Source organism: Myxacorys sp., from assembly GCF_059501405.1.
Map to the genome: position 1 here is coordinate 1 of NZ_JCACCM010000011.1, position 57,671 is coordinate 57,671.

The 57,671-nt window shown below is 48.4% G+C and carries 51 protein-coding genes, 1 tRNA gene and 1 pseudogene; 23 read left to right on the forward strand and 30 right to left on the reverse strand.

Annotated features, from left to right (window positions below; genetic code table 11):
• Positions 1-212 (forward strand): annotated as a pseudogene (locus AC5I6P_RS00915) (hypothetical protein); the annotation flags it as partial.
• 29 nt (positions 213-241) lie between these two features.
• Here AC5I6P_RS00915 and AC5I6P_RS00920 read toward each other — a convergent pair.
• The 5 genes from AC5I6P_RS00920 to AC5I6P_RS00940 all read right to left on the reverse strand — a co-directional run bounded on the left by AC5I6P_RS00920 (position 242) and on the right by AC5I6P_RS00940 (position 5,567).
• On the reverse strand, positions 242-979 hold the full coding sequence (locus tag AC5I6P_RS00920; protein WP_495691877.1) for a DUF429 domain-containing protein: 738 nt from the start codon (positions 977-979) through the stop codon (positions 242-244).
• Positions 980-1,025: 46 nt separating this feature from the next.
• Positions 1,026-1,400: a hypothetical protein gene (locus AC5I6P_RS00925; RefSeq protein WP_495691878.1), complete on the reverse strand. Its 375-nt coding sequence runs from the start codon at positions 1,398-1,400 to the stop codon at positions 1,026-1,028.
• A 192-nt stretch (positions 1,401-1,592) separates the two neighbouring features.
• Positions 1,593-2,915: a dihydrolipoamide acetyltransferase family protein gene (locus tag AC5I6P_RS00930; RefSeq protein WP_495691879.1), complete on the reverse strand. Its 1,323-nt coding sequence runs from the start codon at positions 2,913-2,915 to the stop codon at positions 1,593-1,595.
• A gap of 220 nt (positions 2,916-3,135) precedes the next feature.
• A complete protein-coding gene (locus AC5I6P_RS00935; RefSeq protein WP_495691880.1) occupies positions 3,136-3,585 on the reverse strand; it encodes a YlqD family protein in 450 nt (149 codons plus the stop codon).
• Between the two features lie 56 nt (positions 3,586-3,641).
• A complete protein-coding gene (locus tag AC5I6P_RS00940) occupies positions 3,642-5,567 on the reverse strand; it encodes an AMP-dependent synthetase/ligase (RefSeq protein WP_495691881.1) in 1,926 nt (641 codons plus the stop codon).
• Positions 5,568-6,015: 448 nt separating this feature from the next.
• Between AC5I6P_RS00940 and AC5I6P_RS00945 the strand changes: the two genes are divergently transcribed.
• Complete coding sequence (locus tag AC5I6P_RS00945) at positions 6,016-6,186, forward strand: hypothetical protein (RefSeq protein WP_495691882.1); 171 nt, start codon at positions 6,016-6,018, stop codon at positions 6,184-6,186.
• A gap of 69 nt (positions 6,187-6,255) precedes the next feature.
• Positions 6,256-6,540, forward strand: a complete 285-nt coding sequence (locus AC5I6P_RS00950) for a DUF427 domain-containing protein (protein WP_495691883.1) — start codon at positions 6,256-6,258, stop codon at positions 6,538-6,540.
• A gap of 257 nt (positions 6,541-6,797) precedes the next feature.
• Here AC5I6P_RS00950 and AC5I6P_RS00955 read toward each other — a convergent pair whose 3' ends face one another.
• From AC5I6P_RS00955 to recQ, 3 genes are all read right to left on the reverse strand, one after another.
• Positions 6,798-7,508, reverse strand: coding sequence for a GAF domain-containing protein (locus AC5I6P_RS00955; protein ID WP_495691884.1), 711 nt, complete (start codon positions 7,506-7,508; stop codon positions 6,798-6,800).
• Between the two features lie 400 nt (positions 7,509-7,908).
• Complete coding sequence (locus tag AC5I6P_RS00960) at positions 7,909-10,602, reverse strand: DUF3352 domain-containing protein (protein WP_495691885.1); 2,694 nt, start codon at positions 10,600-10,602, stop codon at positions 7,909-7,911.
• 41 nt (positions 10,603-10,643) lie between these two features.
• Entirely contained in the window at positions 10,644-12,896 is a 2,253-nt protein-coding gene (gene recQ / locus AC5I6P_RS00965) for a DNA helicase RecQ (RefSeq protein ID WP_495691886.1), read from the reverse strand.
• Between the two features lie 113 nt (positions 12,897-13,009).
• Here recQ and AC5I6P_RS00970 point away from each other — a divergent pair, with 113 nt between their 5' ends.
• Positions 13,010-13,144, forward strand: a complete 135-nt coding sequence (locus AC5I6P_RS00970) for a hypothetical protein (protein WP_495691887.1) — start codon at positions 13,010-13,012, stop codon at positions 13,142-13,144.
• Positions 13,145-13,567: 423 nt separating this feature from the next.
• On the opposite strand, the gene AC5I6P_RS00975 is transcribed toward AC5I6P_RS00970, so the two are convergent.
• Together AC5I6P_RS00975 and AC5I6P_RS00980 are read right to left on the reverse strand one after the other, a co-directional pair.
• On the reverse strand, positions 13,568-14,413 hold the full coding sequence (locus tag AC5I6P_RS00975) for an MBL fold metallo-hydrolase (RefSeq protein WP_495691888.1): 846 nt from the start codon (positions 14,411-14,413) through the stop codon (positions 13,568-13,570).
• A 288-nt stretch (positions 14,414-14,701) separates the two neighbouring features.
• Positions 14,702-15,211 (reverse strand): inorganic diphosphatase, encoded by a 510-nt coding sequence (locus tag AC5I6P_RS00980; protein ID WP_495691889.1) that lies wholly within the window; start codon positions 15,209-15,211, stop codon positions 14,702-14,704.
• Between the two features lie 118 nt (positions 15,212-15,329).
• Here AC5I6P_RS00980 and AC5I6P_RS00985 point away from each other — a divergent pair, with 118 nt between their 5' ends.
• Positions 15,330-15,965 (forward strand): hypothetical protein, encoded by a 636-nt coding sequence (locus tag AC5I6P_RS00985; protein WP_495691890.1) that lies wholly within the window; start codon positions 15,330-15,332, stop codon positions 15,963-15,965.
• Between the two features lie 102 nt (positions 15,966-16,067).
• On the opposite strand, the gene AC5I6P_RS00990 is transcribed toward AC5I6P_RS00985, so the two are convergent.
• Entirely contained in the window at positions 16,068-16,304 is a 237-nt protein-coding gene (locus AC5I6P_RS00990) for a photosystem II protein, Psb35-related (RefSeq protein ID WP_495691891.1), read from the reverse strand.
• Between the two features lie 235 nt (positions 16,305-16,539).
• Between AC5I6P_RS00990 and AC5I6P_RS00995 the strand changes: the two genes are divergently transcribed.
• The gene (locus AC5I6P_RS00995) at positions 16,540-18,117 is read left to right on the forward strand and encodes a hypothetical protein (protein ID WP_495691892.1); all 1,578 of its coding nucleotides are present in this window, start codon (positions 16,540-16,542) and stop codon (positions 18,115-18,117) included.
• 186 nt (positions 18,118-18,303) lie between these two features.
• Here AC5I6P_RS00995 and AC5I6P_RS01000 read toward each other — a convergent pair whose 3' ends face one another.
• Positions 18,304-18,873 (reverse strand): hypothetical protein, encoded by a 570-nt coding sequence (locus AC5I6P_RS01000; protein ID WP_495691893.1) that lies wholly within the window; start codon positions 18,871-18,873, stop codon positions 18,304-18,306.
• Positions 18,874-19,763: 890 nt separating this feature from the next.
• On the opposite strand from AC5I6P_RS01000, the gene AC5I6P_RS01005 reads away from it, so the two are divergent.
• Together AC5I6P_RS01005 and AC5I6P_RS01010 are read left to right on the forward strand one after the other, a co-directional pair.
• Positions 19,764-20,525 (forward strand): hypothetical protein, encoded by a 762-nt coding sequence (locus tag AC5I6P_RS01005; protein ID WP_495691894.1) that lies wholly within the window; start codon positions 19,764-19,766, stop codon positions 20,523-20,525.
• 157 nt (positions 20,526-20,682) lie between these two features.
• Positions 20,683-21,513: a hypothetical protein gene (locus AC5I6P_RS01010; protein ID WP_495691895.1), complete on the forward strand. Its 831-nt coding sequence runs from the start codon at positions 20,683-20,685 to the stop codon at positions 21,511-21,513.
• 131 nt (positions 21,514-21,644) lie between these two features.
• On the opposite strand, the gene AC5I6P_RS01015 is transcribed toward AC5I6P_RS01010, so the two are convergent.
• The 5 genes from AC5I6P_RS01015 to AC5I6P_RS01035 all read right to left on the reverse strand — a co-directional run bounded on the left by AC5I6P_RS01015 (position 21,645) and on the right by AC5I6P_RS01035 (position 25,693).
• Positions 21,645-21,998, reverse strand: a complete 354-nt coding sequence (locus tag AC5I6P_RS01015; RefSeq protein ID WP_495691896.1) for a pyridoxamine 5'-phosphate oxidase family protein — start codon at positions 21,996-21,998, stop codon at positions 21,645-21,647.
• Positions 21,999-22,113: 115 nt separating this feature from the next.
• A complete protein-coding gene (locus AC5I6P_RS01020; RefSeq protein ID WP_495691897.1) occupies positions 22,114-22,758 on the reverse strand; it encodes a hypothetical protein in 645 nt (214 codons plus the stop codon).
• A 147-nt stretch (positions 22,759-22,905) separates the two neighbouring features.
• On the reverse strand, positions 22,906-23,508 hold the full coding sequence (locus AC5I6P_RS01025; RefSeq protein ID WP_495691898.1) for a hypothetical protein: 603 nt from the start codon (positions 23,506-23,508) through the stop codon (positions 22,906-22,908).
• Positions 23,509-23,760: 252 nt separating this feature from the next.
• Positions 23,761-24,507, reverse strand: a complete 747-nt coding sequence (locus AC5I6P_RS01030; protein WP_495691899.1) for a hypothetical protein — start codon at positions 24,505-24,507, stop codon at positions 23,761-23,763.
• Positions 24,508-24,856: 349 nt separating this feature from the next.
• Positions 24,857-25,693, reverse strand: coding sequence for an alpha/beta fold hydrolase (locus AC5I6P_RS01035; protein WP_495691900.1), 837 nt, complete (start codon positions 25,691-25,693; stop codon positions 24,857-24,859).
• 227 nt (positions 25,694-25,920) lie between these two features.
• On the opposite strand from AC5I6P_RS01035, the gene gifA reads away from it, so the two are divergent.
• Positions 25,921-26,109, forward strand: coding sequence for a glutamine synthetase inactivation factor IF7A (gifA, locus tag AC5I6P_RS01040; protein WP_495691901.1), 189 nt, complete (start codon positions 25,921-25,923; stop codon positions 26,107-26,109).
• A gap of 79 nt (positions 26,110-26,188) precedes the next feature.
• Here the strand turns inward: gifA and AC5I6P_RS01045 are convergent, their stop codons facing one another.
• A complete protein-coding gene (locus AC5I6P_RS01045) occupies positions 26,189-27,658 on the reverse strand; it encodes a glycosyltransferase (protein ID WP_495691902.1) in 1,470 nt (489 codons plus the stop codon).
• A 343-nt stretch (positions 27,659-28,001) separates the two neighbouring features.
• Between AC5I6P_RS01045 and AC5I6P_RS01050 the strand changes: the two genes are divergently transcribed.
• The gene (locus tag AC5I6P_RS01050) at positions 28,002-30,641 is read left to right on the forward strand and encodes a DUF4912 domain-containing protein (RefSeq protein ID WP_495691903.1); all 2,640 of its coding nucleotides are present in this window, start codon (positions 28,002-28,004) and stop codon (positions 30,639-30,641) included.
• A 410-nt stretch (positions 30,642-31,051) separates the two neighbouring features.
• Positions 31,052-32,578: a ferredoxin:protochlorophyllide reductase (ATP-dependent) subunit B gene (bchB, locus tag AC5I6P_RS01055; RefSeq protein WP_495691904.1), complete on the forward strand. Its 1,527-nt coding sequence runs from the start codon at positions 31,052-31,054 to the stop codon at positions 32,576-32,578.
• 335 nt (positions 32,579-32,913) lie between these two features.
• Here bchB and AC5I6P_RS01060 read toward each other — a convergent pair whose 3' ends face one another.
• Together AC5I6P_RS01060 and AC5I6P_RS01065 are read right to left on the reverse strand one after the other, a co-directional pair.
• The gene (locus AC5I6P_RS01060; protein WP_495691905.1) at positions 32,914-33,171 is read right to left on the reverse strand and encodes a hypothetical protein; all 258 of its coding nucleotides are present in this window, start codon (positions 33,169-33,171) and stop codon (positions 32,914-32,916) included.
• 435 nt (positions 33,172-33,606) lie between these two features.
• The gene (locus AC5I6P_RS01065) at positions 33,607-34,965 is read right to left on the reverse strand and encodes a PAS domain-containing sensor histidine kinase (protein WP_495691906.1); all 1,359 of its coding nucleotides are present in this window, start codon (positions 34,963-34,965) and stop codon (positions 33,607-33,609) included.
• Between the two features lie 609 nt (positions 34,966-35,574).
• Here AC5I6P_RS01065 and AC5I6P_RS01070 point away from each other — a divergent pair.
• Positions 35,575-36,357, forward strand: coding sequence for a tetratricopeptide repeat protein (locus tag AC5I6P_RS01070; protein ID WP_495691907.1), 783 nt, complete (start codon positions 35,575-35,577; stop codon positions 36,355-36,357).
• Positions 36,358-37,153: 796 nt separating this feature from the next.
• A complete protein-coding gene (locus AC5I6P_RS01075) occupies positions 37,154-38,371 on the forward strand; it encodes an N-acetylmuramoyl-L-alanine amidase (protein WP_495691908.1) in 1,218 nt (405 codons plus the stop codon).
• A gap of 73 nt (positions 38,372-38,444) precedes the next feature.
• On the opposite strand, the gene opcA is transcribed toward AC5I6P_RS01075, so the two are convergent.
• From opcA to AC5I6P_RS01105, 6 genes are all read right to left on the reverse strand, one after another.
• Positions 38,445-39,812: a glucose-6-phosphate dehydrogenase assembly protein OpcA gene (gene opcA, locus AC5I6P_RS01080; protein WP_495691909.1), complete on the reverse strand. Its 1,368-nt coding sequence runs from the start codon at positions 39,810-39,812 to the stop codon at positions 38,445-38,447.
• Between the two features lie 152 nt (positions 39,813-39,964).
• Positions 39,965-41,494: a glucose-6-phosphate dehydrogenase gene (gene zwf, locus AC5I6P_RS01085; protein WP_495691910.1), complete on the reverse strand. Its 1,530-nt coding sequence runs from the start codon at positions 41,492-41,494 to the stop codon at positions 39,965-39,967.
• A 103-nt stretch (positions 41,495-41,597) separates the two neighbouring features.
• Positions 41,598-42,746 (reverse strand): transaldolase, encoded by a 1,149-nt coding sequence (gene tal / locus AC5I6P_RS01090; protein WP_495691911.1) that lies wholly within the window; start codon positions 42,744-42,746, stop codon positions 41,598-41,600.
• A 51-nt stretch (positions 42,747-42,797) separates the two neighbouring features.
• Positions 42,798-43,871, reverse strand: coding sequence for a class 1 fructose-bisphosphatase (fbp, locus tag AC5I6P_RS01095; RefSeq protein WP_495691912.1), 1,074 nt, complete (start codon positions 43,869-43,871; stop codon positions 42,798-42,800).
• Positions 43,872-44,049: 178 nt separating this feature from the next.
• On the reverse strand, positions 44,050-44,712 hold the full coding sequence (locus tag AC5I6P_RS01100; RefSeq protein ID WP_495691913.1) for an HAD-IA family hydrolase: 663 nt from the start codon (positions 44,710-44,712) through the stop codon (positions 44,050-44,052).
• A gap of 207 nt (positions 44,713-44,919) precedes the next feature.
• Positions 44,920-46,524, reverse strand: coding sequence for a hypothetical protein (locus tag AC5I6P_RS01105; RefSeq protein WP_495691914.1), 1,605 nt, complete (start codon positions 46,522-46,524; stop codon positions 44,920-44,922).
• A gap of 212 nt (positions 46,525-46,736) precedes the next feature.
• Here AC5I6P_RS01105 and AC5I6P_RS01110 point away from each other — a divergent pair, with 212 nt between their 5' ends.
• Positions 46,737-47,492, forward strand: coding sequence for an HAD family hydrolase (locus AC5I6P_RS01110; protein ID WP_495691915.1), 756 nt, complete (start codon positions 46,737-46,739; stop codon positions 47,490-47,492).
• Positions 47,493-47,505: 13 nt separating this feature from the next.
• Positions 47,506-47,838, forward strand: a complete 333-nt coding sequence (locus tag AC5I6P_RS01115; RefSeq protein WP_495691916.1) for an MGMT family protein — start codon at positions 47,506-47,508, stop codon at positions 47,836-47,838.
• Here AC5I6P_RS01115 and AC5I6P_RS01120 read toward each other — a convergent pair.
• The gene (locus AC5I6P_RS01120) at positions 47,835-48,275 is read right to left on the reverse strand and encodes a Tery_1686 family protein (RefSeq protein WP_495691917.1); all 441 of its coding nucleotides are present in this window, start codon (positions 48,273-48,275) and stop codon (positions 47,835-47,837) included. The two genes, AC5I6P_RS01115 and AC5I6P_RS01120, sit on opposite strands and share 4 nt — an antisense overlap.
• Positions 48,276-48,432: 157 nt before the next feature.
• Between AC5I6P_RS01120 and AC5I6P_RS01125 the strand changes: the two genes are divergently transcribed.
• Positions 48,433-48,504: transfer RNA gene (locus AC5I6P_RS01125), tRNA-Gln, on the forward strand.
• A gap of 138 nt (positions 48,505-48,642) precedes the next feature.
• Here the strand turns inward: AC5I6P_RS01125 and AC5I6P_RS01130 are convergent.
• A complete protein-coding gene (locus tag AC5I6P_RS01130) occupies positions 48,643-49,419 on the reverse strand; it encodes a COP23 domain-containing protein (RefSeq protein ID WP_495691918.1) in 777 nt (258 codons plus the stop codon).
• Positions 49,420-49,732: 313 nt separating this feature from the next.
• On the opposite strand from AC5I6P_RS01130, the gene crtR reads away from it, so the two are divergent.
• Both crtR and AC5I6P_RS01140 read left to right on the forward strand, forming a co-directional pair.
• Entirely contained in the window at positions 49,733-50,668 is a 936-nt protein-coding gene (gene crtR, locus AC5I6P_RS01135) for a beta-carotene hydroxylase (RefSeq protein WP_495691919.1), read from the forward strand.
• Positions 50,669-50,811: 143 nt separating this feature from the next.
• Positions 50,812-51,195: a phage holin family protein gene (locus AC5I6P_RS01140; RefSeq protein ID WP_495691920.1), complete on the forward strand. Its 384-nt coding sequence runs from the start codon at positions 50,812-50,814 to the stop codon at positions 51,193-51,195.
• Between the two features lie 57 nt (positions 51,196-51,252).
• On the opposite strand, the gene aroH is transcribed toward AC5I6P_RS01140, so the two are convergent.
• Positions 51,253-51,648 carry a chorismate mutase gene (gene aroH / locus AC5I6P_RS01145; protein ID WP_495691921.1) on the reverse strand — a complete coding sequence of 132 codons (396 nt, stop codon included), beginning with the start codon at positions 51,646-51,648 and terminating at the stop codon, positions 51,253-51,255.
• Between the two features lie 108 nt (positions 51,649-51,756).
• Complete coding sequence (gene sppA, locus AC5I6P_RS01150) at positions 51,757-52,593, reverse strand: signal peptide peptidase SppA (RefSeq protein ID WP_495691922.1); 837 nt, start codon at positions 52,591-52,593, stop codon at positions 51,757-51,759.
• Between the two features lie 179 nt (positions 52,594-52,772).
• On the opposite strand from sppA, the gene AC5I6P_RS01155 reads away from it, so the two are divergent.
• From AC5I6P_RS01155 to AC5I6P_RS01175, 5 genes are all read left to right on the forward strand, one after another.
• Positions 52,773-53,873, forward strand: coding sequence for a DMT family transporter (locus AC5I6P_RS01155; protein ID WP_495691923.1), 1,101 nt, complete (start codon positions 52,773-52,775; stop codon positions 53,871-53,873).
• Between the two features lie 108 nt (positions 53,874-53,981).
• Positions 53,982-55,025 (forward strand): HEAT repeat domain-containing protein, encoded by a 1,044-nt coding sequence (locus AC5I6P_RS01160; RefSeq protein ID WP_495691924.1) that lies wholly within the window; start codon positions 53,982-53,984, stop codon positions 55,023-55,025.
• A gap of 56 nt (positions 55,026-55,081) precedes the next feature.
• Positions 55,082-56,167, forward strand: a complete 1,086-nt coding sequence (locus AC5I6P_RS01165; RefSeq protein ID WP_495691925.1) for a glycosyltransferase family 4 protein — start codon at positions 55,082-55,084, stop codon at positions 56,165-56,167.
• Between the two features lie 89 nt (positions 56,168-56,256).
• Positions 56,257-57,144, forward strand: coding sequence for a S66 peptidase family protein (locus AC5I6P_RS01170; protein ID WP_495691926.1), 888 nt, complete (start codon positions 56,257-56,259; stop codon positions 57,142-57,144).
• Positions 57,145-57,216: 72 nt separating this feature from the next.
• Positions 57,217-57,648, forward strand: coding sequence for a hypothetical protein (locus AC5I6P_RS01175; protein WP_495691927.1), 432 nt, complete (start codon positions 57,217-57,219; stop codon positions 57,646-57,648).
• The last annotated feature ends 23 nt before the right edge of the window (positions 57,649-57,671 follow it).

A 57,671-nucleotide genomic window follows, 5' to 3' on the forward strand; every position in this document is an offset into this window, starting at 1 on the left:
TGAATTCACCGTCCTCACTAGCTTTCCAGCTTCTTAGTTTTGTCAGTCAAGCAGCTCGGACTCCTATCAGCACAACATTACTGCTCACGAAGCTAACTGGGTTTACACCCTTTACACCCATTCTTTTTGCCAGTTTAGTCGGCTTCTTTCTATCTCCCAAAATGCCGTTAATCAAATCTCAATTGCAGTCCAAGCCGCCACTCGCGTCTTGAATTAAACCGAGATTTAGAGGCGTTGTTCTCTAAATCTCGGTCGTTCTTTGCGGAGCCGGAACCACGATATAGCCTTCCTCGCGATCTCCTAACACCAAATTTCTCTCTAAGCCCCAGTACCACCAGTGCGCAGCAACGTAAGCACAGACAAGACTATCCAACTGATCTTCCAGCGCCTTCATCTCCGTGCCTTTCAGCGGAATTTCGGGCAAATCTTGGAGATCCAATTTGGGTTCTAATTGGGGCAAGTCTTCTAAAAGGTGTTGACGGAGTTTCATCAGCCCGGCTCTGCGATCGCTCACGGTTCCCTTTTTGTATTTAATAATTCGCTCCAGCCTAAACAGATGAATCATCGCTGGATGCGGAAACACCTCAATCTGATAGCGCCCTGGCTGTTGAGGCGTAATCTCAGGCGCATGAACAAATTGACGCGCTTCTAAACTTAAACCAAAGCCAACCGTCCGAGCGGCAAACGGCAAACCCAAATTAGCAGGATAACAGCCCGCATGATAACGCCCGAAGAATTGGTGAGCGAGACGATCGGGCAATCTCGTCCCGGTTTGATTGGGGATGAGGATAGGCGCATCGATCGCGATCATGGCAGCATCTGGATCGGGAACCTGCTGGTCAATCCACCTGAAGATGTCGTCAAACGTCTTCTCTCGCCGAAGATCCACCAACGCTAGAGTCTCGCCGTGCAATTCTAAACAACACAACCCACTCGGATTTGAACTCCAGCCCAAATCGACGCCAATGAACTTCATCATGCTGTAGGTTTATCTGCAATTAGCGCGAAGCGCAACGGTTAAGCCACTAGTGATTTTCTTGCTGTCTCAAACGTTCTACCTCTGCCCGAATCGCAGATAGCTGCGCGGTTAATTCTTGCAGTTCCAATTGCACCTCGGTTGACGTTGGCGGTACTTCGGTTGCGGTTGTCGTGACTGTTGTTGGACCACTCACCGCCCGTCGCTCAGCCATAAAATTATCGACATAATTGCGGGCTTCGCGTTCGGTCACTTCGCCTTTGGTTGCCCATTCTTGGGTTAACTCGCCGAGGTCTAATCTCAGTTTGGTAAGATTCGCATCTCGTTTTTGAGGATCTTGAAGAATTTCGACAAGGGAAGCCGTTGCCCCAAGGGTGACGCGAAAGCCCCGTTGCAGCAGTTGCACAACCGTATCAGAATTCATAAGCTTGTCCCAATTCTGCCTATAAAGTGATTCACTGCTTTGATCTTACTGCACTGGCTTCAAGACGGTAGTGACAAGACATTTAAGTTATGAGCCATTTGTCTGATTCCTGGGAAATAGAGCTAAAAAAAGAGACGCATCGATGCGTCTCTCAGGCTGATTCAAGTGATTTGACCCGATTACTCTGACAGACTACATCGTCAGCGATTCGGGATTGGTTTCGATTAGTTTCGCGAGATCTTTTAAGAAGGCGGCAGCATTTGCACCGTAAATGATCCGGTGATCGCAAGTGATGTTAACCTGCATCTGCCGACGAACGCCAAGTAGACCGTCATTTGTCGCCACAACTTGCGGACTCGATCCACCGATCGCAAGAATTGAACCTTGTCCTGGGGGCAGAATGGCATCAAAGGAACTGACTCCAAACATGCCTAAATTAGAGATGGTGAAGGTTCCCGAACTGTATTCATCAGGCTGAAGTTGCTTGGCGCGAGCGCGATCGACAAGATCTTTCCAGTTACGAGAGAGCGAATAGAGGTCTAGCTGATCGGCATTTTGCAATACAGGCGTGATCAGTCCACCATCATCCATTGCAACCGCGATCGCAACGTTAATGCTTGCGTTGAAATGAGTGCCTTGATTAACATAGCTGGCATATAGCAAAGGATGTTTCTGCAACGTCACAGCAACGGCTTTTGCCAATAGTGCCGTCATCGTTACGCCTTTAGACTTGAGTTGCTTATACAGCTTGTCTAAATTGTCTGTTGTGATCGTGTAGCCAACGTGGAACGTGGGAATCTCTAAACTCGCCATCATGTTGCGAACCACGGCATTTTGTAGCGTGGTCATAGGCTGAGTTTGACCCGGTTGAACGGCGACCGCAATCGGCGCAGGTGCAGGACGAGCGGGAGCCGTTGCCGCTACAGGTGCAGCGACGGTTGGGGTTGGAACGGCGGGAACTGGAGCCGAGGCGGGAACTGAAGTAGGAGTTTTGCCTGCTGCTGATTCAACATCTTCTGCCACAATCCGCCCATGAGGACCGCTCCCCGATAGCGTTGCCAGGTCAACCTTGAACTCTTTAGCAAGTTTGCGAGCGCGAGGAGAGGCGACGATCCGATCGCTTCGGACAGGACTGCTGCCATTGCTTCCGTTGCCATTTGCGCTCACGGCTGTTTCCACCACGGCAACCTGCTCTTGATCGGCTGCCGACTGATGCTCTGCTGCTGGTTTTTCACCGCCACCAGATGCCTGCTGTTGCGCCGCTTCGACTTCCGCTTCGGTTTCAGCCAGCAGCGCGATCGCAGCCCCGACCGGAGCCGCTTCTCCAGCAGGAGTGACGATCGCGGCTAAAATGCCGTCGTAGAAAGATTCCACATCCATGTCGGCTTTATCCGACTCAACCACCACAACAGTTTCGCCTTTTTCTACTTTGTCGCCCGGAGACTTGACCCAAGAAACAATTTTTCCCTCGGTCATGGTGGAACTCAGCGCGGGCATGAAAATCTCGTGAATCATGGGAGTTGCTTAGAAGTAGGTCGGCGGGAAGTAGTGAAGGACACACAACAGATACGCCTCTTGCAGATCAAATTCTATCGGATTAGGGTCAAGAATTTGAACCGCAGGCTACAACTAGAAGCAGCAGCGAGAGGCGTGCATTACAGAGGTTATGAAATGCGGCAGGCGATGGAGCAGAACAACGATGGATTACAGTGCGCAGCAGTGTAGGCAAGACAGTTTAAATGTCGCCTCGAATCTCTTCAACGATGCCGTCGCGCAGCACGACCTCTACATCCATTTTTGCGATCAAATTATCTCCCGGTTCAATCCGAAAGACGCTTCCAATCTGAGCTTGAACCACTTCCTGATTCAGATCCAACATCTGCACCTGCTGGAGTTGTTGCAAAATTTGATTTTTCTGCTCAAGCAGTTCACTCTTGCGCTGGTTGAACTGCATTTTGATGCCTTCCATCTGCTGAATGGCGTCTGGTCCAGGCGGTTGAATGCCTTGCCGTTGAACTTCCGATAGGACTTGTTGAAGCTGCATGTCTAGCTGCTGCAACTGACCATCTAACTGGTTGAGTTGCGCTTGGAGTTGCTGTTGGGCTTCGTCTTTCCAGCGTGGGGTGACGATCGCTTTAACGTTGACATTACGCTGGAGCAGCAAATGCGATTTAGAGATTTCCATATGCAGTTCAGGTGTAAGGGCGTGGGGCGTGGAAATTGGGTTTCCGATGTCCCAGTCTACGGTGAAAACATCTCGTTAATCATACCTTGGTAGCGTTCCATCACAACATTGCGGCGAATCTTCAGCGTTTGAGTCAGGAGGTTATTTTCAACAGTGAAGGGTTCGGATAAAAGGCGGAAAGGACCAATGCGATCGTCGGCTCGATATCCGGGACGTTCTTTAACCAATCGGGTTAATTCTTGTCGGTAAAGCTCTTGCACGGCGGCACTGTTGAGGTCAACGCTGTTAAGGCCGGTGCTGTCAGCCGACCATTTTTCTAATGCTTCCATATTCGGCACAATCAGAGCGCCCAGAACTTTCTGATCCTGTCCGACTAACATGATCTGATCGATGTAAGCGCTCCTGAGACAGGCATCTTCAATCGGCTGCGGCTCGATGTTTTCGCCGTTGGTCAGCACGATCGTATCTTTCGCCCGTCCGGTAATGACCAGATCGCTGAACGGTGTCACCATTCCAAGATCGCCTGTATCAAACCAGCCGTCTGCATCGATCGCTTTCGCTGTCGCCTCTGGGTTGTTGTAGTACCCTTTCATCACTTGCGTCCCCCGAATTAAAACGAGTCCTTTTTGACCCACGGGAAGATCTTTGCGGGTTTCTGGATCGACAATCCGGGTTTCGGTGGTGGGTAGGGGTTCGCCGTCTGCTCCGCGAACATTGCGCCACGTTCGACGTACATGTGTGATAGGCGAGGTTTCGGTTAAACCATAGCCCCCGAGAATTTCAATTCCCACAATTTCAAAAAAGTCTTCGAGGTGTTCGGCGATCGAGCCGCCCCCACTGACAACAAATACCAATTGTCCGCCAAGACCGTCGCGGACTTTTTGATAGACCAAGCGATCGCCCAATTCGTGAATGACTTTAAGAGGAGCGGCTTTGAGGGCAGCGATGGCACGGTCTGCACCTGATGCATCCAACTTGTTTAATTTCAATCCTTTTGCAGTTCGCCGTGCCTCAATGTAGCGCTGACTATTCTTTAAAAAGAAGTTGACTAATTTTTGCTTGTTCTCTGGTTGCTCACGAAACTGTTTCTGAATTCCTTCGTAAATCGATTCCCATAGGCGAGGCACACCAACCATGTAGGACGGTTTGAAGTCCTTTAAATCTTTTTTAACAAACCGAATATTGGTGTAAATCTGCGTGCAGCCATTAGAAAAAATGAAATACTCAAACGCCCGCTCGTAGCAGTGCCAAATTGGCAGAATGCTGAGAACCCGCTCTCCGGCTTGAGGTTGAACGACAGTTGCCGCTGCCGCCACTTGATACAGAAAGTTGCCGTGAGTCAGCATTACTCCCTTCGGCATTCCTCCGGTTCCGGACGTATACATTAACGTCGCTAATGTATCGCGGGACTGCTGAACCGGCTGCAAAGGGTAGGTTTTACCGAGATCCAGAACGTCATTAAAACTCAGTGTTTTGAGTTCATCATCGGCAGCCGATTCGTCAGAGAGCAAAATCACAAATTGCAGCGGCAGATCGTCGAGGTTCGGACGAAGTTTCTTGAGCAACTCAAGATCTTGAACGACTAGCGCGATCGCGCCACTATTTTTCAAAATAAACAGCAGTTCTTCCCGGTCTGCCTGTGCGCCGCGTACCACATCCGCCGCGCCCGATCGCATAATGCCTTGATCGGCAACGAGCCAACGCGGGCAGTTGTCGGAGAACAACGCAATTCGCGTCGGAATCTCTTCTTGTGTTGCCGGAATGCCCAACGCCTGTAAGCCTGCAGCAAACTGCTGCATCTGCTCGTATAGCTGGGCGTAAGTTAACTTCACCTCTGGCTTGCTGTGCGGATCGTGAACCGCTGTTACTGTGGCAAACCGTTGTGCAGCAATCGCCCACATTTCAGGCAGCGATCGCACCTGAAAATAGGGAGACTGTTCCAAGCTTGGAACATTGGTAGGGGCATAGGGGGCACGGCTCATGACACAAGCTCCTGGAGAATGAATCGGTAATTTAACGGTATTCTGCCCTCAAATCTAACAACGGCGCGGAGGGACAGAATTTATTGTGGCTTTAATTTGTAGCAACGATGCGCAATGTAATTTTTATTGAGAGATTCAGCGAATTGAGAGCGCTCTAGCTTAGTGATAGCACTGAGTATTTTATTAAGTTGTAAGAGGAATCTGATCTTAATTCTGAAGTCTACGTAAATTCTACACAAGATTCTTTTGTTACCGCGCCTGCTATGTCAGAGTAAACACTGAATTTGTCTATTGAACTTAAGACTGAACTTGCCCCTTGTTCTAACGTTAAGAGTTCAGCATTTCTCGTTTTAAGTGAAGCCGCGATCTCTGCAATGATGCCCCCCAAGGATGAGCGCACGCAATTCTTCTGGAGTTGCGCCAGGAATAAACAAGGGTTAGGGCACGTATGGAAACACAATTAAATAAGGTTGGGTTGGTTGTGGTGATGATCAGCACGATCGCGATCGTCAATGCAATCTCCTACTATTCAAACCTACCCGCAGAGCGGGTAGTATGCGGTGCGGCAGAAGTGTTTCGCTGGAGCGATTGGGCATGTTATGTGCCGCAAGGAGAATAATTTAAGTTGCAGACAGGGGTTGAGATTCGTTAGGCTTCTTCTGAATAGGTTTTAGAAAGGGACAGAACAATGCCGAAAGCAATTTGGAACGGGGCCGTCTTAGCTGAGAGCGATCGCTGCGAGGTCGTTGAGGGAAATCAGTATTTTCCACCAGATGCGATTAAGAGCGAGTACTTTCAGGACAGTAGTACGCATACGTCTTGTCCGTGGAAGGGCACAGCGAGTTATTACGATGTGGTAGTAGACGGGCAGGTTAATAAAGATGCGGCTTGGTACTATCCGTCGGCAAAAGATGCCGCTAAGAATATTGAAGGCTATATTGCGTTTTGGAAAGGAGTGAAGGTCGAGAAGTAGGTTGCCTGTTGCTGACATCTGGTGGCAGCAGATTTTGTAGCGAATATGGCAAATGATAGCAATTTAAAGTACTCGCTACAGATAAAGGGTTGGTAAGGGCATAGCCGTGCTGTACCCTTACGCGGCTCCTGCGGCTGACCTTCTGCGATCGCGAGCAGAGCTTCCTACTTCATCATTGGTAGTGGAGACAGAACTCCCTCTCAGCCTTATGCTTTCATACAGCTTAAGGTCTAAGGTAGAGATTTCCTAAACTTCATTCATTTAGAGTCTTCTAGCAAGATTTCTGCAACCTCAGGAAAATGCTTTTTCAGACACTCATTGCAAATACCGTGCGTAAATTCCACGTCTGAATGCTGCTTAATGAACTTCTCAACAGTTGACCAATAGCCTTGGTCATCACGAATGCCTTTGCAATAGGAGCATATAGGAATTAACCCTTCCATCAGCTTAATTTGGTTGAGCGCTTGAGCCAGTCTTGCAGAGACGCGCCGCAACTCTAGTTGGGCGACGACCTGCCGTGCAAGTGCCTCCAGCGCTGCTTTCTGTAGCTCTGACAACTCTCGCGGTTGGCGATCGATGACACAGAGAGAACCAAGAGCGTGTCCCTCGGGGGCGATCAGCGGTGCGCCAGCGTAAAAGCGAATCGATGGGTCAAATTTGACGAGAGGATTATCCGCAAACCGTGTATCACAGAGGGCATCATTCACCACTAATGTTTCGTTACTCAAGATGGTGTGACCACAAAACGAAATATTCCGAGCGGTCTCATTCACCTCTAAGCCTACCTTGGACTTAAACCACTGCCGCTCCGCGTCCACTAAACTAATGAGGGCGATTGGAACCTCGCAAATGAACGAGGCCAATAAGGTGAAGTCATCATACGCCTGTTCTGAGGGCGTATCTAAGATTTGGTATTGCCTCAGGGCTTCAAGCCTAGCAGCTTCCTGATCAGGTTTTCGTGCTTCCATAGGATGAGTCTCTGTTTGTCCAACAACCGAGGTTGCAGTTGCCAGCAAGGTTTGTCGCTTAACCGATGGATAAACTAGCCATTCCTTGCACTACCTAAATGAGGCTGAGCAGGGCAACCCACTTGAGTTTAATCTCGTACCATAGCAATCCCATATGACTCATGAAATGCAAGAGTTCTGTCCTCTGCCCTTCTCGTGCGAGAGAAGGGCAGAGGACGCCTGCGGCGCAACGCTCCGCAAGGAGGCTGAAGGAGTTCACGACTCAAATTTGACTGCTATATATGACCCTAACGGTCGAGACGGGAAACGAGTCGAAAATGTGATGTTGCTTAATGTGATTAAGGTGCTTTTACTTACCTTTTACTTACAATGTGTTTTGATTGTCTCTGACTATCTACACTTAACTACCGATCGTCTGGATTGCCTTTTCAACTCGTTTCTGAGCAATCGCATCGCCTCGTTTTTTGTAGATTTCTATCGCCTGCTGCAAGTCTTTTAGCGCCCCTTTTTGATCTCCAAGTAACGCCTTGGCAAGTCCCCGATCTTCGTAGTTATAGGCGTAGTCTGGCTCAAGTTCAAACGCGCGATCGCAGTCTTCTAACGCCTTTTTGTCTTTCAAGCCTGCTCTGACATAACAACGACTGCTGTAGTTGGCAGCCGAGTCTGAATTCAAGTTGATCGCCGTGTCGCAGTCTGGTAATGCCGCTTTAAAGTCGCCTGATTCACGGGCACGGGCATAACAGCGAATGTTGTAAGCATCGTTATCAGATGCATCTTGACGAATCGCTTGATCCGCATCGGCGATCGCGCCTCTGTAATCTTCTACGATGCCTCGAAAAGTTGCACGCAGAGTATAGACTCCCAAGGCATCAGGTTCGAGTTGAATGGCTTGATCCAGATCTGCTAAAGCGGCTTCATAGGCAAACTGCGACTCTTGAACTCTCGCCCGTCCACGGTAGGCGGCGGCATTTTTTGAATTGAGTTGAATCGCTTGGGTATAGTCTGCGATCGCGAGTTTGTGCAACTCGGAAGGAAGTTCTTTCTGAGCTTCTGCTTGATAAGCATCTCCTCGCTGTACGTAGGTGTCAGCATTTTCTGGCTCGGCTTTTAGCGCCCGAGTAAAGTTATGAATTGCCTCTGCGGCGTCTCCTTTATCTAGCTTTTGTTGTCCTAACTCCACCAGTTCGCGGCTAGAGATTGGCTCTTTGCGCGTGGTTGCCAGTGCCATAAACCCGTCAGACTGCACCCGTTCTGTATTGATCGACGTTGTTCCGCTAATGCTGCGAATACTCCCTAACGTCGCTTTGAGGTCGTCTAGATAAGGCGTTGGCTTTGTGCCAAAAAATATCGGCAGAATGGAGTTATTCACCAATGTTAGAAATGCACCCCCGTTGACATAGAAATAGCCAGTATTGTTGGTTGGTAGGGGCGCGATCGCAGCCTTAAAATTTGACGATTGCAGTAGGGTTCGATTGGGTTTGACCTCTACTTCAGATAAGGGTGCGCCACCTAACAGCGCTAAAGTATCTGGCTTGACCCATCCGTGCGTCAACACGCTTTTTTTACTGGACGGTAAATCCCAAGTGGTAAACCCTGGCTGAGTATTGACAAACGTTTTGCCAAATTTTCCTTGTACAAATCGATCGAGCTTATTGAGGGCGGTTTCTGCCGCCTTGCGATCGCTGGTTTGAACCATGAATCCGACTCCGAGATCTAGATTTAGCCCAGATGCAGGCAAGAACCCTTCACGAGTCGGATAGGCAAATGTGGCATATTCTCCATCCATCCACGAAAAAATCTCGCGATCGTCTAGCCCAATCAGGCTTTGGCTAAACTGCCGAAATTGCTCCACCTTGGGCTTCAGCGTGGGTTGCGTCTCAAACACGAGCGAGAAGGCTTTCCAAAGTGTAGACAGCCCTCGGCTGTTGGAAACCATGTAGTTTGTTGGTGGAAGCTGCCCGAGAATTTGATTAGGCGTAGTAAACTGTGCCGCCGTTGGCATCGGCTTTACCAAGTTAAATCCCATTTGAAGATGCAGTCCGTCGGGTTCTGCCCAGACATAACCATCGATCGCATCGTAAACACCACCCGAGAGCGATTCTTTAGACAGTTGGGGAAGCTGAAGTCCGGGAGAAAACTTCTGGAGTAGAGCTAAATCGTAAGCCAGAATGGCGGAATAGAATTTTTCATAGTCCCCGTATGCAACCATGAGAGACTTCGCCGTCTGCTTTCGCGCCATTGTGCGCTGAAACGCAGGCAGATTAGATAAAACTTTGTTGGCAGCTTGAGCGTCAATAATCTGCTGGACGGCTTCGGGCGAGGTTGAGCTAATGATGTGATTGGGCAGAACCGCGATCGCGAACCCTTTAGGAGCAAACAAAGAATTTGATAGAACGTCTGACGTTAATTTTGATTTAGGTGGCAGAAGCTCTATTGGTGTTTTGAGATCAGACTGCACGTTGAGCGGCGATGGCTGGGACGGCTCTAGTGGAGATGATTTTAGGTCTTTGTCTAAAATGTCGAGCGGATTTTCAGGTTCCCACTCTAAAATCGTGACGCCTTTGTACTGCCGCTCTTTGACGGATTTGACCCGAGAAGCTTTGACGCGATCGATAAATCGAGCGATGGAAGCAGAATTTTGAGCAGCATCTTTCACCATCGCCACAGTCGTGAGTTGAGGCTGAGCCGCCGGAAGATACACGTAGGCGACCTGCTCACCCAGCCAAGGCTGAACATCGGTGTAGAAATTTACTTTCAGTGGAGCCGGGTAGAGCGCACTCGGAAACGAAAAATCTTTTGGAAAGAAGCCAAATCTGCTGAGACTTTCCCATTTTGCGGCAGTGGTATCGATCAAAATCACACCGATCGCATCGTCAGGCAACAGGTTTGCGATTGGTGCTTCGCGCAACTTCAAAGGAACTGCGATCTGCGCAGTGGCAGGCTTGCTCGCAACGGATTCCGCAATCGGATGGATCAGAGGAGGGGATACAACCTGTGCGACAGGGTTTGCGCCGAAGATGCTAATCGCAGACAAAACAGGCAACAACATAATTCGTCCGTCATCGTTAAAGTGCAAGCGACAGAAATACGCCATAGAGCTTTCAATCTGAGAGCCACTTTAACCTAATCTTTTCGTTACGAATAATTTTTTCTATGCCACGATCGCATGATTTTAATTTCGTCCCAGCCATAGCCCTCACCCAATTCTTCGCGAATATCGGTGAGCGATCCGTCACCCACGCTGCCAATCGCCTCTAGAATCTTTGCGCGGCGATAGCGCGGGACTAAGCGATCGAGATCGACCTCATAGCCCATCTCTAGAAGCTCTGCTAAATGAGTCATCACGGTAGTCAACCGCAGGTTTCGCTGCTCGGCAATATCAGCGGGTTTTGTGCCTTGCTGAAACATCTCAAGCGTGTACAGTTGCGTGTAGGTTGCTTCGTGAGCGCCGGGTGCAACAATCGGAGCATCTAATTTAATAATCTTTGGCGTTGGAATCGGATCAGCGTCAACGGGTAATCCATTCTCTTCGCGAAACTCTTGAATTTCTGCTAAGAATACGTCACCGTATTGTGCGACCTTGCGCGTTCCAACACCAGAAATTTTGAGAAACTGTTCGCGAGTCTGGGGTTGCTGCTGCGCCATGAGCCGCAAACTTGCATTGGAGAACACAACATAAGGTGGAACCGATTGTTCATCAGCTAAGCGCTTCCGCAAGTGTTGTAAGCGGTTGTATAGTTCTTCTGATTCTTTTGTGTCGAGTGATATCGATGGCGTTGCTACTGGTGTTGGTTTAACTTTGTCTACAGCAATTTGAACTTTGCGTTGACCCCGTAAAATTTCCCAACTCAATTCATTCAGCATTAAGACCGAGTAACCGTCTGCCGCTTCATCAATGAGACGCTGATGAACTAGCGATCGCGCTAACATTCTCCATTCTTCGAGAGTGCGATCGCGTCCGATTCCGTAGGTTGAAAGCTTGTCGTGTTGGTTCTTAAGAATGCGTTCTGCCCGCGAACCCCGTAATACATCGATCGTATAGCCAATCCCAAAATGCTGGTTCTTCTGAGCAAATCGCGCCACGCAGGACAAGAACTTCTGCGCTTCGATCGTCCAATCTTCGAGCGGCTTGGGATAGCGGCAGTTATCACAGGTTTCGCAGTTACCTGGAAACTCTTCTCCAAAATAGGAAAGCTGAATCGTCCGACGACATTCGGTTGCTTCAGCGTAGTTAATCACTCGTCGAAGCTGCTGAGTTGCAATTCTTTGTTCTTCTTCTAACGCTTCGCCTGTGGCAGGGTTCACCTTTTGACTAATGAGAAATTCAATGGTGCGGATGTCAGCCGTGCTGAAGAAAAGCGTACACTGCGAGGGTTCGCTATCGCGTCCCGCTCGACCCGATTCTTGATAATACCCTTCGATGTTGCGCGGTAAATCGTAGTGAATGACAAAGCGAACGTCTGGTTTGTTAATTCCCATTCCAAACGCGATCGTTGCCACAATCACTCGCACATTATCCCGAATAAACTGCGTCTGATTTTCGGTTCGCGTTTCTGCATTCAGTCCAGCATGGTAAGGAAGCGCTGCAATGCCGTCTTGCTTTAGTTTCGCTGCTAGTTCATCGACTTTTTTACGACTGAGGCAGTAGACAATGCCTGCACCGGGAGTTTCTTTGATCTGTTTAACCAATTCTTGATACGCCGTCTTTCCTTTCGGGCGCACTTCGTAATACAAGTTTGGACGGTTAAAACTGGAAACGAGAACCGTCGGATCTCGTAACTGGAGTTGCTTAATAATGTCCTCGCGGACTCGCTCCGTTGCCGTTGCGGTCAGCGCCATGATTGGAACCGCTGGATACTGCGATCGCAGACACGACAACTGCCGATATTCTGGACGAAAATCATGTCCCCATTCGGATACACAATGCGCTTCATCAATCGTGATTGACGAAATGCCCACGCGATCGCGAATGTGCGGCAAAACGGCGTTCGTAAAGTCCTCGCTGAGCAACCGTTCGGGCGCGACGTACAGCAGTTTGATTCGCCCTTCCATCACCGCGCGACCGCGCGATCGCCGCTCTTCTGCCGACAGGCTACTGTTCAAGAACGTTGCCGCAATGCCGTTATCGCGCAACAGTTCGACCTGATCTTGCATGAGCGCAATCAGCGGTGATACCACAATCATTAAACCGGGTTTCAGCAATGCGGGAAGCTGAAAACACAGAGACTTGCCGCCGCCTGTTGGCATCACGACGAGCTGATCGCGATTGTCTAAGGCCCGCTCAATGACTTCGCGCTGACCAGGACGAAAGCTGTCGTAGCCAAAGTAATGTTTCAGTGCTTGCTCTAGCGAGACAAATTCAGGTGCAATCGACAGGCTGGAAGTCATTGATAATCCTTGTAATGCACTGCTAATAGAATGTCCTAGCAGACAGAACGGAGACTATTCTAGCTTTTGAACGCCTGGAATAAAATAGAATCAACTCGTTATTAAAGGGCGTTATGAACTTAGAGCTAGCGATCGCAGCCCAGCCACAGGTTCAAGAGCAACGGTTTCTGCTTTCTGGGGTCACTTGGGAACAGCATGAAACGCTGAGAGACTTGTTTGACGATCGACCACGCCTCAAAATGTTCTAGAAAGAAAGCTAGAACTATTTATGCCATCGGAAGACCACGAAGAGATTAAAACAATTCTCGCCCGTTTACTAGAGCTATAGGCAATCGAGAAGAATGTGCGATTGTATGGCTATGGTTCTGCGACCTATCGAAAACCGTCAGAAGAACGTGGAGTGGTAGACGCGTGGGTGATATCGATTCTCTGCGTGATGAAGCAGCTTGGTCAATCGATGTTAATTAGCTGTGACGCTACACTAGGTTGTTTTTGCGCCAAGTCATTTTCTCTTAGCTGAAGCTGTAAATCCTCTCAACTTGCCAGCAGAAGGGTAACGATGCACTTTGCCCCTGCCACCGGGCAGGTGAAAGACCTGCGTGGTGATGCAAAGGTCATCTGCCGTCGCTAAGCTTCACCGTTAGTTCGCGATTTCGCCTCATCAAAATCTTCTACACAACAGGCACAATCATGCCTTCTCGCGCCAAGATGCTGTTGGAATAGGCAGTTTGGACTTCCGCTTCAACGGCGTCTAAAAAATCATCATCGTGGTTCGGGTCGTGATGAAACATGATCACCTTCTTCACGCCTGCTGCTTCCACCACTTTTAAGGCGTGCTGCCAGGTCGAGTGCCCCCAGCCTTCTTTAGACGCCTTCGGATCGTAGTACTCGTCGTCGGTGTAGCAAGCATCGTAAATCAACACGTCCGCGTTGCGAGAGAGATGCACTACATCTTCATCAATGCGATCGGGATAATGCTCAGTATCCGTCGCATAGACAACGGTCTTTCCTTGCCACGTCACCCGGTATCCGATCGCCGTGTTGGGATGATTCAACGGGCCTGTTTCGATCTCGATGTCATCTAATTGAACAGTATCTCCCGGCATCAAATCAGTAAACTTCATCTCCGACTGCATCACTTGCATGGGAACCGGAAAATTAGGATGATGCATCTGATCGCTCAGTCGTTGCTTCATGCCTGCTCCAGTCGGCGCGATGCCACCATAAATGTGGAAGCGATTGCCTGGAATGAACGCTGGCACAAAAAATGGAAAGCCTTGAATGTGATCCCAATGGGAGTGGGAGAAAAACATGTACGCTTCAACCGGCATTTGCTTGAGCAATTGCTTACCCAAAACCCGCAATCCGGTTCCTGCATCGAAAATCAGGCGTTTTCCACCGACCCGCATTTCGACACAGGAGGTATTGCCGCCGTAACGTACCGTGTCGCTACCGGGGACAGCAATACTTCCTCGGACGCCCCAAAATTGAATCAAAAAGTCTGAAATTTGGGTCATATCTAACTCTAGGCTGGTTTCAGGCGTTTACTGAATGGACGAATAGGATTCGGGAGAGTGACATTAGCACCGAATGCCTTATCCCTACACAAAATAGCCAATGTGCCATGAATTGCCAGCGATTAGCGCAGAGCGCAACTCCAGAGGAGACGCGGCTAACACACGACGTTGTTAACCCTTATGCTACCCATTTCGGTTTGCTCGATACCAATAATAGTCGTATTTCTCCACATAAAAATAAGGCCTGGGAGTAGCCCCAAGCCTTTTCGATTTGCTATGAATTGAAGTCTAGCTAACCGCTTTGATGCATTGTTCAACGAGAGGCATGACTTTATCTACGTCTTGCCAACCTAAAATTTCAGTGACTTTCTTCTCAAGATTTTTGTAGCTTCTGAAGAATTCAGCGATTTCCTCTAAGCGATGAGGGGCAACGTCATTGAGCGACTTTACATTGACGTATCGAGGATCTTTGTCTGGCACACACAGAATTTTTTCGTCGCGATCGCCGCCATCAATCATTTCCAGCATGCCAATCGGACGCGCTGCAATGATACATCCTGGAAACGTCGGTTGATCCATGATCACCATGCCATCTAGCGGATCGCCGTCATCTGCTAGCGTATTCGGCACAAAGCCGTAGTCGTAGGGATATTGCACCGATGAATACAGAACGCGATCGAGGGCGAAGGCGTTCATGTCTTTATCAAATTCGTACTTATTCTTACTCCCTGCGGGAATTTCAATCAAAACGTTGATCAGGTTTGGTTTTGGTTGAGCAGGAATGCGAGATAAATCCACTGCGGTTCTCCAAGCGAAATTTTCGTGGTCTGGTAAAGCATTGTAGGGGAAGAGGGCAAGCCTAATGCTTTGTCCTAAAATTTATTTCAGGGGAATCAGGCTGTCGATCGCTAAAACCATGACGATTCTGAACGCAAAAGATCTAACGCTGCTAGAAGTTCACCAGTTGCTGAGAATTGAAGAACGCTTTGAGAACTTATCATTTACATCGCTTCTCACACTGGAGCCTCTATCTGAGTTTGAGCAGCGAGAAGTGGCTCAAATTTGTCAAGACTTTCGAGAGTATCTCAAACTCGGCAAAGTTTCAGAAGGACAAGTCAAGCTATTAGCGTTAGCTCCCTTGCTACGATTAGCAGGCTTTTATCAGCAACCGATCAAACTATCGTTGGAACAGGACATTGCTGAAATCATCGTGGAAGATGAGGATGTCCAAATTAGAGGACGCCTAGATATTCTTGCCGCCGATCGCTCTAAAAATGCGGCTCCATTCTTCTGGATGCTGGTCATCGAATCTAAAAACAGCACGGTCGAAGCGTTAGCAGGTTTGCCTCAGTTGCTTACCTACGCCCACACAAGTTTACAAAGACAAGACACTGTTTGGGGACTGACAACGAATGGGATAAGCTACCGCTTTGTCTACCTTCGTGCGGGTAGTCCTTCGCTCTATCAACTTCTGCCAGAAGTCAATTTAGTTGATCCAGAGCGGGCTGTGCAATTGTTTCAAGTCCTCAAAGCCGTTGCACGATCGACATAGCGTGCAACGTTGTAGGAATTGCAATCAACAAAACCCCTCAATTCTGGCTGGAGAATTGAGGGGTAACTTTAGGAGAGAGATAGTCTTTTCTAGAATTAGCGTCTACGCATTGGGTAAACCATTGCTGGAGTAAGCGTCGGACACAACGAAAGCGGGGACGCGATCGCTAAAGTCAATTTTATTTCCAGTAATGGATTCAGAAATCTTCTCAAACGACTTAGACCGCCAGTTACGCTCGTGGATCGGCTTAGACTGCTCACCCAAAAAGTAGGTCAAAGAACCGAGCAGGGCAACGGCGACCCAACCAACCACAAAAAGGGCTGTAAGAATAACTAGCATCGAAGCCTCCTGTAACATTTCTTTTAGTTATGTAAAGTAATGTAACAGAAGCTTGTTAAAAAAGCAAATTTCTCCTACACAAGTCGCGATTACCTTAAGAGTGCAATCTTTCCGGAAGTGGGGGTGACGCTTGGAAATATACTCCTGTATCTCTTTAAGTTCCCGGTCTCGATTGGGATAGCTAAAAATGTAGTTTTTGCGATCGCCGTCAAGCATCACCTGAAAAAGGAGCGTCATGACATCAGCACAGAAAGGTGCAACATCTGTTGTTACAGGTGCATTGGCAGGAGCAGGATTTTCGAGTGCGATCGGTGGCATTGGGATAGCAGGGGGTGGAACTGCGATCGGTGTCGGATCAACGGCATTCATGGGAGCGGGTGCGATCTCAGGTGCAGCCGGATATGGAGCTTATCGAGGCGTCGTTGACGCCGACCCAATGGCGCTGACGGCGATGGGAGTAGGCACACTCGGAGGAGCAGGCTTCTCTGCAACGTTTGGCGGAATTGGACTTGTCGGTAGCTTTGGTGGAATTGGACTTGGCATCGGAGCGATGAGCGCTGTTGGAGGAGTAGTTGGACTTGGCATCTATGGCGCAATCAAAATGCTGGACGGAGGTAGCCCTGAACCTGCATTTCAAGCGTTTTCTCGAATGGAAGCCAGAATTAACGACGATTTTTTCTATCAATCCGCTTACACCGACGCGTTAATAGAGTTAACGTTTGCAGAAGATGACCTCATTCATCGCTTCAGAAACTTTGATGTTGACGGTGAATTGCAAAGACTGAAAGCAGAAGTGCAAAGGCAACAACGACAGAAACGCACATTAACGATTGGTAGCTCATCCTCTTCTGAGCAGGTCAGTGCTGCTAAGGATAGTTGGATAGAGGTCGATACCCTCCACCATCACTCAGAAGCCGTGAATACGATCGCATTTAGTCCCGATGGTCAAACCGTATTCACTGCCAGCGACGATCGGACGATTATTTGGTGGGATCTGCACACAGGCAGACAACTTTACACATTCCTATTGGCCAAGCCAGTTTTGGCTCTTGCCATTAGTCCCAACGGTCAAACGTTAGTAGCAGGTGGCTTAGATCAAACCGTCACTAGCTGGAAACTGACGACCAAGTTGCTCTCCCATATTTTTACGGGTATGGGGCTATCGTCTAGCCATTCAGGTTTTGTGAGTTCCCTTGCCTTTGGTTCTGATGGAATGGTAGCAAGCAGCAGTGCCGATAAGCTGATTCGTTTGTGGCACACTGACACTGGAACTTTAAAGCGAACTCTCAACGGTCATACAGATACCGTTTTTTCGATTGCCATTAGTCCTTGCAGAAAACGGCTTGTTAGTGGAAGTGCCGATCGCACCATCCGAATTTGGAACTTAGAAGGATGGGCATTGCCTCAAGTGCTTACAGGACATACGGGATGGATAAATTCTGTCCTGATTACTCCCAATGGAAAGACGCTGATCAGTGGCAGTTCAGATTCAACCATCAAACTATGGGATCTTCGCGATGGCAGGCTCCATCAAACCCTCAACGGGCACTTAAAATCTGTTACTTCACTGGCATTAAGTCCTGATGGAAGCCTGTTAGCTAGTAGTAGCAACGATGGAACGATTCAGGTTTGGAAGCTTTCCCACAGTTTGGACAATCAGACTGTAGGAGAAGCACTACACACATTGCCTGGAAAACTATTATCTGGAAAAGGTGTTGTTGCGTTTAGCCCTGATGGAAGAACGATCGTAGCGAGCGGCGAGCAAGGAAGCCTCAAGATTTGGAATCGCAAGAATGTTGAATTTGAAGGATGAGCTTACTAATTTTGGTAAAGCCAATCGACAATACTTTCTCTACTATACGATCGCTAAAATTTCGTCTGTTCGTGTTTAAGCCTCATCAAACAAAAGTAGCGATTACCCATAAGGGAACTTACTTTTGAACAACAATAGGTTGAGAAGTGAGTACCGTTGTGTTCGACAAGGCCTGATCTTTAATCTCTATTCTTTTGATTCAGTCACTTCGGGCTTTTCCTTCTTCGGCTTGCGAGCAAATCGCAGCTTTAGGTCTGCCATCATCGCTTCCAGACTTGCGCCTCGACCGCTGGCTTTGGCATGACGATAAGCTTCTAGTGCCTCTTCATAAGCTTCGGAGCCGATTGCGATCGCGGTTGCATCTACAAGATCCCGGAGTTGATTCAGTGCCATTAAAGTGGTAGACAAACGATCGAAAGTGGTCAAATTCTGTTGGAATTTCTCGACATTGAAGGAACGCGGCAAGAAGTCAGCGTTTTGCTGGATCACCTCTAGGACTTTTCCGGCAAAGACGCGGTTTTTATCGCCCATGCCTAATAGACTTTTCCGCTCTTCTGCGGTGAGGTCTTGCAAGAAGGGTAACAGGTCGCGCATCTGAGTAATTAAACCCAGAATGGTGTCGCGATCGCTTTGGCTTAAGGGTTCAGAGCCAGCAGATGTTAAGGATTCAGACAAGAAGGATGTAGCGGCAGCAGTGGATTGAGCGGGAGTTCCGTTCCCCTGACTTGTACCATTGCCATTACTTGTTGTTTTCATGGTGCACCTAATTTTAGTGAAAGGCAAGGTTGCTGTACGTGGCGGGGGTACGTTGAGTATTCCCGGATTAGGCGTTGGGATCACAGAGCGATCGCGAAATTTACTTCAATGAGCTTCCATAGCTGACACACGAGCTTCCATAGCTCACACGCGAACTACCAACACTCATTGCATGAGCTTCTGAAGCTGACACACGAGCTTCCATAGCTGACACACAAGCTTCCATAGCTCACACGCGAACTACCAACACTCATTGCATGAGCTTCTGAAGCTGACACACGAGCTTCCATAGCTGACACACAAGCTTCCATAGCTCACACGTGAACTTCGGAAGTTCAGACACGAACGTCCAAAGCTCATGGAGGATGCATTAGGTTGATGCGCTTTGAGGGATAAGAACAGCAATTCCCCAAAGGGGAACACCACATGTTCTGCTAAAGCGCGGTTTCTGCGGAGTTGTGCTTTGCGCTAATCGCCTCTGAATGATAAAAGTTTGCTGAAGGGGATTCAAATATGCTTCAAAAGCGGAGTTACTATCGAACAGTTTCTCCCCATAACATGCTGCACAGGAATGTTATATCGATCGTTGTCTGCCTAATCACCCAATTTGGAGTGTTATGTAGATCCCTGTCCGTATAACACTCCAAATTGGAGTGTTATACGGATATTCCTCTGCCTAATCACCTATTTTGGCGTGTTATGCAGATCTTTGTCTAGATAATGTGCTGATTTGGGGTGTTATACAGATTGACCTCTGCCTAGGATCCCAATTTGGAGGTGTTATGCAGAATAGGAGGGAGCAAATCCATCTAAAAAAGAGTTAGACCGCTCAGTTTATTGATTGTGGTTGATAAACTATTACTGAGATTTCTCCTTAAAAACACCACTAAATGTCTGAGATCATGCTTTATGCAGAAGATATAGAAACAAATTACGAAAACTTTATCGCAGTGTGTCCCGAATGCGGATACAAGAACATTTTCAACCGCGTTTCTGATCTCAAAACAATACAACCGATTTCATTCAAAGAAGTACGTTGCTTTAATGAAAGCTGCGGAAAGATATTCGGTATAAACAGAGATCGCATTCAATCAAGGTATCTTACTCTTTTCTTTGATTGCTATCCGTTATATGAGGAGAAACGATATTCTAATTGTGTGCTTCTTCTAACTCAAGCTTTGGAGGTCTTTTTCTACCATTACTTAAAAGTAGAACTGGTATATCGTCCTTTTTGGAAGGAAACCAAGAGAGATGTTGACCAGGTCAACAGTTTGCTTAATTCTCTCCAATCTGCTGTTGAAAAACTTGCATATGGAAAGCTTAAGAACGTTTTTCTAAATTGGGTTGTTAATGAATCAAAAATATCGTGTCTTGCTGATTCTACTTCTAAGATTAGTGCCCTAAGAAAATATAGTGATAACCCTCCTAGTGAGGAGGAACTAAAAAAAATACCAAATTCAACTTTGGCTGATTTACTAATTGATTTAAAGGGTTGTGAAGTAGATAAACTGAGGAACAAAGTGGTGCATAAAGAAGCATATCGTCCTAATCGTGAAGAAGTTGAAACTGCGATTGAGGAAGTGCGTGAACTGCTTATAAAGATAAGCTATCATTTAGACGTTCTTGAAGAAGACATAAATTCTTATCATTGAGTTTACGCGGTCTAACAATTCAAATGCAGGCGGACGGTTGAAAGCTGCTGGCGCTGAGTTCGAGTTTGTCTGCCGCCGCTGATTTGAGTCGTTAGGCTTTTAATCCGTTAGACTTTGATATTTTAATCCGTTAGACTTTGATAATTATTTGGCAATAATGGTGAGTGAAGATAGCTTTGATACTTCCAATCAGTGGAGCCGTCCGGTTGGTGGTATTTTCATAACTCAAGGTATGACTGTAGGGATACCTGCTGGTGGCTTCACTATCAAAATAGATGAGAAAGGGGAGCTTAATGCTGATCTCAAGTTGCATGTCCACTATGATGTATGCCCAGTTTGGCTAAAGCTTGCATTTCAGCATCTTCTCGAAGCTGAAGAGCGAAATAAGGAGGTTATTGCTGCATGGAAAACGCCGGACAATAATAGGGTTGCACAGGCATTGGAATCTGAATTTGAATCTGGAATGCAGGCAATTATGTCAGGTGCAATTGCTGTTGATGCTTTCTATGCTTCTGTTAAGGATAAGATCTCTCTTCCAGAAGAACTTACCAAAAGTTGGAGTAAGAATAAAACAGCTAGAAATATGCAGATTGCTGAAGTAATGCGTAGAGCATTTTTAATGGGTGAAAGCAGCTTTCATCAGGTTAGAGATCATCTGAAGGAAATTATGAGGTTGCGCGGTATGGCTGTTCACCCATCAGGAAAAATTGATGAGCCAATACTACATCCAGAGCTACATCAAGGGATAGAGTGGCGATTTGTCACTTTTAGTTATCCAAACGCCAAACTTGTTGTGGGCGCATGTTTGAGCCTTGTCGCTCAATTGGTTCTGCGTCCCCGAAACGAATTTGAGAGTCTAAAGAGCTATTGCAATGCCTTGGAGCCTAAAATTTCATCTCTTGTTCGGCTTTGGGAGGAGAGATTTGGTGAGCTTTACGAACGAATAGACGAAAGTAATTCTGCTATAAATGAGTCCGAACAAGCCTAACATTCGCTTGGAGCGGGCTGCCGAGAGATAATGGTGCTGAGTTCAAGGTTATTTGCAGCCGCTCAAGCGAACCGTCATTGCGGATTTGCCATCGAATACTCCCCAAAGCGCCAGCGAAACGAAGTTGCCTGCTAAGTTTCTCGAATTTGCTCGATCGAGAACTCAATCAATCGCTGTGCTGGCGCACAGCGATTTAATTGTTCTGCATCCCAAAGAATCCTTGCTTGGCCACTCAGTTGCAGCGTCTGTCCTTGTTCAAAATCAATCAATAACAATCCTGCATTCGGGTTTATGCTCAAGTTACCCAATGTCTGAAACATAATGTTTCCTGCATAATCGGGAAACATTAGCGTAGCCGCGCCAATCACCTGAACAAATCCTGGATAACCGCCTCGGTGCGAGACATCTGCACCTTGTTGAGAATGCGTACTGGCAATGAAAAAGGTATCCGTTTGAGCGATCGCATCTCGATCCGCATCAGTCAATAAACTCCTAACCTGAACTTCAGGAACTTGCGATCGCTCAGAACTAAACTCTACATCACGAGTTTGAATGCATTTCTGTTCCCTATTTTCGCTTCTTCCCCGACAGGTCTATTAGCTACTTCGCGATGAGATGATGATTCTTGCCTTGAGAAACCTCCAAGAGCAAAAGACGCTGTTGCAAGGTAGCGATCGTCTGACAATTTTGCTTTAGCAGTTTGGGAACCACACTATATTCACTCAACAATTTCTCTAGGTGAGCAATGCGATTCTCCAACGCTGTTGTGGTTTGATTAGACTGCTGGAGCGCTTCTGTTAAACCTTCAAGATCCTTTGCTAACTGTTTAACTTCAACGAAACGTTTTTCCAAATTTGAGATCAACTCGTTAGGTGCTTGAGCTGATTGCCCTAACGCCGCATCTTCTTTAAGCGAGGTTTCCACCGTACATAGGCGGTTCTCTAAAGTGATGATGGATTGAGTGCGATCGTGCAATTGCTCGATTAAACCAATCACCTTAGGCACTAATTCCTCTGTAGCAGTCATTGGCTTCTCAATGATTTGCTCTTCAACTTGGGCTGAAGAAGCCGCTTTGTTCTCTAAGCTGCTGTTCACTAACCCAATTAGCCAATAGGCAGTTGCCATAATCGTCTCTTCAACAACTGCTTGCATCACACCCGTAAATTCCTGTTTCTTAGGGGCATCTGAGCCTTGCTGAGTGTCTTTAGGTTTCCCTCTGTTAAAGAAATTGGCAAACGAAACCATGATTATTTTCCAAGTATTAGAGATGTACTATTACAAATCGCTTAACTTCTGCAAACCTCAATTTGAAACACACTCAAATTGTTCTCTTAGCCAATGTGCAATTCAGGTGTGCCTCAGCTCAGTAGCGTTCTGAAATATATGGCGAATTTACTTAGGAGATGTATCCTGAGCAACAGGAACTAATCGGTAAAGCGTTTCTCCATCAGAAGCAGTAGCGATCTGTTCGGTGGGTTCAGTTTGTGCACTAGTTTGTGCATCAGCTTGTTCAGAGGAGCGAAGAGCGTCAGGCTGTTGAATCGTTGCTACAGTCTTTTGGACTGCGCCAACTGTAGTTTTCATCGTTGCATTAATGCCATCACTTGTGTCCTTCACTGCGCTAACGGTCGTTTCTACGGTTTCAGTAACTTCGTCAGCCGCACCCGTTATACCACTTCCAACGTCTCTAACGGTTTCATTCACACCTACAGCAACACTGTTGACTGCGTTACCGACTTCTTTCACAGCTTCGCTAATACTAACTGCTGCTCCTTTGACTGAATTCCCAGCGTTTTTGACAGTCTGGTTCACTCGATTTACAGTACTTCTATTCGTCAAAGCACCTGCAATTCCGCCCAGCGCTGCCCCAATCAGAATGCCGATCGCAATTTTTGAAAATCCATTCTCGCTTGGAGTAGTTGTGTCATCGAATTGATTAGCAGACTCATCAGTACTTGCTTCTTCGGGAGTTAAAAGATAATTGTTGTTACTCATGATGTCATTTCCTTGGTATCAAAATTAAGCTGAATATTTTTTTGTTTAGATTGACAAAAATATGATGCAGAAATAAGCAGCTTTGAGTTCTACACTGCATCTATCGCTGCCCTTTGAGATAGCCATAAACCTAGGATTTCTTTATGTTTATGGCTATCTTGTGAGGTGAAAGTTTTCATCTCAGCCTTGCTCTAGGCAATCCTTCGGAAACCCTTGAAAATGAAACGGTTTCACAGTTTAAATCGTTTACTTCTAGTAAACAGTAGGATTGTCAGGATTGTCTTCCGCAATGATTACAAGCATTTCATCAACCACTGGCTCTGAGTCAGCATTCCAGTAATTAGATGATTCCTCGGTTTGATTCTGCACATTTTGACTAGTTTGCAGGTCAGTATCAGCAGCTGTGCTTTTAATTGAGTCTGCTGCATCAATCACAGACTTCTGCATTTCTTGAGTCGTATCTTTCACAGAGGCTGCTGTACTTTCCATTGCTTGACTCGTGCCTTTGACTGCACTCTGAACTGCATTAGTACTTCCAGAAACAACTTGCTGTACTCCTTCAGCAATGTTCTGCGTTGCTTCCGAAGCTCCACCAACGACAGCGTAACTCACGCCCTGACCGACGCTTTGAGCAGCTTCACCGACCCCTTTGGCAGTTTCACCCAACCCGTGACCGATCGTACCAAGAGCTTTTCCTACACCGTTGAAAGCATAGTTAAAACCTTGCGAAACTCTTTTACCAGCCAAAGCACCCACGGTAGTACCAATCAGTCCTCCGATCAAAGCTCTAGTTAATATCGGATTCATTCCACCACCCGTGGACTGAGATGATTTAGATTGTACTTTGGTAGCAGTAGGCTGAGAAACTGTTTGCGAACCCACATTTGTATTAATATCTGCTGAGCGGCTGTATGTCTGCTCTGCGGATGGGTTGGTAGAAATGTTATCGTACTGAGATTTATCACTCTGAGCAGTGGGTTGCTGATTTTCGCTGATCATAAATTTTCTCCTTCAAAAACCAGTTTAATTAACGCTTACTAATGTGCATTAATCTTTGGCTTGTTCTCTAACAACATACTGATTACAAATAAAGACTTAACTGCTCTTAGGACATAGTTAGTTAAATCCTTTGTGTTGGAAAGGTGACAAGCTTAAGATAAAAATTGTATAGATAAATACTATATTTTTACTTCTTAAAATGGATCGTATAGAAGTATTTATTGCATAAGAAGATTGAACACATTATTAGAAAACTAGAGAAAATAACAGAGTTGCTTTTTTGTTTTCTAGCTAAGTATTTCAAGGAGATTAATGTTGTTAAATATGGACAAAATGCTCAATCTACGTTCTAGATGATCTGGCGTCGTAGAAAGGGAATTAACACCTCATTGACTTTCTCATGCCAATCTTCTTGAGGATAATGCCCTACTTCATCAAGTTCGACAAACTCTGCCTGGTCAACAGCTTTTGCCATTTCAATAGACAACCACGGGTCGCGCACTCCCCATCCAATTAGAAGCGGCTGTTTCCAGTGCGATAAGCCTGCTTCGATTTCGGCTGTTGATTCCTTAAGCTGCAAATTTTGAATCATCCTTAATAGCGATCGGCCCGCATCAGAAGTTTTAATCCACGGACGCCGGTAAATCCCTAAATCCTGTTCATCAATTTGGTATCCGCCACCGCCTTCTAAGGTGCGATCGACAAGTAATGGATCTTGCGTCATCATGTCCCCAGCTAGGGGAATGCCCATCCGTCGAATTTTCCACGGCAATTTTGCTGTCTGAGCGATCGGAGCATTAAAAATTGCCAGCCGCTCAACTTGCTTTGGATAACGCAAAGCATACTGAATGCCAACTGAGCCTAGAAAGCCTTGAGCCACAATCGACATGCGCTCTAGTCCAAGCGTTTTGAGAAATTGGCTCAACGCCTCAATATAGGTGTCAGGCGTGTAGGCGAAGTCACGACGATCCGGCATACTCGAATAGCCGCAGCCAATCCAATCGGGCGCGATCGCTCTAAATCCCTGTTCTTCTAAAGCAGGCAACACCTGCCGCCAACTGTAGCTCTGAGACACTAAGCCATGTAGCAACAGCACCGGAGGCTGGTCATTTTGTCGCTCTGGCTCGGCGTCTCGGTAAAACCAAGTCAGTCCTCCAACCTCTTCTACATTTTGGGTAATTGCCATGAGGTGTCCTCCAGTCGCTGTGTGTTTGAGCTTACCGTTTGAGAGCAACCCGAAACAAGCGATTAGCGCAAAGCGCAACTTCAAAGAAATTGCGCCGCAAGCTGTGAAGGATTGCTTCAGAAGTGATTGTCATGAACTCATAACATGGTTAAAATTCTGTATCTTAAACTACAGAATTTATCTGATATAGTATTTACATAACCAAAAATTAAAGAGGAGAAACAACTATGTCTGTTCAAGATCAAGCCCGTGCCCTAATGGTTCGTCATCGTCACATGATCCGTAACCGTGAGCAGACTATGTTGAGTCGTAAGGCATCTGAGATGGGAATGCCAGCGGAGACTGCTCATATCGTTTCAAATAACAGCAGTGCTAATTCTGAAACCTACGATCGTAGCAACGTTGGTCTAAGCTAAGCCGTATTGCTGTTTAGCGAACTTTCAAGCCAAGAATTATTAGGCGTTCTTCTAGTCGAGGAGCGCCTTTTCGCTGAGATTAGAAGAACTTGATTTTTTGCGAAGCATAGGCACACATCCGCAGCAGAATCAAACCTTCGCGCACATGAGCAATGTTTGACTCTCCATAGGTTCGGGGTTGATAACGAACGGGCACATCGACAATATGTAGTCCTAACTTCGTTGCACCAAACAGCAAATCGAAATCGCCAAACGGATCGAAATCGCCAAAATAACGGCGTCCCTCAGCAATTTTTTCGTAGTCGTCGCGGCGTAACACTTTTGTGCCACAAAGCGTATCTTTAAGCGGTTGCCCGAGCAGAAACGAAAAGGCAAGACTGAAGAACTTGTTTGCCCAGTTGTTGAGCCACGGCATCGCTTCGCCCGATCGCGGATACACGAGTCGCGACCCATTCGCAAATTCTCCTCGACCCGACGCGATCACGTCAAAAAAATGGGGCAGATCTTCAGGCTGAACCGTAAGATCTGCATCTAAAATCATCAGCACATCGCCCGTGGCTTGAGCAAAGCCAAGCCGCACGGCATCGGCTTTTCCTTTCCCAGTTTGCTGAAAGGCTTTTAAGGTGAAATGAAGGTGTCCTTCTCTCACCACCCGTTGAATTTCTGCCCACGTTTCATCATGAGAATGTCCTTCTACAAAAATGACTTCGGTGTGTTTGCCCAAGTGGGGTAAACGCGCGATCGCGCTCTCAATGTTACCCGCTTCATTTCGTGCAGGAATAATTACTGAACAGCTATCTGGTGGTGAGGATAAAACAACCTGCGGTCTTGCAACAATGTACTGCGTCAGGCACAAATGGTTGACGATTGGCAAATGAGCTAATACACGATTACAGAGAAAGCTAATGCCAGGAATTGGTTTTGGCATTAAGAACCGACGCCCCGATCTCACAGGCAAGTAACCTGTAATTTGCAGCAAATTGAGAACATCAGAAAACGATAGCCAGCTCTGCGGCGGTTGAGGGCGACGTTGCCCAATTTTTTCAGCGAAGTGCAGTAACGGTTGCCATAGAAAGTTATGAAACGTCAGAATTACTCGAGTTCGCGCATGACAAAACGGATGTAAATTTTGTAATACCTGCTGAATGTCGCCCAAATGCCCAATTACACCGGATAAAACAATAAAATCAAACGTCTGCGCTGATTTAAAGCTTTCAGAATTAAGCGTTTCAGCGTCTAGGCAGTAGAACTGCAAATGGGGATATTTAGCCTTGGCAATACTGATAATAGAAGGCGAAAAATCGATACCAATTCCAAGTTTTGGGTTGAGGGCTGCTAACAAGTTTCCGGTTCCACATCCAATCTCTAAAACCCGGCTGTTAGGCGGAATTAAAAATTGATGCAATCGGTCTAAATCCTGATAGTAATAGCGATTTCTTCGACTCCATCGATCCAGTTTGGGTGCAATCTGATCGAAGTGCGATCGCACCTGCTCTTTGAAGGCGTCTTGTTTTCTAGAAATCGAGCGTTGTGTTCCAGATTGAATCACAGAATAATGATCAGCAAATGAACGGTTACTGATCTTCTCATATTAATAAACTCTTAACGATACTTCTAAAATTTAAAATTTGGCCTAAAGTAATGGCAATCAAGATTGATGCCCAATTGATGCCCAACCGGGTTTCTCAGTTTGGTTCATGCCCCTCTTACAATGCCAAGCCCGATTGATTTCGCTAAATTCTAAAGATTTTAATTCGCTTTAGTATGCGCTTGGACTTGTCTTACAGGACTGCATCGTTGTAAAAAAGTTTTTGCTACCGTGGGTAAAAAGTATGGTGCATTCAAAATCTTTGTCAGCTGTCGGATTTGCGCTTTCCCTCAGTCTTACGTCTATGGCACAGGCTCCAGCTGAGGCACAAGCAACCGCATTCAAGCTTCCCGGTTCTGTTCCTAAAGGAACCAACGTCCGAATCGATGGTTCTAGCAGCATGGCTGCCGTCAACCGAGTGCTAGAACAGCGCTTCGAGAAGCAATATCCAGGCACAAAAGTCACGGCAGCCTCCGCAGGCACACCGCAAGGATTGCAAGCTTTGGTCAATGGTAAAGTCGATCTAGCCGCGATCGGACGTCCTCTAACCGCAGCAGAAAAAGCGAAAGGACTCGCCGCCGTGCAGATTGGTCGTGACAAAATCGCGATCGTGGTCAGCCCCAACAATCCCTTTACCAAGAGCCTCAACAGCAGTCAGTTCGCCAAAATGTTCCGAGGCGAGATCAAGAATTGGTCAGAAGTCGGCGGTCCGTCTGCGCCCGTTCAATTTATCGATCGACCCGCTAGCAGTGATACCCGTCAAGCGTTCCAAAACTATCCGGTCTTTAAGCAAGGAAAGTTTGAAACAGGTAGCACAGCCAAGAAGCTCAACGTGGACACGACTGCTGCACTGGTCAAACAACTCGGTAAAAACGGCATCGGCTATACTACCTCGAATCAGCTCAAAAATCAGGCTGCTGCAAAAGCCTTGCCTATGCAGGGTGTATCGCCCAGTGATCCCCGTTATCCTTTCTCACAACCGCTCTACTACGTCTACAACGCGGCGAAACCCAGTCCTGCCGCTCAAGCGTTTCTAGGGTTTGCGACTGCGCCTATCAGTCAAACCGCGATCGCGCAAGCTGGAGTCGCTGATCCGGTTTCTACAAGTGCAGGCGCGGCTAAAGCAGGTACTGGAGCGGCCGGAACCAGTGCCAGTCCAGCAGGCGATCAAACGACCTACAACGCTGCTAAACCTTCTGCCGCAAAACCTTCTAAAGCCAACGGATCTGGCTCTGGTGGCGGCTTGTTTGGCTTTTTACCTTCGTTCGGCGGTGACGGAACCGCCAGTACAGGTAGAGCAGATGGGCTGAACTGGTGGTGGCTGTTCCCGATCGCGTCTGGTGCAGGTCTGCTATGGCTGCTGGGCAAGAGTCGGCGCAGTGGCAGCAGAACAGGCGGCTATGGCTCTAATGAATTTCCGGAAGAAACTCACGATCAAGGCTTTACTCCTCCAGAGGTCGATCGTTCGACTGAGCAACTTGGCGTAGGCAGAGTAGACAACATCCGGGAAGATCGGGCAGCGCGGCAGTGGGGGAGAGAGCCTTCCCAAGCTAGCTCTTTCCAAGCTGACTCTTCTCAAGCTGGCTTTGTAGCGACTCCGGATCAGACAATCGAAAGCGACGGTCTGATAGGCGATCCAATTGTAGATATAGGCGACCCAATTGTAGACAGTGCGAATAGCGCACCGCTCAACTCGGCAGGATTTGCAGGGGCTGTGGCAGCCGGTACAGGAGCGGCTGCGTGGTCTGCTTCAGGCAATCGCAATATGGCAGGACGCGGTGGAGAGTCACGCGTAGTGCTAAAAGCCCGGTCTCCGCAAGAAGTAGAAGCGTACTGGGACATTGCCCCCGAGCAGATGCAATCGCTACGGCAACAAGGCGGAAACAACCTAGCGATTCGGCTGTATGACGTAACAGATATTGATCTGGATACTCAAAGCCCCCATAGCGTACAGCAGTTTGACTGTGATGAATTGACCCATCGGCAACGGCTGGCGATCGCAACGCCCGATCGCGACTATTTAGCCGAGCTAGGCTCCCTCAATAGGAGTAGTCAATGGATTTCGATTGCTCGGTCAGCCCAGGTGCATGTCCCTGCTTCGTCTACCTTTCTGGGTCGCACCGCTCAAACTGGTGGTGCAACTGTCGCTGGTGGCACTACTTTGGCAGGTGGTGCTGTCGATTCTGATCGACCGTTTTTAGCCGGGGATCGGGACTCCGCGATCGGGCAGCCTGAACCCCAGAACTGGACAACCGAAGAGCAATCAGCGCAACGCGCAACTCCAAAGGAATCGTCTCAGGGCAGAAGCAGCAACGTGTTTGAAGGCCTCAAACAAAAAGCGTCGGACGTTGCTGAAGATACGACTCAGGCAGGGAATGCAGCATTAACGGGTGGGGCAGCCGCTGCCACAGGAGCCGCCGCAGCCGCTTGGTCATTCCTGTCAGGTAAGAACGCGGAGAGAACCCCAACGTTGGAGCGCGAAGCGTTAGAGCGGGAGCCGGCTCGCAATTCCTCTGCTCCACCAAACGGTTCAGAGGTTGACAGCAGCGATCGCACAATTGATCGCTACGATTCATCGGCTGTGGGCACTAGCGTGAGCCGTCCGGCTGGCATGTCTACTGCACCTGAAGGACACATTGTGCTAACCGCTCGCAATCCTCAATGGGCATATGCCTACTGGGATGTACCGAGAAGCCAACGCGCGGCGGTCAATCGGGTAGATCAAAATCTCGTTCTGCGGTTGTACGATGTGACCGACATCAATCTTGAGCACGAAGCCCCGGAGAGATTTCAGCAATTTGATGTAGACGATTTGGCGCTCAGTTGTGATGTGCCAATTCCCCAAAGCGATCGCACGTACATGGTAGAGCTTGGCTATGCTAGCGGGCGAGAATACTGGACAGTGTTAGCTCGCTCGACTCCAGTCCGAATATCTAACAAGTAAAATATTCCTGCTTCAAAATAAGCTCAAAGTGAGGGGTGTTTCGTTGGAACGCCCCTTCATCTGTTAATGAGAGCTTTGTGAGCTTTAGGAAACGTTCTACACCCTTTGTCGATAGTAGGATTTGTAGACATTAAGAATCATTGCTAGTCAAGCTGGCCGTCCGTTTAGTTAGGAATTACTCAAACGTATACCAGGAGGAAGTTTAAGCGATTTTAGGCAAAGAGATAACGGCGCGATCGCACTCCCTGCACTCTTCATCAGGTTTCCGTAGTTTGAGACAATGCTGAAAGTAATAAAACCCAAAGTTTCTAAGGATAGAGATGAGAGATGAGGGATGAAAAAAGTAAGCTTCTCCATTCCTCATCCCTCATCCTTCATCCTTCATCCTTCGCACACGGGAGACAGACGATATGAAATTGGCTTACTGGATGTATGCAGGCCCCGCTCACATTGGCACACTTCGCATCGCCAGTTCTTTTAAGAACGTTCATGCCATCATGCACGCTCCCCTAGGAGATGACTACTTTAACGTGATGCGATCGATGCTAGAGCGGGAGCGCAACTATACGCCTGTAACCACGAGTGTGGTTGATCGCAACGTCCTAGCACGGGGATCTCAGGAGAAGGTCGTCGATAACATCGTCCGCAAAGACCAAGAAGAGCATCCGGATATGATTGTGTTGACGCCGACTTGCACCTCCAGCATTTTGCAAGAAGACCTGAAAAACTTCTGCGATCGCGCTCAGATCGATTCTCAAGGCGACGTGATATTGGCGGATGTCAATCACTACCGCTACAACGAACTGCAAGCCGCAGATCGCAGTTTGCATCAGATTGTCCAGTTCTACCTTGAGAAAGCGCGTAAGAAAGGTGAACTGCCAGAGAGCAAGACCGAAAAGCCTTCGGTGAATATCATCGGCATGACGACGCTAGGATTTCACAACACTCACGACTGCACCGAGCTCAAGCGGCTGATGGCAGACTTGGGCATCGAAGTAAACACGGTCATTCCTGAAGGCGCATCAGTCAATGAACTCAAGCAAATGCCTCGTGCCTGGTTTAACCTGGTGCCCTACCGCGAAATCGGCATGATGACAGCGAAGCATCTAGAGCAAGAGTTTGGCATGCCTTGCATTGATATTACGCCGATGGGCATTGTAGAGACGGCTCGCTGCATTCGCAAGATTCAAGAAGTCATTAATGCCCAAGGCGCGAGCGTAGATTACGAACCCTTTATTGACAACCAGACTCGCTTTGTGTCGCAAGCGGCTTGGTTCTCTCGCTCGATCGACTGCCAGAATTTGACGGGCAAGAAAGCCGTTGTATTTGGCGATAATACTCACGCTGCCGCACTGACTAAGATTCTGTCGCGAGAAATGGGCATCCACGTTGTGCTGGCTGGAACGTACTGCAAGTATGACGCCGAGTGGTTTACGAACGAAGTGAGCGAATACTGCGATCGCGTTTTGATCAGCGAAGACAACGGCGAAATTGCCGATGCAATCGCGCAGTTAGAACCCTCTGCCATTTTTGGCACTCAGATGGAGCGTCATATCGGCAAACGCCTCAACATTCCCTGCGGCGTGATTGCGGCTCCGATTCACATTCAGAATTTCCCCTTGGGCTATAAGCCGTTTGTGGGCTACGAAGGCACGAACCACCTCGTTGATCTGATCTACAACTCGTTCACACTAGGCATGGAAGATCATTTACTCGAAATCTTTGGTGGTCACGACACGAAAGAAGGCATTACGAAAACGATGTCTGCCGAGTCTAACTTGGGTTGGAGCCGCGATGGTTTGGCTGAACTGAATAAGATTCCGGGCTTTGTGCGCGGCAAGGTGAAGCGCAACACCGAGAAATTCGCTCGCGATCGCAACATCCCTGAGATTACGGCTGAAGTGCTATACGCCGCTAAGGAAGCAGTGGGCGCATAAGGCTCTTCTAACCCTTCTAACTAGGGTGTCGCTAATCGAGTGATTGAGGCGGATTGGCTTCAACCAGTTCGCCTTTCACTTCGCCTTTCACTATGTAAGATTCGCTATGTAAAATTTAAATTTGCTGTGAAAAGAGTCCGATCAATTAGCCTGTTGGTGATCAAATTCAATCTAAAAAATACTCCTGACGCTGAACGACCAATAAGGGCATGGTAGTGCCGTGCCCTTACTTAAGATCTGCCGCATATATGAGAATCTGAACCAACTAGATTGTTATCTGAACGAACTACTTTCTAACAAAACAAAATTAATGAAGATGAACTAAAGCTAACCGTCTAAGCGGTAACTGGGACTTCCAATTTCGTGGGACGGTAGCGGTTGTACGCTATCTTACGCAGAGAGGTTGAAGACTCAAACTCTTGCTTGATCCAGTCAAAGCCGTTATGAACACAGGAAGGACATACTTCTCCACGGGCTGTCCCCTGCTCATCACACAAAATGATCTTGGCTTGACCTAGCTCAAACAATTGGCTACAGACGCAGCAGGCCTGGGAGCCTTGCTTCAAGCTATTACACTCGATTTGGAGTTGCATAAGTTTCTAAAAAGGTTTGTTTAGTTTGTTATCTAATGCTGACAAGGATAAGAGTAGTCGTAATTGCAGTCCTACCGCTTCTACCTTCAGCACAACATGTCTTAGCTCTTGAGAATTAGAGGATATGACTATAAAGCACTAGCTGCGCCGAAACTAAACCTACCCATAGACAGAATTTCAGTGGCCTAAAATCTGCCACCGCTCGGTTGTATCCGTTGAGCCACTGCTTTACCTTTGCAAGGAATAATCACTATCAAACCATAACAAAACACGATGCAGTTAAACAAAATGCTCCTCTGGGTCACCTTGTCCTTCGTTGTTGTAGGCGCGATCGCATTGCTACTCCAGCCTGCGATCGACGTTCATTAACAATGTTCATCAACAACAGTGTTTATCAACAACAATGTTCATCAACGTTAGTTTGAGTGCAGTGACTCAAGCGGATTCAGCCGAGGTCACAACCCGAGGAAGCTGCACACAAAACGTTGTCCCTTGACCCAATATGCTCTCAACGGAGATTTTTCCTTGCATTAATTCCACGAGTGCATGAGTAATCGAGAGTCCTAACCCCGTTCCTTCATGCTGACGGCTCAGCGACTGACTCAACTGACAAAACCCTTGAAAGATAGCCTTTTTATCAGACTCAGCAATGCCAATTCCGGTATCTTGAACCGCGATCGCAATGCGGTCTTCTGGAAGTTCTCGCACCGAGAGCGTTACTGCGCCGCGATCAGTGAATTTAATGGCGTTAGAAAGTAAATTAGCAATCACCTGCTTCAATCGAACTGGGTCGTTTTCAACCAGAAGACCGGCTTGAGGCAACTCGATCTGCAACGCTAAATTTTTGCGCCTTGCCAAGGGGCGTATCTCTTCTACCGCCGTTGTAATTAGGTCTGTCAAGTCGAGTGGTTCTATCTTCAGTTGCAGGCGCTTAGACTGAAGCTGAGCATGGTCAAGAATATCTTCAACCAGCGAGAGAAGATGATGACTGCTGCCAACAATGCGCTCTGTCATATCGATCAATTGCGGATCGCGCTGCGCTTGAAATCGTCGCAGCAGCAGTTGAGAAAAGCCACTCACAATGTGGATCGGAGTTCTCAATTCGTGAGACATCACCGCTAGAAACTGCGCCTTGAGCCGATCGACTTCTGCAACCTGTTGGTTAAAAGCTTTCAGGCTTTGAGCTTGAGTTTCAGCTTGCTTATAAGGCGTAATGTCGAGCAGTTGCCAGTGCAGTTTAACCGGAATGCTGTCTTCACTCCGCACAACCGATACGGTAAGTGCTGTAGAAAATTCTGAACCGTCGTCACGCTGGATCTTTACCTCCCACTCCGCGTCAGAAGAGCCTTGCTTGAGCTGCGCCAGATTTGACACAAATATGCCTTGGTCAGCACTCGCAATGAAGTGGCTGAGCGGTTTTCCAAGCAATGCATCCGATTCAGCCTTCAGCAACCGAGTTGCCGCACGATTGGCGTCGAGAATTTTGCCCTCAGCATTAGTGATGATGTAGCTAGCGGGCGCAAACTCGAATAGCTCACGGTAATAGGCATATTGCGATGTTTGAGTCTTGTGAGCAGCGTTCAACTCCTGATTTTGATGCTGCAATTCGGTTTGCCTAGTGTGTGAGTGCACCAACGTTGACCAAAATTTCTCTAACAGCCGGTTTAACCCGTCTTCGCCCGAGGACGTTTGCCCCGACGAAGCATGAATGCTGTCGTAGAGTTCTTGGCTTTGTTTCTGAAGCGCCTCTAGGGTTTTAGGGAGGCGAGAACGATCGGGATTCATAACGTGCATGAAAAAGCTTTATAAATAAGGTCAAGTTGAAATCTCTCAGCGAGTAAGGGTGGCTCCTCTGAATGTGGGCGTTTTATTAGTCTCCTTGGTCAAAGAAGTTTCGCTTGACTGAAGAAGACAATTGAACTACTTGACTGAAGAAGACAATTGACTTAAGAGACCAAACTTGAAGAACTACAGAAATGGCTTGAAGAAAAACTTCAGTCGCTAGATGTTGTTCTAAGAATTGCCTTTTCTAGACACCTTTTCTAGACATTGGTCTAAAAATTGCCTTGGAAGCTGACTTAAGTAATGGGTTTAGCAATGGGAACGCTCTGTCAGTCTGATTGCCCGAAAAGCGCTGCCTAGTCGTTAAAGTGGTTTTTATAATGTTGAGGGAATGCAATGTAATAAAGCGTGGCTTTGTCAATTGCATTCCCCAACACCTCTTATTTTGCTTTGTTCTAAAATTCTTGAATCTAGACTAGGGCTGAGATGGAGATGTAACTAAAGCAAAACCGCGATCATCTGCCTCTATCTATGGTTGTATGTAAAGCTTTGTAACGTTTTTCGGAAACGTCGATCGCACCGTTGATTCCACTAGGACTGAGACATTGGGGAGTCAGCATCATGAGAGCCGCGACGAACGCAATTGCTGTAGGATTGACCGCCACTATTTTGAGTGCAATGCCTATTCAAGCGGTTCGGGCCTTGCCCGTTCAGGTGGCTGCTCAAACGTCTAATTGGGTGAGTCAAGGCGCAGAACAGGTAAAAAGAGGGGATCTCGCGGGCGCGATCGCATCGTACACCCAAGCGATTCAACTCAACTCTCGCAATACAGAAGCTTACGTTTCTCGTGGATTAGCCCGGGCAGATTATGGAGACCTGCGTCGTGCCTTTGCTGACTTCAACCAAGCTCTCAAACTGAATCCTAAACACGCCAAAGCCTTTTTTCATCGCGGGGAAATGCGAGCGGCAATGGGCGATTTAGCGGGAGGACTAAAGGATATCAATCAAGCCATTCGCCTCCGACCAAATTATCCTGAAGCCTTTAATCATCGCGGCATTCTTCGGGCAGAAATGGGAGATATTAACGCTGCGATCGCAGATATTAATCAAGCGGTCAAGCTAAAACCAACTTACACCGATGCGCTCTACAATCGTGGTAGAGCTAAGACAGAACGCGGAGATACGACTGCCGCGATCCAAGATTACACACAAGCGATTCGCCTCAATACTCAGTTAGCCGAAGCCTATGGCAGCCGAGGCTTAATTTACGCTCAAAAGGGAAATAAATCTGCTGCGTTGCAAGACTTAAATACTGCCGCACAATTATTTCAACGCCAAGGCAACCCAGAAAACTATCAGCAAACGCTGGCATACATTGAGCAAATTCAAGATGTTGATCGATAGGCAAGCGATCCTTCTACGAATCGCGCTCCATACGCTTTGCAAAGCCAATCGTAGAGGATGAGCAAACAAGCCTAAGCGGCAAATCTCTTAAGTTATTCAAAAAATTAAAAACAAAATTTTATAGCGCGAAGCCGTAACAAAACATTCATGCTTTGTTACTGAAACCTTCGCGCTTATTCTTGCGTCAGCCCTAATCGGGAGAGCCGTTACTCCTCTCAAGGAATCTTTTCCTGAACTAGATCCCAAATAGATTCAATTCGTGATCAAAAATTTCCAGAAATACCTAGAGCGATGGAGGAGAGTAAGACAACGTGAATTCGATCAAATTTTGGTCACTAAAGTTAAACCATGACTTTGAACAAAGCGTCTCGCCCAGGATCGTGAATTAGATGCAGACCGAGATTTGCCCTCACCGTAGCCCTCTCCTACGGGAGAGGGAACAAGAGTCTGGAGAGATCCTCCCCTCTCTCGTGGGAGAAGGGTTGGGGATAAGGGCACTAGCGCTGCCAGTGACTACTGAATTTAATCAGTCACTAAATTCAAATTCTTAGAGACGAATTCATTAAATCTACAGCGTCCATAGCTAGTTCGCTTGGTGCAAATTGCTAGAGATCAGCAATCGCTCAGAGATTGCAAAGCAATTGCATCGGCAAGTTTATTGTGTGAGGAAATATTTTGTGTGTGAGTTTCTAAATCTGCGTTGAAGGATGCACAACCAATTTAGCAATGCTAAATCAACGCTAAATCAACGCTAAATGCTTTGCAATCTGCAACGTCTATCAACACGATACAATCCATGAAAAATTCATTGAATCGCTCTTCAGAAGTAAATACGGCGCTCAAGATCAAAGGGAGTCTCTATGCCCTCTTACCGTTTGCCCTTTTCTTGCTTGCTGCCCCGGCACAAGCCGCCCGCTTGCAGTCTTGGCGATTCAATCCTGCACAAAATCAGCTAAATTTCACCACCGATGAAGGCGTTCAACCAAAAGCACAACTGATCGCAAATCCGACGCGGCTGGTGGTAGACTTACCAGGCGTTATTCTGGGGCGTCCAGCAGTGTCAGAATCTTACACGGGCAACGTGCGATCGCTGAGAGTCGGACAGTTCGATCGCGGCATTACTCGCCTTGTAGTTGAACTTGCGCCGGGATACACGCTCGATCCAAGCCAAGTAAAATTTCGAGGTACAACAGCGCAGCAGTGGTCCGTTCAATTACCTGCGCTGCAACTAGCGAGTGCCGGAATTCCCGGTTCTGCTGGAACTCCAACGGCTGGGCCTCCCGGTTCTGTTGTTGTACCAACCCGGCCCAGTGGTAGCCTATTTCCGATTCCGCCCACCAATTCGGCTCAAATTCCCGTCCCGCTTCCACCCGTCGCAAGACCAAAACCCGTTCCCCCATCTCAAACTCCCGTCCCGCTTCCGCCCGTTGCAAAACCGAGTCCAGTTACCCCTCCTCGCGTTCCTAACAGTAAGGCTGTCGTCGTGATCGATCCGGGACATGGCGGGCCTGACCCTGGTGCAATTGGAATCGGTGGGTTGAGAGAAAAAGATATTGTTCTGGATATCAGCAAGCAGGTTGCCGCTCTACTCCAGCAGCAGGGCATTCAGGCAGTCATGGCGCGATCGTCCGATATTGATCTCGACTTAGAACCGCGAACGACCCTTGCCAATCGAATGAGGGCTACAGCATTTGTCAGTATTCACGCCAATGCGATTAGCATGAGCCGCCCTGATATTAATGGTCTAGAAACGTACTATTATCAGAGCGGCTCCAGTCTGGCTCAAGCGATTCACCGGAACGTTTTGCAAGAGACCGGCGTTCAAGATCGAGGGGTGCGGCAAGCAAGATTTTATGTGTTGCGATACACCACAATGCCGTCTGTATTGGTCGAAGTTGGATTTGTGACCGGACGAAACGATGCGGCGAAGTTATCAACCGCAGACTATCGAAAAAAGATGGCAACCGCGATCGCACGAGGCGTCGTGCAATATTTAGGTCAGCAAAAAGGCTAATCCATACAATTCGCTCGTAGAAACGTTCTAAGTCTCCACGAGCGAATGAATCACCAGATGGGTTAAGCAAGCATCATTGAGAGATGATTTTTGCCGTTACTTCCATGCTCTCTTCGTATAAAACATCCTGACCAAATCGCTGAAGCTGCTCGCTCAACAGCGTTTCCGCCTTTTGATCATTAATTGGCGTCACCTGGTTGATCGTGCAAGATTGAGCGCCACCTGCCGCCTCCATCCGCATACAGCCTGTTGTTTCAGAGCAGAGGACGGTACAACAGTTGGCCGCTTCATTGGTCGAGTTTAGTTTCAAACTGACCAAATCGCCAGCGACTTGTCCAGCATCAGCAGTCGGAATGCCCGCGAGTTCGGCTTCGATTAGGCGTCCGTCTGAACTTGTGAACGAGATGTACTGGAGATCATAGATATCCTCTTCTTTGCGGCGACCTGTGAATTCCCAACCTAACCGACTCGCCAGCCAGCCCAAAAACATTAGCGCTTGAGTTGGATTTCCTTTCTCGTAGTCAATCACCACCCGATCGACTTCTCGCACCGACTCCCGCCGCTCTGGAGGATCAAAAGCTTCCGCCGTTAGTTCTTGCCAAGCGGCTAATCGACGCCAATTTAAATCGGCAATCTTGAGGTCATCTTGCATAAATCCCTTAAGCTTTAGCAAGTCGCCTTCTGGATCAGCCGTAAAGCGGCTAGAGTCAAAAATGATTTGGTTGCAAAGTTTTGATAGTCGCTGAAATAGCTCTTGATCAAGAGATGGAGCCGCTTTCCACCAGAGCAATCGAGGCAATTCATTAATCAGCAGCGACGACACTAGTCCGCTAACTCGCTCAAGCGCGGTTTCTGTCCCCTTGAGCATGATGTACTCACAGCAGATCAGCGAACTTTTGTTCTGTTTGTGAATTGGGCAGTAGGCAGAAACTTGAGCCGAAACGCCTTCGTCTTCGCCCGCAATGGGAAACAGCGAAATAATCCGGCAAGGATTTTGCGCCGCGATCGCATCGGCAATGCCCATTCCGCTTGCATCTAGCGCATACTGCGGCAACTCTTCTGTACTGCCGCTCAGTGGAATCTTGCCATTTCGCACCGCGAGTTCCGATCGCAGTTTCTCAATCAATTCAGGACTCGACTTTCCAGTAACAGGTAGCGAATGGGCTGCTTGGGCTGCTCGAATTGCTGCATCCGTTCGGGGTCCATCAATACCGTCAATCGGCCCAGTATAAAACCCCAGCATTGCCAGCAGCCGCTGAGTTTCTTCTGGCTCATAAATGACCAAAGTAAAGGTAGACGCGCGCATTGCCATCAACGATGACCCATCGCCATTGGCGGCACTATAGCTCTGCCAAATCTGATGAAGTTCCGTCTCCACTTGGTCGAGCGAAACATCTTTTGGGGCTTGAAGAGAAACTAGGGGAGCGGATTGGGGAGCCATAAGAATAAAAGGATGAGGGATGAAGGATGAGGGATGAAGGAAAGAGGGATCAGGATGAAGAGCGTCGAAAGCTGAGTCTAGAGAGTAAATTTACAATGACTTGTAACTGACACAGCAAGCTTCATCCCTCATCCCTCACCCCTCATCCCTATTTATAGTCTTCGCCACCGCCGACCGTCGCGATTGATCAACAGTTCAGCTTCTGCCGGTTCCCACGTCCCTGCCTCATACTGCGGGATCATGGAAGGATCAGTCGGTGCTTCCCAGGCGGCGAGTGCAGGAGTGACGACGCGCCAAGCCGCTTCTACTTCGTCCGCACGCGTGAACAGCGTTTGATCGCCTGCCATGCAGTCGAGCAGTAAGCGATCGTAGGCTTCGCCGCCTGTGACACCGAACGAAGAACCGTAGCTGAAGTCCATATCCACCGAGCGCGTCCGCAAGTCTGCACCAGGCATTTTGACTTCAAAGCGCATGCCAATGCCCTCATTAGGCTGCATTCGCAGCGTTAGAACGTTGGCGTTTGCCTGCTTTGCGGCTGACTGAAAAATAAGATACGGCACATCGCGAAACTGAATCGCAATTTCAGACACTTTTTTCGGTAAACGTTTGCCGGTTCGCAGATAAAATGGAACACCCTGCCACCGCCAGTTGTCCACCATAAACTTCATCGCTACATAGGTCGGGACGGTGGATCGAGGATTGACCCCTGGCTCAGAGCGGTAGCCCGGAACTTGCTTTCCTTTCATCCAACCGGCTGAATATTGCCCTCGAATCGCCGATCGCTCTAAATGAGTGGTGTCAGCAAGGTGAGTTGCCTGAATGATTTTGACTTTCTCGGTTCGGACGCTATCAGCATCCAAGGAGTTGGGCGGCTCCATGGCTGTGAGACAAAACAGTTGCATCAGATGGTTTTGCACCATGTCGCGTAGGGCACCCGACGACTCGTAATAGCCTGCCCGATCTTCAACTCCGACGGTTTCAGCAACGGTAATCTGAACGTGATCAATAAACTGACGATTCCACAACGGCTCAAAAATGGCGTTGCCAAACCGGAACACCAGCAAATTTTGTACCGTTTCTTTGCCCAAATAGTGATCGATCCGATAGACCTGTTCTTCTCGGCAAACTTGGTTGACCACGCGGTTGAGTGCCTGTGCCGAACTTAGATCGCGCCCAAACGGCTTCTCAATCACAAGGCGAGTTCTGTTGGCGTCGTCTAACATGCCAGCCGCGCCAAGCTGCCGAATCGCTTCGGGAAAGAATTTGGGAGCGACCGCAAGATAGAAGACGCGATTTCCGCGCGTGCCTCGCGTTTTGTCGAGTTCTTCGAGCCGCGCCTTGAGCTTTTGATAGCCTTCAGGATTGTCGATGTCACCTGGACAATAGAACAAGCCTTGGGCAAAATCTTGCCACAGCGCATCTGAACCGACGCCATCCGAAAATTCTTCGACGCCTTCTCGCATCTGTTCACGAAAATAATCGTCCGACCACTCGCGACGAGCGACCCCAACGATCGTCAGTTCGGGCGGCAGGCGGCGTTCTCGCTTCAGGTGATAGAGGGCTGGAACCAGTTTGCGCTTGGTTAAGTCGCCAGAGGCTCCAAAGAACACAATAATATTTGGCTCTGGCATCCGCTGCTGCTGGAGACCAACGCGGAGGGGGTTTTCGAGCAAAGTGACCATAGGCGAAAAGGGGAATGGGGGGGACAGAAAGCGCTAAGCATCAACGCCCTAGACGCTCTTGAGGGGTAGGGTAGGGGATGTTACCTCATCCCCTCAGCCCAACTTATACCGCTGCAAGCCGATCGACTTTTTCTTGCAGCGATTTCATCAGCGACTCAAAGGGTTGAACGAATTTTGCAATCCCCTCGTCGAGAAGTTCATCCATCACCTGCTCTAAGTTGATATCCACGTCGGGATCATTCAAGCTTTGAATCAGGTTGTAGGCTTCGTCAATGTTCGTTTCGATACGAGGAGCAACGTCGCAGTGATCAGCGCACGCTTCGATCGTGCTGGGTGGCAAGGTGTTGACCGTATCGGGTCCAACTAGTTCATCGACATACATGACATCGCTGTACTCAGGATTTTTAGTACTGGTACTTGCCCACAGCAGCCGCTGGACGTTTGCGCCTTTTTCTTTGAGGGCAAGCCAACGGGGATCAGCGATGATTTTCTTGTATTCTTGGTAAGCAATTTTGGCGTTTGCGATCGCAACTTTTCCTTTGATCGCTTTCAGCTTGGCTTCGGTAGTCAGTTGATCTGTGCCTTTTGCCAATAGTTCGTCAATTTTGCCATCGATGTTGATATCGATCCGGCTCAAAAAGAAACTCGCCACCGATGAAATCTTGCTAATGTCTTCTCCCTTCTCAACGCGCTTCTCTAAGCCGCGAATGTATGACCAGGCGCAATTGACATAGCTTTGCACCGAGAACAGCAGCGTCACGTTCACGCTGATCCCCTCGCTGATCACCTGCTCTACCGCTGGCAAACCCGCTGAGGTTCCCGGAATCTTGATCATCAGGTTGGGGCGATTGACTTCCTTGTGATAGCGACGTGCTTCCTCGATTGTTTTTTGGGTATCGTGCGCGATCGTCGGCGGCACTTCGATGCTGATGTAGCCATCGAGTCCTTCTGACTCTTCATAGATCGGCAAGAAGATATCGCAGGCGTTACGGATGTCTTCAAACACCAGCGTCTCGTAGATCTCCATCAAAGGCTTGCCTGCCCGGATTGCCGCTTCGATATCGGCATCGTAGATTTTGTTGCCTGCGATCGCTTTTTCAAAGATCGCGGGGTTGGAGGTGATCCCCCGCAAGCCGCGCGTCTCGAGCAACTTCTTCAACTCACCAGACTCGACTAGATCGCGGCTCAAATTATCCATCCAGATACTTTGACCGTAATCACGGATTTCTAAGAGATGGTTTGTAGCTGTCATAGAGAATTAGCTCCTGTGTAGGGTACGCCGCTGCAAACACGGCTGGATAGATTAGCGGGGAGACACCATCGATTGCTTTTTATTCGCCCCGTCTTGAATAAACGATTGAACCAGCGCCACGTCTTTTTTACTGCCAATAATTAGCGGCGTGCGAGCGTGTAGCTTGGTTGGTACAACATCTAAAATTTCTTGTGTCCCGGTCGTTGCCAAACCCCCGGCTTGCTCCATCAAGAACGCAAGAGGAGCCGATTCATATAGCAATCTGAGTTTACCGTCCGGTTTCTCAGTTGTACCAGGGTAGAGAAATACTCCCCCTTGATACAAGATCCGGTGGAAGTCTCCCACCATTGCACCACCATAGCGGGCCGTGTAGCCCTCGTGCCGATGCACATAGCGAATATAATCGCGGATTGGCTCATCCCATTGCCAAAAGTTGCCTTCGTTCACGCTATACACGGGGCCGTGAGCGGGAATCCGCAAATTTTCGTCTGCCAAAATGAACTCGCCCAAGCTGGGATCAAGCACAAAGGCATGAACGCCCTGACCGATTGAGTACACCAGCATCGTACTGGGACCATACAAGATGTAGCCTGCGGCAAGCTGTTTTCGTCCGTCACTCTGAAGCAAATCTTGCGCTGTACCGTCTCGGTCTTCGCCTTCTTGCTGTCGAATGGAGAAGATAGACCCAACATTGATATTGATATCGACATTCGAGGAACCATCGATCGGGTCATACAGCAGGGTGTAGCGACCGACCGGGCAATTCTCAGGAATGTAGTACGGAGCGTCCATTTCCTCGGAGGCAAGGCGACAGACCAATCCGCTTTGTTTGAAGACCGAAATAAACACCTCGTTGGCGTAGATATCCATCTTCTTGACAGATTCTCCTTGCACATTGGTATCGCCAGTAAATCCCAAGACGCCTTCCATCAGCCCAGCGCGACTGAGCCGACGAGCAATGAGCTTGCCTGCCAGCGCAATGCGCGACATGATGGCGCTGAGGTCTTGAGCGTCTGCTGAAAAGCTGTGAAGCTGTTCGAGGACGTGACGTGAGAGTGTGGTGCAGTCGCGATCGAGAGCCGAGTCGCGTTCTAGAAGATCGTGCATTGAATGGGCATCGACCATAGGTTCATCTCCCTACATACGGGCGGGTGACACTGACATAGCATACGCAGATACAAGTGTCACTAGCTCTATCTTAGGAAGGCATTTGGGGATTGGGGGCTTATTTTAAGATGAACTATAGATTAGTGAGCGTAAGCATTGGGCCTGGGGTAGAGCGGAAAAAGTGAAGTAACAACGATCACAAAAACTGCTCAACGTTATCCCTTCTGGATAATTGCGGGTTGATGATCTGAAGTAATTCTTGAGGGGCATGGAGCAGAAAATCAGGGCGGTAGGCCGCTAAGAGTTCGGTAGAGTTAAATCCCCATGTGACTGCGATCGCGCTGACTTGGCTCTTTCTTGCCGCTTCAATATCTCGCGTTTCATCTCCTACGTAATAGACGGTTTCGGGTAGAAACTGGTTTTGGCGCAGAATTTTTTTAATCAGGCGACTTTTCCCAAACGGACGCGAACTCGATACGACCTGATCAAATACGTCAGATAACTCTTGAGTCTCTAGAAAGGCTCGAATATTTTTTTCTGAATTCGTTGACACGATGGCGAGCCAGTGGCCTTGTTGTTTCAGTTCCAATAGGGTTTCTTTAATGTCAGGAAAGATGGGCAAGTGTTGAATGCTCTGCCCAAACTCTGCGTTAAATCGCCGCACTAGGAATGGAACCACAAATACAGAGATTTTAGCCTGCTTCAAAATCTCTCTAGAGGTTAAGTTTTTCAACTGCTTAAATTCTTCTAGGCTAGTGGTTCGGTAGCCAAATTCCTTTGCCAGCCGATTTGTAACTTGGAGGGCAATTTCTAAGCTATTGGCGATCGTACCGTCGAAGTCAAATAAAACAACTTTCACAGAAATAGGATATATAAAGAGCAGGATGTGACAAGTAGAAAATGACTGACTCACAATAAAATTGTGAGGTGCGCCAATCCTCTTGACCTTCTACAGCTTAATCAATTTTGTGACGAAACTTATTATCGCTGGTTAGTTCTCTGGGGATGAGGCTATCGCATTCACCAACACTGAATCAACAAGACCTTTGTTTGTCGCAACAGAAGCTTAACTTATTGAAACAAAGCCTGCGATCGCGCCCTGTTTATCGCCCAATTCATAACGGGTGACGGCTCGGTTGTAACACGCCGTTTCATCATTGGCAGCAAGCACTGGGTGATCGTAGCGCTCAATCAATCCCTCGATTACTTCAGCACTGCGGGTGCGCACACCCACCGTGACCTCTGGGAAAGCAGCGCTCGTCGTTGCGACAGGATGAACCCCCAAGATGGCATAGGCGCGATCGCACACCAAGAAATTTTCATCTGTACCTAGCACCTTAAACCGGAACTGGTTTGGGTACTCGCGTTTCAGTTGAGTCAGCTGATTTAAAGTCGTTGCTAAAAATTTCTTTGCGGTCTGGTGAGGGTTGCCACTCGTGAAGTGAGGTTCCAGAGGGGTTCTCAGAACGAAGTCTGAAGGATTGTGAATACACCGAGCTTGACGGTCTCGTACATTTCCTAAATGACCCCAACCCACATGCAGCGAAGCACCACGATCTAATAATCCTCGAAATTGAGTGATGAGGTCAGCATCCAACATCGTGCGATCGGGATAGGGAAACACTACAATGACCCGCGATTGAGCCGTTTTAAGCGCTTCCTCTAGCAAGGCTCGGCGGTTTAGTAACGTATCTTGCCCGGCATTGTGAGATGATTTGAGACCCAAAACTAGTTCACACTCAGAAGCAGGTGTCGCGATACGCTCTGACGGGGTGGCGTCTTTTGACTGAACCCACGACGACAGCGTATCCATTTGCTTTCGCATAATGGTATTTACAGTCTTCATGGGAAGGACGGTCTGTTCTAACTGCTGCTGCTGACCACGAATTTTTTCAACTTCTGCCATTAACCGTGCTAAATCTCGACGAGGAACTAAGTCACCCACAATTTTGGTTAGTTCACCAACGTCTTGTTTTAGCATCGTGGCATCAAACGGCTGAGGTAATCGATTGAGGCGGCGATGAAGGCTGTTAATTTCGTCTTGCAAAGCTCTGGAATTACCTTGCTGCTGAGAACTACCTTGCTGCTGAGAACTTGAGACTTCAGCAAGTTTAGTTTGCAACTGAGCAACATCGGAGTTGAGTTGCGCAATTAGCTTACGGACCTCTGGCGGAATGCCTACACCTTCTTGATTAGCACTAGCAACCCGATTTAGAGTTGCCGTCATCGCGGTTAGCGTGTCTGACAGTTTTGTGTACTTATGCTGCAAGTCCGCCATTTCTTGAGGCATCCGGCTAAAAGCGCTGGTTTCAAAGGGAGCTAATCGCTGAGCAATGTCGGATTGGAGATGCGCGATCGCGGCGTCATTGCGCTGAGAAACTGACCGAGTAAAGCTGCTAAAGTCACTCAGCGTCGGCAACGTTTTAACGTGCTGACCGAGAATCTTAATTTGCCCAGAAAGCTTTTGATTCAACTGAACCACTCTATCCTCACTCTTCTTCTGAGCGGCTTGAGTTGCCCGCTGCCGATTGGCAAGACTCAGTAGCAATAAGAACGAAAATGGAGCAGCGGTCACGGCAAGTTGCTGAGATGCGATCGAGGCAACAGAACTAATTCCGGACCCTGCTAAAAGAAGATACTCCGTTAAATTTAGCCACTTTTTGTTTTCCATCCCTGCAAGCCCCTGATCAATTTAGATTTCTACTGAGTCTTTTTTGATACTTAAAACACGGAGTGTTACCCTTTTCTACAGTGCTAGGGAAGATAAATCAGGAAATTAGAGAAAGAAATTTTGAGTGTGAGACAGAGGTAGATTAGGGAGAGAACAAAAACGGTAGAACCATTCCTACCTGCTTGACGTACATTCTTCCTACACCCCTTCCTATGTCTAACCTCCGCGCTCTCATTTTCGATGTTGACGGCACACTCGCAGACACCGAGCGAGATGGGCATCGTGTTGCGTTCAATCAAGCGTTTGCGGATGCTGGACTCGCCTGGAATTGGTCACCCGATCTCTATGGCAAGCTTCTAGAAGTTACGGGTGGAAAGGAGCGAATTCAGCATTATGTCAACACCTATGAGCCAACGTTCAAATCGCCAGCTGGCGATTTGAAAAGTTTTGTAGCAACACTGCACGCGAACAAAACCGAACACTATAAAAAGCTGTTAAAAGACGCTGTTATTCCCTTGCGTCCTGGCGTTAAGCGGCTCCTGTTAGCCGCACGTGAACAAGGGCTTCGTCTCGCGATCGCAACGACAACCACACCCGCCAACGTCACCGCTTTACTAGAATCATCCTTGTCCCCCGACAGCCTTTCCTGGTTCGACATTATTGGGGCAGGAGATATCGTACCGAAGAAAAAACCGGCCTCAGATATCTACCAGTACGTTCTAGAGCAAATGGACTGGAAGCCAGAAGAATGTGTAGCCTTCGAGGATTCGGGTCAAGGCTTGAAATCGTCTTTGGGAGCGGGATTAAAAACCGTAATTACGCTCAACGACTACACGCGCTCGCATGACTTCACAGGGGCAGCGTTTGTGTTAAGCAGCTTTGGAGAACCCGATCAACCGTTTGAAGCGATCGCAGGAGATGTGGGCAATGCAACCTACTTTGACTTACCTCTAATTCAAGCCCTCTAATTCAAATCCGTTAATGTCCGCCTATCACCGGATTTACGAGATCGTGCAGCAAATCCCCTACGGTCAGGTTGCCACGTATGGTCAAGTTGCCGAGCTTGCCGGACTGCCAAGGAGAGCGCGTTTGGTCGGCTATGCCCTCTTTCGCGTTGCACCTGAAATGGCTGTTCCTTGGCATCGAGTGATCAATGCCAAGGGAGAGATTTCAATGTCGCCGTTTCGAGAGGGCAAGGACTATCTCCAACGATCGTTGCTTGAAGCGGAGGGGGTTCAATTCAATCAAAACGGCAAGGTCAATCTCCGCCAGTACCTATGGCAACCCGATCACCTGTGGGCTGACGAAACCTAACCCTCCTGAGTCTCAACCTCTTCGTTAAACACAAGCAGGATTTTGCGGCAAAACTCTTTCAAACTGTCGCAAATTTCAGGAGTCGGATGCTTATCGCCTGCAAAGTTCCAATCCTCGATCGTTGAGAGCGTCCATTGCTTGCCTTCATGAGTAAACCCGGCGGCTTCAATGCCGATCGCGCGGCGCACGCTTGTCTCTGAGTCCTGATGAAAGCGAATTTGAATTAAAATACATCGGCTCTGAAATCGACGGCTCCAGCCCGGAAAATTGAAGCTCAAATCAATGGAATCTGGGTCAACGAGTTCGCGGGTATCAGCGTCGTTTGCCCACGGTTTGAGATCCGAGCGGGCGTCAGGGTACTCCGACTTGAATAGATTGACGATCGCAGCAATCTTGCTGGCAGTCTTAAGATTGATAGCTTGTTCTGCTGCATTCACTCCAAGCGATTCTCCTAGCGCGACCTGGTTAATCCAACCTTAGCGGTTATTTTCTATGATAGTCACCCGACTTGTTATGAAGCCGTGCCGAGAGATACTAAAAAAGTTGTTGACACATTCCCTCCATTTGTTGCTAATATACCTAAGGAACACGCGTTGGGGCGTCGCCAAGTGGTAAGGCACCGGGTTTTGGTCCCGGCATTCCTAGGTTCGAATCCTAGCGCCCCAGTTAATCAAGAAACCATAAATCAAGAAGCGGTGAAGGTTAACCTTCACCGCTTCTTGGCTTGTGAGAACAAACTTTGGAAGAGTCATTAGCGCAGGGCGCAACTCCACAGGAGCCGCTTTACAGGCTCCTCATGACGCACTACTTAAACAGTCTAGGCTTCTTCGTCGGCGCAACCGATTGACGCACTTGGACTCCACCTCTGAGCATCTCCCCCGTACCGCCATCTTTAGGCGATAAGAAAGGCTTCAGGTTAATGTTGCCATTCGATACCTGTGTCCGCCTGCGACCCAACCCTAAAGCGTCTCCCAATCTACCAAGGATGTTGTTACTCCCACTTTCACCGTAGGTATAGACGCCTTGAGTTTGTTGGCCGCTATCGGCAACCGTGAGATTTTGGAAGACGCGATCGCGGGTTGCGACTGGGTCTTGTCCAGCCGGAACCGTCAAGACAATCCGGCACGACGGATAACGCTCGGTCGTCACGCAGACCGTATTCAATCCGTTTTCAACTCCTGTCTTCATTTCTACCAATCCATCAGGACGGTAAGACTCTAGACGACGGGCAATCTCATTACAACGACGTTCAGGACTCCAGCCCCCACCCATAGCGGTCGGAACCGCCCAAGGAAAGGCGACGTTGGGTCGGTTATCAGGATAATACATAACCGTAGGTTGACCCGTGTTGGTCTGACACATAAACCGGACTCCGTTGAGCGGCGGTGTCGCCGTTGTCCCCCCAGACGTCCCCGTGTTAGAGCCACCCGGACCGATGATGATATCTCCAGGAGTTGTCGAATCGGAAGGAGTCGTTTGGGCAAATGCAGCCCCACTCATGAGCATTACGGCTCCCAACGAAAGACTCACTCCTCTTACTGTTCGCGCCTTTAAGCCCAACCCAAACTGTCGTAGCGACATGGTACTCAACCTCGATTCTGTGGATGAATTGATAATATTACTGTTCTCTCGATTGCCCTTCTACAGTTCTGTTCCAGCCCTGAGAAAATAATCGAGAAAGTAGACTCTAAATAGGCTAAACTCTCATTTCACTAAAGACAGATTTTTAGAGAACTTGTTCCCCACAGAAAAACTAGTTGTGCTAAGGAATGCTCGCGATCGCTAAACCGTTCCTAAAAAGCCGCTTTTGGCTTTAACTCTTAAGGGGGTTTACTTAACTTCATGACTTCTCGTATCGTATACTACGCAAAGTATTAGAAAGGAGAAAGGCTGCATGTCGGAGGCAACAAAGCCCCTGACCGTTCCGAGAGAGTTGTTAGGTCCGCCCGGTGACGTCAACCCAACCCTGATTGTTTTCTTTTCGTCGATCTTAATTGCTACCCTTTCGGTGATTGGCTATTGGTGTTGGCATTGGGTTGACTGGTGGTGCTTCTGCCTCGACGTACTGGCATTACATCTAGTCGGAAGTGTGATTCATGATGCCTGTCATGGAGTTGCGCATCGCAATAAAATTGTGAACGCTATGCTGGGACATGGAAGCGCTTTGATGCTGTGTTTCTCCTTTCCAGTGTTTACCCGCGTCCACATGCAACACCATGCTCATGTGAACGATCCAGACAACGATCCAGATCATGTAGTATCTACGTTTGGACCTTTGTGGATCATTAACGCGAGGTTCATGTACCACGAAATTTTCTTTTTTAGACGCAAGCTATGGCGTAAATATGAGCTTCTAGAATGGGCGATCGCACGAATCGTGCTCGCCGCGATCGTATTTACCAGTTATCAGTATGGCTTCATGGGCTATGTCTTCAATTTCTGGTTTATTCCGCTTGCGATCGTGGGGATGGTACTAGGAATGTTTTTTGATTATTTGCCCCATCGCCCGTTTAAGGAGCGCGATCGCTGGAGAAACGCGAGAGTATATCCTGGGCGACTTCTGAATTGGCTGATCATGGGACAAAACTATCATTTAGTTCATCACCTATGGCCCTCGGTTCCTTGGTACAACTACGAGAAGGCATACTACGCAACCAAGCCGCTGCTAGATGCCAAAGGCTCACCTCAATCGATTGGTCTGCTAAAAGAAGATTTTTTAGGCTTTGTGTATGACATCTTCTTAGGGATTCGATTTCACCCGAAATCTCAAAAAGAACCAGAGTTTCAAGCCGCTTCTGAAGTTTTGCAAGAAACTCCGATCGCTGATTAACACTGAATAAACCTCATTAATTCAGACTTTAACGAGTCTGAATTTTTTTCACAAATCTGTCTCGGTAGAGAGGCTAATTACTCTGCAGGTTCGTCAGACTTGTATTCAGAAGAATTGCATTATTGAAACTCTGAGGGATAAAAATGGAAGGAACAAAACTTGTTGGATATCTTTTCACTCTTCTGGCTACAGCGCTTAGCCTTCTCGTTGCCGATATTCTTTTACCTGGCGTTAGTATTCAAAGCTTTCCTGTAGCAATCATTGCTGGTGTTGTAATTGGTCTAATCAACACCTTTATCAAGCCAATCCTGACGCTCCTGACACTGCCGATCAACTTCCTGACACTGGGTTTGTTCTCGCTAGTTGTCAACGGTATCTGCTTCACCCTAGCCGCCGCTTTGGTTCCTGGATTCACGGCTCATGGACTTTGGGCATTCATTCTAGGACCTGTCGTGTTGTCGTTTGCTAGCACGTTCTTGAACAAATACTTTGCTGAGCGTAACACTGACCTCAAGCCTCAAGCATAAGAAAACGGATATAAAAAAACAGGGTGGAAGACACTACCCTGTTCTAACTAATTAATCTTACCGATGGGGAGAACCAATCTGAGCTAGCGACCAGTCTGGCCTCAGATTTTTTGCTTTTCTGAGGTAGGGATGATGAATTTTGATGGCTGGATTGGGGGTGTTGAAGTGAATTAAAAATCGAATACACCGCTCTAAACTGCCTTCAACATGCATCTGCTGAACATCAATAAGGGGAATGTTTTCCCAGTTGGGGCGATCGCGGGCGATCGCCGCTGGAAACGTAGCATCCAAATCTTTTGTGACCGTGAAGAAGGCGCTGACAATCTCGTTAGGGTCAAGTTGATTGTAAGTTTCTAATTCATCTAAGAGTTCTGTCACCGCATCTCGAATTGCCTCAACGGTATTTTCTGAAACGGTGGTTGCCCCACGAATCGCTCGAACACGCCACTCCACGCCAAGTCCTCCCCTTAATTAAAATTCTGCTGGTGCTGTTGGGAACGCTACCACATTAGCTTATCAAGACAGAGTGTGAGCAATTGCGTAGCAAGTATGAGAAAAAATTTACGGACGGTAGAGCCAGAGGGGAAGCCCACTTGTGGAAAGCTCGAATTCTAGCCATTCGGCTCCGGTCGCTAAGGCTGGAACCGCACGAATAGCTTGATTAAGCTGCTCATTGGATGTGAAGCGACTGACTAGGGATTTCCGTTCCTCGAAGTTGTGAACGCGAGCTTTTTCAGGATCGAGTCCGGCAAGTTCGGCAACCCAACGCCGAGCATCTTCTTCGGTTCCTAAGCGATCGACAACGCCTAAAGCAACGGCCTGTTCTCCGCTGAAGATACGACCGTCCGCAAAGGATTTGACCGTCTCAACCTCTAGGCGTCGCGCATCGGCAACGGTGTGGACAAACTGAGAGTACGTGACATCTACTAAGTCTTGCAGAATAGTTTGCTCAGTGTCAGTCAGTTGACGATCGAAGGACAAGATATCTTTGTAAGGCCCCGATTTGATCACTTTGAACGAAACCCCGACGCGATCGAGCAAGCGTTCTAAATTATTGCCCCGAATGATCACACCAATGCTACCTGTGATCGTACCCGGATTTGCCATGATGTAAGGCGCGCCCATACTAATGTAGACGCCTCCCGATGCAGAAAGATTGCCAAAACTCGCGACGATTTTAACTTTTTCTTGTAATCTCTTGAGCGCACTGTAAATTTCGTGGGAATCGACGACGGTTCCGCCAGGACTGTCAATTCTGAGCAGCAGAGCCGGAAAACCTCGTTCTTCGACCGTTTTGAGATCTTCTAAGACACGGTTTCGGGTTGCCCCTGCGATCGCGCCTTTGACTTCAATTCGAGCAATCTGCTTACGCGCACCACGCTTGAAAAAACGAACCATAGTTTAGCTAAGGAGAATCTAGTGTTAAAAAGAATAAACTCTAATCAATAGAGAACTTCTCTTCAATCTTAGCCTTTTCCCCCTCTAGAGTGCTTTTCAAGAGCCGTGCTACATCCGTCGCTCCTTAACAGAACTACACAACTTCATTAAGATAAATAGAATGCTCATGTATCCTCCTCATGCATCTCAAACTTACTGAATCTCGGCTGCCCTTTGCTTCTGTTTTGCTGATTGCGCCCTTCTTTTTGTGGGGAACCGCCATGGTCGCCATGAAAGGCGTCATGCCAAACACGACTCCTTTCTTTATGGCAGGTGTCCGGCTGTTGCCTGCTGGCCTATTGGTACTAGCAGCTGGGGCAGTGATGGGGCGATCGCAGCCGAAAGGCTGGGCAGCTTGGCTCTGGATTTTGCTGTTTGGATTGATCGATGGAGCCCTCTTTCAAGGATTTCTGGCGCTAGGACTCACGAGAACGGGAGCCGGGCTCGGTTCTGTCATGATTGATTCTCAGCCCTTAGCGGTGGCGATATTAGCACTGTGGCTGTTTGGAGAAAAAATCGGAGTTTGGGGCTGGTTGGGATTAGCGTTTGGCGTGCTTGGCATTAGTTTGTTAGGGCTACCTGAAGAGTGGATTTTGTCTGCTGGAAACCAGTTTGTAGCCGTGATGACAGATATGGGTTCCTTTTCAGATGCGATCGCAGGGCTGTTTGATAACGGACAGTGGCTCATGTTGCTGGCTGCCCTATCGATGGCTGTTGGAACAATTTTGGTACGCTATGTCTGCAAATATGCCGATCCGGTCACGGCGACGGGTTGGCATATGGTCTTGGGCGGTGTGCCGCTCTTTGCGTTGTCGGGGCTGCTAGAAACGTCCCAGTGGTCAAATTTGACCGTCTCAAACTGGCTGTCGCTGTCGTACTCTACGATATTCGGCAGCGCGATCGCCTACGGTTTGTTCTTCTATTTCGCCTCTAGCGGTAGTCTCACAAGTCTAAGCTCTCTCACGTTTCTGACACCCGTTTTTGCGCTGCTCTTTGGCAACGTGTTTCTGTCGGAAGTGTTAACGCCGATTCAATGGTTGGGTGTGGGTTTGACCCTGATCAGCATTTATTTGATCAACCAGCGAGATGTCTTGAGCGAAAAATTCCAAATCTCAATTTCTCCGGATTTAGCTGAGCCAAGTCCGAAAGAGCAACTGATGTCGTCTGTAAGTCAGAACTCCAGCGAAATTATGCCAGTACCTTTAGCGCAGGTTGAGTCTGAATCGGAACATCCCTCGTAGCGAGTTGAGCAACTTTCCCGGGCAATCTAGGGTCTGGCGGTTAGGATTGAGCTAGTTTGTCAAAGCTGCTTTCTTGGTACGCTAGTCGCCCTTTTCTTGGATTAGCCTATGATTTCCTATCGCCGTGTTCTTTTCATCCTGACGTTTGCGTGTCTAGGTATCGCTGTCCCTAGACATAGCACAATTGCGACTAGCTTAACCGCTCGTCCGACTCAGGTATCTAGTTCTAATCAAAAGGCAATTCTACCGATTGCACCGCCACTCTTGGCGAAAGCAGATCAAGGAAGTTCGAGTAAACCGGTGTGGAAGTCGCCTTGGCTGCTAGGCGGAATTGGCGCTTCGAGTCTTGTGGGTGCAACGGCGTTAGTCCTGTCTCGAAAGAGGCGTCACGAAGGCTCTATCGAGGAGACGCCCAAAGAAAAACTGCTCCTTCCTGAAGCACCTTCCTCAAAAGATTCGCTTATGGGAGAAGCACCTAGCGATCATTCGGAATTTGGCAAAGCCAATCGCACGATAGCCGAGTCCCAAATGACCAGTAGTACGTCAACTTCTGACATTTCCCACTCAGAGTCGTTAGTTAAAGAAAAAGAATTAGTCGATGCGACGGGTAACGTGGTTGCCAATCGTCCAGTAACGTCGGGCTCAAAAGCGTCAGAAACCCCTGTTTCAGAAACAACTCGCCTATCTAAAATCAACATTGTAGAGGAGTTAATTCATGAGCTTCGGGTGCCTGATCCAGCAAAACGTCAGAAGGTGATTTGGGAGCTTGGACAGCGAGGCGATAGTCGCGCCGTTCAACCACTTGTTGATCTGATGATGGATTCAGATTCTCGGCAACGGAGTTTGATTTTGTCTTCCCTGTCTGAAATCGGCACTCGAACGCTGAAACCGCTCACTCGCGCCCTGGCAATTTCGCTACAGGATGAGAACGCTGATGTACGGAAGAATGCTATTCGGGATTTGACGCGGGTGTATGACATGGTGGCGCAGATCAGCCATTTGTTGAATCAGGCCACTGACGATCCCGATCAAGATGTGCAGGAAACAGCCCGGTGGGCGCTAGGTCAGCTCAATCGAATTCGATCGACACCGGGAAAAGAAGCGCTGCCTACAACAAAGAATTCGGTGAGCCGGCCAGAGAGCTTGCCGTAGCCGAATGAAGAGATAATGAGACAGTCTCGTGTTCTCCAGCGATAGGTTTTGCTACCGTGTCTTATCTTCGTCCGCTCAGAGTATTACTACTATCTACTCCGGTGGGGGCGATTGGATCGGGGTTAGGCGGTGGTGTGGAGTTAACCTTGAAAAGCGTGGCACGATCGCTGATTCAACGAGGACACAGCATCACAGTTGTTGCGCCCGAAGGTTCAGTATTAGACGGAATTCCCCTGATCGAGATTCCTGGAGAACTGCAAATTACTGCTCAAACGGGAGGGCGCGATGAGCTGATCACGCTGCCGAAAAACTCTGTGCTAGGCAACATGTGGGACTATGCGCGGCAAGTGCAGCACGAGTATGATTTGCTGTTTAACTTTGCTTACGATTGGCTGCCGTTCTATCTGACACCATTTTTTGAGCGGGCGATCGCGCATTTGGTCAGTATGGGTTCGCTCAGTGACGCGATGGATCAGATTATTGGCAATGTAGCGGAGCGGTTTCCTAAAACGATCGGCGTTCATAGCTTGGTGCAAGCGGAAACCTTTCAATTCGCGTCTCAGTGTTTCAACATTAAGAATGGCTTTGATCTGTCGAGTTATCAGTTCTGCGCTGCTCCCAAAAATTATTTAGCTTGGGTCGGGCGAATTGCACCTGAAAAAGGATTAGAAGACGCCGTAGCCGCGATTCAAGCAGTAGGCGTTCCGCTCAAGATTTGGGGAGTTATTCAAGATCAGAACTACTGGCAGAAGATTTTGGCGGACTATCCGACCGCGCCGATTGAATATGCGGGCTTTCTGTCTACCCATGAGCTACAGCAGGCGTTAGGAGCATCACGAGCGTTACTGATGACGCCGCATTGGGTGGAGGCGTTTGGCAATGTTGCGATCGAAGCATTAGCGTGCGGTGTGCCGGTGATTGCCTATCAGCGCGGTGGGCCGGCAGAAATTGTGCGAGACGGAAAAACAGGCTGGTTGGTTGAGCCGGATCGGGTGGATGAGTTGGTGAGCGCGATCGCAAAAATTGATCAAATCGATCGAACTAGTTGCCGTCACCAGGCTGAGACCGAATATTCTTTGGAGGCGTTGAGCGATCGCTTGGAAACTTGGTTCGCCAACATCTTGAATTCGTCTCAGGCTTAGAGTAAGGTGTGGCAGCGGATTTGGTAGCGGATGTGGCGGATGTAGGATCTGTGAGGCGCTAACTTTTCCTGACCTATTCATCGCCAATTATGAAACTTTGTCAGCTTCCAACACCACTTCAACCTGGGGATCTGCTGCGGGTGATTGCGCCGAGCGGCGCATTGCGGGAATTGAGTGCCTTTAACCGGGGTGTAGAGGTGTGGCGCGATCGCGGCTATCGCGTGGAATTTACAGCGGGATATGACGATCGCTTTGGCTATCTTGCTGGAACGGATGAGGTTCGACGCGGGGCGCTTGAAACGGCATTAAACGATCCGGACTGTCGTGGGATTTTATGCGCGAGAGGCGGTTGGGGGGGAGCAAGACTGCTCGAAAAATGGGCATTTCCACCCGTTGAACCGAAATGGCTAATCGGATTTTCAGATATCACTAGTCTGCTGTGGGCCTACTCTGGCGAAGGCGTGGCAGGTGTTCATGCCCCGTTGCTAACGACGATCGCAGCCGAACCCGACTGGTCAAAGCAGCGATTGTTTGATCTCGTTGAAGGTCGTTCTCTTCCACCTTTAAAAGGGGTCGGTTGGGGCGGCGGACGAGTCACGGGGCTTCTGCTGCCTGCAAATCTTACCGTTGCCACTCACCTATTGCACACGCCTTGGCAACCCGATTTGTCGGATGTGATTCTGGCAATCGAAGATGTGACTGAGCTTCCGTACCGCCTTGATCGGATGTTGACGCAGTGGCGATCGTGTGGCGCATTCAATTCGATTCGAGGGATCGCGATCGGACGTTTCAGCCAGTGCGATCCCCCACCAAACCTCCTTAGCTTTTCAGTCGAAGCGGTCTTGCGCGATCGCTTGTCTGACTTGGGAATTCCGATCGTATCAGACTTGCCGTTTGGTCATGATGGTGAGAATGCCGCCTTGCCTGTGGGCATACCTGCGACCTTGGATAGCGATCGCGGCGTTCTAAGTTTCTAAAACCTTTCAAAAATCGGTTCCGTCTGGACACAAGCGAGATATGATTCCAAAGGAGTAGAACAGAACGTAGCAATGGTAGAACGTCCCATCAAAAAATCTGAGCGGCAGGCTCAACCCAACCCTGATGCCGCTCCTCAGAGTACAGAGTCCAGTTCCGCTCCTCAAAGTTCGGAGTCCAGTTCCGCTCCTCAGAGCTCGGAGCCTAAATCTCCTCCACCTAAGCCAGTTCGTCGAAGTCCAGACGCCAAATCTTCTGAAGAGTCTGACCGTGGGGGACGGAGAACCGATCGGGCATCGGGCAGAGGCAGAAAGGGCGATAAGGAAGAACCTAGACAGGCGATGAATCCTGCGTTGATGCGAGGTCCAAAACCTGTTCAGCCCAAGCCTGCACCCGAACCTCAACCCGAAGAAGCGATCGCTGAGGACTCTCAGGAAGCGATCGCTGAGGACTCTCAGGAAGAGCCGACTTCTGAAGAATCTCAGGAAGAAACGGCTGAAGCCTAGCGAATCTGTCGGTGAGATTTGGT

Coding starts and splice junctions, on each gene's coding strand:
- AC5I6P_RS00920 (WP_495691877.1), bottom strand. CDS start 979: ATGATGAAGTTCATTGGCGTCGATTTGGGCTGGAGTTCAAATCCGAGT.
- AC5I6P_RS00925 (WP_495691878.1), bottom strand. CDS start 1,400: ATGAATTCTGATACGGTTGTGCAACTGCTGCAACGGGGCTTTCGCGTC.
- AC5I6P_RS00930 (WP_495691879.1), bottom strand. CDS start 2,915: ATGATTCACGAGATTTTCATGCCCGCGCTGAGTTCCACCATGACCGAG.
- AC5I6P_RS00935 (WP_495691880.1), bottom strand. CDS start 3,585: ATGGAAATCTCTAAATCGCATTTGCTGCTCCAGCGTAATGTCAACGTT.
- AC5I6P_RS00940 (WP_495691881.1), bottom strand. CDS start 5,567: ATGAGCCGTGCCCCCTATGCCCCTACCAATGTTCCAAGCTTGGAACAG.
- AC5I6P_RS00945 (WP_495691882.1), top strand. CDS start 6,016: ATGGAAACACAATTAAATAAGGTTGGGTTGGTTGTGGTGATGATCAGC.
- AC5I6P_RS00950 (WP_495691883.1), top strand. CDS start 6,256: ATGCCGAAAGCAATTTGGAACGGGGCCGTCTTAGCTGAGAGCGATCGC.
- AC5I6P_RS00955 (WP_495691884.1), bottom strand. CDS start 7,508: ATGGAAGCACGAAAACCTGATCAGGAAGCTGCTAGGCTTGAAGCCCTG.
- AC5I6P_RS00960 (WP_495691885.1), bottom strand. CDS start 10,602: ATGGCGTATTTCTGTCGCTTGCACTTTAACGATGACGGACGAATTATG.
- recQ (WP_495691886.1), bottom strand. CDS start 12,896: ATGACTTCCAGCCTGTCGATTGCACCTGAATTTGTCTCGCTAGAGCAA.
- AC5I6P_RS00970 (WP_495691887.1), top strand. CDS start 13,010: ATGAACTTAGAGCTAGCGATCGCAGCCCAGCCACAGGTTCAAGAGCAA.
- AC5I6P_RS00975 (WP_495691888.1), bottom strand. CDS start 14,413: ATGACCCAAATTTCAGACTTTTTGATTCAATTTTGGGGCGTCCGAGGA.
- AC5I6P_RS00985 (WP_495691890.1), top strand. CDS start 15,330: ATGACGATTCTGAACGCAAAAGATCTAACGCTGCTAGAAGTTCACCAG.
- AC5I6P_RS00990 (WP_495691891.1), bottom strand. CDS start 16,304: ATGCTAGTTATTCTTACAGCCCTTTTTGTGGTTGGTTGGGTCGCCGTT.
- AC5I6P_RS00995 (WP_495691892.1), top strand. CDS start 16,540: ATGACATCAGCACAGAAAGGTGCAACATCTGTTGTTACAGGTGCATTG.
- AC5I6P_RS01000 (WP_495691893.1), bottom strand. CDS start 18,873: ATGAAAACAACAAGTAATGGCAATGGTACAAGTCAGGGGAACGGAACT.
- AC5I6P_RS01005 (WP_495691894.1), top strand. CDS start 19,764: ATGTCTGAGATCATGCTTTATGCAGAAGATATAGAAACAAATTACGAA.
- AC5I6P_RS01010 (WP_495691895.1), top strand. CDS start 20,683: ATGGTGAGTGAAGATAGCTTTGATACTTCCAATCAGTGGAGCCGTCCG.
- AC5I6P_RS01020 (WP_495691897.1), bottom strand. CDS start 22,758: ATGGTTTCGTTTGCCAATTTCTTTAACAGAGGGAAACCTAAAGACACT.
- AC5I6P_RS01025 (WP_495691898.1), bottom strand. CDS start 23,508: ATGAGTAACAACAATTATCTTTTAACTCCCGAAGAAGCAAGTACTGAT.
- AC5I6P_RS01030 (WP_495691899.1), bottom strand. CDS start 24,507: ATGATCAGCGAAAATCAGCAACCCACTGCTCAGAGTGATAAATCTCAG.
- AC5I6P_RS01035 (WP_495691900.1), bottom strand. CDS start 25,693: ATGGCAATTACCCAAAATGTAGAAGAGGTTGGAGGACTGACTTGGTTT.
- gifA (WP_495691901.1), top strand. CDS start 25,921: ATGTCTGTTCAAGATCAAGCCCGTGCCCTAATGGTTCGTCATCGTCAC.
- AC5I6P_RS01050 (WP_495691903.1), top strand. CDS start 28,002: ATGGCACAGGCTCCAGCTGAGGCACAAGCAACCGCATTCAAGCTTCCC.
- bchB (WP_495691904.1), top strand. CDS start 31,052: ATGAAATTGGCTTACTGGATGTATGCAGGCCCCGCTCACATTGGCACA.
- AC5I6P_RS01060 (WP_495691905.1), bottom strand. CDS start 33,171: ATGCAACTCCAAATCGAGTGTAATAGCTTGAAGCAAGGCTCCCAGGCC.
- AC5I6P_RS01065 (WP_495691906.1), bottom strand. CDS start 34,965: ATGCACGTTATGAATCCCGATCGTTCTCGCCTCCCTAAAACCCTAGAG.
- AC5I6P_RS01070 (WP_495691907.1), top strand. CDS start 35,575: ATGAGAGCCGCGACGAACGCAATTGCTGTAGGATTGACCGCCACTATT.
- AC5I6P_RS01075 (WP_495691908.1), top strand. CDS start 37,154: ATGAAAAATTCATTGAATCGCTCTTCAGAAGTAAATACGGCGCTCAAG.
- opcA (WP_495691909.1), bottom strand. CDS start 39,812: ATGGCTCCCCAATCCGCTCCCCTAGTTTCTCTTCAAGCCCCAAAAGAT.
- zwf (WP_495691910.1), bottom strand. CDS start 41,494: ATGGTCACTTTGCTCGAAAACCCCCTCCGCGTTGGTCTCCAGCAGCAG.
- tal (WP_495691911.1), bottom strand. CDS start 42,746: ATGACAGCTACAAACCATCTCTTAGAAATCCGTGATTACGGTCAAAGT.
- fbp (WP_495691912.1), bottom strand. CDS start 43,871: ATGGTCGATGCCCATTCAATGCACGATCTTCTAGAACGCGACTCGGCT.
- AC5I6P_RS01105 (WP_495691914.1), bottom strand. CDS start 46,524: ATGGAAAACAAAAAGTGGCTAAATTTAACGGAGTATCTTCTTTTAGCA.
- AC5I6P_RS01110 (WP_495691915.1), top strand. CDS start 46,737: ATGTCTAACCTCCGCGCTCTCATTTTCGATGTTGACGGCACACTCGCA.
- AC5I6P_RS01115 (WP_495691916.1), top strand. CDS start 47,506: ATGTCCGCCTATCACCGGATTTACGAGATCGTGCAGCAAATCCCCTAC.
- AC5I6P_RS01130 (WP_495691918.1), bottom strand. CDS start 49,419: ATGTCGCTACGACAGTTTGGGTTGGGCTTAAAGGCGCGAACAGTAAGA.
- crtR (WP_495691919.1), top strand. CDS start 49,733: ATGTCGGAGGCAACAAAGCCCCTGACCGTTCCGAGAGAGTTGTTAGGT.
- AC5I6P_RS01140 (WP_495691920.1), top strand. CDS start 50,812: ATGGAAGGAACAAAACTTGTTGGATATCTTTTCACTCTTCTGGCTACA.
- sppA (WP_495691922.1), bottom strand. CDS start 52,593: ATGGTTCGTTTTTTCAAGCGTGGTGCGCGTAAGCAGATTGCTCGAATT.
- AC5I6P_RS01155 (WP_495691923.1), top strand. CDS start 52,773: ATGCATCTCAAACTTACTGAATCTCGGCTGCCCTTTGCTTCTGTTTTG.
- AC5I6P_RS01160 (WP_495691924.1), top strand. CDS start 53,982: ATGATTTCCTATCGCCGTGTTCTTTTCATCCTGACGTTTGCGTGTCTA.
- AC5I6P_RS01170 (WP_495691926.1), top strand. CDS start 56,257: ATGAAACTTTGTCAGCTTCCAACACCACTTCAACCTGGGGATCTGCTG.
- AC5I6P_RS01175 (WP_495691927.1), top strand. CDS start 57,217: ATGGTAGAACGTCCCATCAAAAAATCTGAGCGGCAGGCTCAACCCAAC.